Source organism: Streptomyces sp. NBC_01241 (genome assembly GCF_041435435.1).
In the GTDB taxonomy this organism is placed as follows: Bacteria; Actinomycetota; Actinomycetes; order Streptomycetales; family Streptomycetaceae; genus Streptomyces.
This window is the reverse complement of record NZ_CP108495.1, coordinates 54,500-107,895: the sequence shown is the minus strand read 5'-3', so window position 1 is coordinate 107,895 and position 53,396 is coordinate 54,500. Positions and strand designations below refer to the sequence as shown.

Here is a 53,396-nt window from a genome sequence, read left to right as displayed (position 1 = left end):
CCGGACCGGCGACCTGGACCGTCAGAACGAAACAGCCGCTGCCCAGCCACGCCTCCCCGCCGATGGTGTGCCCTTCCGCCTGGAGTGCCTCGCTCAGCAGGTCGCGGGCCGTGCGTTCTTGAGCGTCCGTCATGGGTGATCTCCTCGTTCTCGGGGTGGTGGGTTTCGAGCGGGGCCGGGGCGGCGGTGCCATCCGCCGCCCCGGCCGGGGCAGTTCAGAACTCGTTGTCGATCCAGACCAGCCCGTAAGGGGTGGTGCGCCAGGAGGACATGCAGCCGTGTTCCACGGCGGCCAGGGCCTCCGTGAGGTCCTGGTGGTCTCGGGCGTCGTAGCGTCCGGCCCGGACCGCGCGCCGGACCGTGTCGAGCCGGTCGACGCCGACCGCAATGGCGCGGCCGGCGCGGTAGTCGTCGTGGGCCGCGCGCAGCTCCGCGCGCCAGTCGGCGCGTTCCTCGGCCTCTGCCGGGGGCGGCCCGGCGTCTTGGCGGGCCAGGTGGGCCAGCGCTCGGGCGTCGTGGACGGGGGCCGTCACGCGGCGGCCAGGCTGCGGGCGGCGGCGCACTGGACGACCGCGACCACCAGAGCGGCGGTGTCCTGGGTGAAGCCGCTTGCTCCCTCGGACCGGTAGACCTCGGTCTCTCCCTCGTCGCTGAGGTCGGCGTGCGGCCGGTAGACCGCGACCCATCCGGGGTGGGCGTCCACGGGGCTGTCGGTGTGGCCGGTGCGGTCCGCGATCCAGATTTCGGGCCCGCCCGCGATGTCGACGGTGACCATGTCGGTGCCGGTGTGGACATCGGTGCCGGTGCGGGCCGTCAGCCCGTGGGCTTCGAGCGTGCGGATCAGCCGGTCCCCGGCCGTGTCGGTGTGGGGGTCGATACGAACGTCTGTCATGGTGCGCTCTCCTCGTGCGTGATGGGTTTCGAGGGCCGGGGCGGCGGTGCCAACCGCCGCCCCGGCCGGGGCAGGCCCGTCAAGGAACGGGCCTGCCCGGTGCCGCTGTTACTCCCGCTCGCCGTCCTCCTGGCCGTCCTCGGCGGGCGCGTGCCCGCGCCCCTCCGCCTCGTCCGGCCCCGCGTCCGTCTCGTCCTCGGCCTCGGGGTCCGCGTTCTCTACCGCCCCGGCCGGTTCCTCGTACTCCTCATCCGTGTCGTCGTACTGGTAGTCCTCTTCACCGTCGTCGCCGTCGTCGCCGGACTCCTCGTCCTCGTCGGGGGCGGGGTTCTCGGCCTGCCGCGCGGCCCTGGCCGCTTCCCGCTCCTCGCGCTGCCGCTCCTGCTCGGCCCTGCGCTCGGCCTCGGCCTCGGCCTCCTGCTCGGCGGTGGCCACCGTCTCCGCCTCGACCTCCGTCACGCCGTACCCGTGGTGCTTCAGGAAGCTGATCCACTCGGCGGTCGCGGGCCTGATCCGTCCGCGCACCGAGGGGCCGTGGTGGTAGTGGGGCTCCCCGCGCCATGCGTCGTCCTTCATGTGCTCGGCCTCGAAGTAGCCCGCCACGTGCGCGAACAGCGTCCACCAATACCGCTTGCTCGCGGTCTTCTTGAGCAGAGAGGTGATCACGTCCTTCGGCTGACGGGTGAGCCGCTCGTCCCCCAGGAACTTCGCCAGCATCGCCCCGTGCTCCTGGCTCCCGACGTAGTGCACGTAGTGCCCATCGCTCACGAGGAGCGTCCGCATGATCAGGTCCTTGACGTCGGCCGGGGCCTCGCCCTTGTCCTTGCACATGTCCGCGATGTGAGCCTCCCGGCCCTCCCGGGCAGTCCTCCACGCGAGGTTGTTCACCTTCACGCGGCGGCGCTCCTCGCGCACGGCCTCGGCCTTGGCGTCCGCCTCCTCGTCGGGCTCGCTGTCGCTGTCGTCGCCCTGGGCGGCCCCGGCAATCCGGTGGCCGTGCTTCTTCCAGTCGACGCACAGCCACACCACCTCGGCCGCGTCGGGGTCGATCGTGGCGGCGTGCCCCTCGCAGGTCTCGCTGTGCCCCTGCTCGCTCATCGGCATACCGATGCCGCTGACCAGCTCCTCCAGCGGCCGGGCGGGGCTGTAGGACCAGTTCCACACCCAGTGGACGGTGTTGACCTTCTTCTCGGCCAGTTCGGCCTTCAGGGTCTCGATCCGCTCGGTCCGGGCCTTCTTGGCGCGCAGCTCCTGCATGGCGGTCTTCCACGCGCCCCGCTTGGCGTTGCCCTCCTGCTCGTCCTTGGCCTTGGCCCGCATGAGCGTGACCTGAGCATTGGACACGTCCTTGACCTCGTCGTAGTCGCCCAGCTCGACCCAGTCGAATTCGATCTCCTCGTCCCGGAGGTCTTCCAGGGTCTCCGCGTCCATCTGCGCGACCTTGTGGGCCGCGTCCAGCTCCTCCTCGGTGCGGCCGATGGCGGCGGCCAGGCTGCGCTTCCGGGCCTTGGGTACCTTCTTGGCCTTGACCAGAAGGGCGAGCTGCTCGGCGGCGTCCACGTCGTCCTGCGCGCTCGCCTGGCGGCGGTGCAGGTTTTCCACCATCGAGACGGTCAGCGCCTCGTCATCGACGCCGCGCAGGTCGTCGCGGATGATCGCCGGGATCTTCCGGTACTCGCGGCCCTCCTGTGCGGCCGCGCTGGCGACGCGGAACGCGGCCAGGGTGCGGCGCTGGCCGATCACGATGCCGAGCTGTCCGTCCCGCTCGCCCTCCTGCGGGCGCAGAATGATCGCCTGCTGAACGCCGACCTCCTCGACGCTGGCGATCAGAGCCGCGTCGGGCTCGGTGGTGTCGCCCTCCTCGCGCTTCTTGCGGTGGTTGTACGGGTCGACGATGACCAGCTTCTCCGTACCGCCGTCGGGGTCGAAGTCGAGCGGGTCGATCGCCACCAGGCGGCCGAAGACTGCCGGTTCGGCCGCCTCGTTCTCGGGGGTCTGTTCCGTCTGCTCGGTCTGCGTCACGGTCACGTTCGTGCCTTTCGTTCGTACGGGATTCGAGTGGTGGTGTCGGTCGGGGTGCCATCCCCTTCCAACAAGCTCAATATTACCGGCATTGAACCGGATCACCTAGCAAAAGGGGGGCCTGACCAGGGTTTTTCCAGGAACCGAGGGCGGTCCGCGCGTCCCCTCCGGGCCGGTCCGCCCCTCTTCCTTGCCAGCCGTTTTTGGTGGCCCCTCGCCGGGGCCGGCGTCCCCGCGAGGGCTGCACCCACGGCGGCGGGGGCCCGCCGCGAACACGCGCCGATGCGCGCGCAGGAACGGCGCGGCCGTCGTTCTCGACAGCTCGCCCCTCGGCCGGCGCGGGGGCGGAGGGGGCGACGGGCTGCCGTCGCGTCCGGCGGTTACCCCGCCCGGTCCGGCCGGAGGTACCGGCCGGACCGGGCGGGGGCCTTCACCAGCGGACGGGCTCCCGCCCGGGGGCTGAGGTCTCGACCCATTCGATGCCGCCGCTCGGCGTCACCTGGATCTCGCCGCGCTCGCCGCCTTCGCCGTGGAACTTCAGCTCGCTGACGACTTCGTGACCGGCCGCCAGGCAGAGCCGGACGAACCTGGCGAGCGGCTGGTGGATCGCTCCGCTCTTGGAGATGTGAGACACCGCGAGCGCGCTGACGGTGACCGGCTGCGCCTGGTCGAGCGGCACGTCCTTCGGGATCAGGGCCCACACGCCCACGATGTCGGACCAGGGGCCAGCGGCGTCCGGGTCGTCAACGCCGGGGGCCAGGCAGAAGATCGGCAGATCGGGCCCCTGCGTCAGGGGGAGAAGTGCGGGGAAGGGGATCGGCGGGGTGACCTGGACGGTTCCCTCAACGCTGTATTCGTAGCCCATGTGGGGCGCTCCATTCCGTGCTCGGTTCGGGTTTCGAGGGGTGCCGGTCGGGGTGCCATCCCCTTCCGGCCGGGGGCATCCGGGGCGGCCTGGTGGCCGCCCCGGGTCGCCTTACTGCGGCAGGTGCTCGCTCGGGCGCATGATCGTGATGACGCGCTCGCCGTTGTCGCCGGGCGACGCCTCGGCCACCAGGGTCACGCGCTGCGGGTCGCGGCTGAGGCCGTCGACCGGGACGCGGTAGAGGGAGAACGCGAGCCGTGGCGGGCGGCCGGACCCTGCGGCGGCCTTGATCGCCCGGGACGCGGTGATGAGCAGGTCCCATTCCCGCTCGGCGTCGTCCAGCCGGATGCCGGTGTCCCACCGGTACGTGTCGGGGACGGCGATGCAGTCCGCGTAAACGGCCTCGGTCATGGCCACCGGGGCGGGGAACTCGACCTCGGCGGCAATGCCGGGGTCGGCCTCGATCAGTGCGCCGGTCTCGATGGCGCGGGCGCGGGTGGTGACGGTGCCGGTCATGGTGCTCACTGGGTGCCTCTCGTTGTGCGTACGGGTTTCGAGGGGGCCGGGGCGGCGGTGCCAACCGCCGCCCCGGCCGGGGCAGATCAGAAGTGGTCGGAGTGAACGGCGCTGTGCGCGCCGGAGAAGGTGGCGACGACCTTCAGCACGTTGCCCGCCTCCAGGAGCAGGGCGCGGCCCTCGCGGCCCTGGAACTCGTCCACGTGCATGGTGTGGGCCTTGGCGGCCTGAAGAAGGGCGTCCATCTCGGCGGCCAGCGGGGAGGATGCGCGGACGGTCACGATCTCGGGCGCGTAGTGCGCGTACGCCTTGGTGCTCCAGTCCAGGACCACGGTGTAGGACCGCAGACCCGCCCGGCGGGCCGCGCGGTGACGGGCGCGGATGGTCTTGAAGGTCTCGATGAGTGCGCGCATGGGGTGCTCCTCGGTGGGTTTCGAGTGGTGGTGTCGGTCGGGGTGCCACCCCCTTCCAACAAGCTCAATATTACCAGCATTGAGCCGGATCACCTAGCAGAAAAGGGCTTCTGACCAGGGTTTTTCTGGGTTTACCATCCCTGAATCGCGCGATGCATGATCCAGGCCAGGGCGGCGAGACGCTCATGCGCCCGGAGGTACGGGGACAGTTCGGCGGGCCGGACCTGTCCGTCGACCTCGACCGTCCAGGCGGTCTCAAGGTTGCGCGCGAAACGGTCGTGCCGCCACGCCACGGGGCGGCCGTCGACGTGGCACTCCACTCGCATCGCCCGGGAGCCCAGCGAATCCAGCATCTGGCCCCGGTCGCAACGGGGCTCCTCCTCGATGTAGCGGGGGCTCTCGATCCGGTGCCCGCGCAGACCCAGCCGCGCCACGAGCGTGGCGGCCAGCTCCTCCGCGCCGGTGATGCCCGGCCGGTAGGGGGCCAGGCCGAGCGGCATCGGGTGCTCCACGGGGCGGTAGGTGACGGTGTCGCGGGGGTCGATAGTCAGCAGGTCCATGGTGGCCAGCCCTTCCGTTCCGGTGGGTTTCGAGGGGTTCTCGTTGTCCGGGGTGCCATCCCCTTCCAACAAGCTCAATATTACCAGTGTTGGGCCGGATCACCTAGCCGAAAAGGGGGTCTGACCAGGGTTTTTCCCGGAAGTTCCATGATCTTTTAGAGGGCGTCCGGGCCCCGCCGACCCCCCTCCTTGCCAGCCGCTTTTCCCTCCCCCGGCCCCGGGCGGCCCGCACCCCTCGACGTCGCGCAGCTCCCTCTCGCCCCTCGTCGACCTCAGCCCCTCGCGGTCACCACGACGGTGCCGGCGGACGACGACGGCGCGAGGAATCGCCCCGGCCCACCACTCAGTTCAGCTCGTCCCCCGGTCCCCGGGGGGCGGGCGTCCGGAGGAGCCCCCCGGGGCTTCGCGCAAGGAGCGAAGCGACGCAGCCCGCGCGCAGCGCGGGCCGCAATAAGGAGGGCCCCCAGGCCCGACGACTGCGGCGCACGGCCGGATCGCACCGAAGGTGCGATGAAAACCCCCACCGACGGCCACGCCGCGGGAACCGGCCCGCACCCGACAACGGCGCCGTACGGCCGCGGGACAACCCCGCGATGCCCGGGGCCTGTTGCTTGTCCACCTGGGCGGTCCAGCGCGCCCTCGGCGCTGGCGAGGGGTCTGGGGGCGAGGAGCCCCCAGTACCCGGCCGAAGGACGGGTGCACCCCGGGCGGCGCTGCGCACCGCCCGTACCCCGACGCCGGGGCCGGCGCCCACGGCGCTGCGCCCCGACGGCGCTCCGCGCCCGGCCCGGCCACCCCCGGCCGGCCGCCGCCCACCGCGCACACGGCCGCGCTCCGGCGGCCCGTACGGCGGGGGCTCCGCCGTACGGGCGGCTCTGTCAGATGTCGAACAGGCCGATGGTGCCGGTGGTCGGGTGGTCGCCCGTGTCGAACATGGCGGACTGTGTGGCCTTCGGCCGGGTGGTGAACTCCACGGCGGACATGTCGCGCCAGTCCTTCGCGGGTGCGGCTTTGGCGGCCGTCGTGGCGGCGGGCTTTCGCTCGGTGAGGTCGGCAACGACGATTTCGGTGCGCGGGGCCGCGTCGCGCCACTCGTCGCGGTACCCGTCGGTGTTGCAGCTACACCCCGCCTCCAGGGTGATTCCCGTCTGGCGCTCGAACCGCTCGTACTGGACTCCCCGGGCCTCTTCGAAGTTGTCGTGTCCGCTGGCGCGGAAGGGGGCCGATTCCTGGGGGATGAGGAACACGCCGTGCCGGGCCACCTCGGCGGCGATGTCGATGACGTGGTACTCGAATCGGCTGCCGGTGTAGCGGGGGGCCGTGCGTCCGCCCCGTGCCACCGCTCCGTACGGCGGGTTCGCAAGGGCCACGTCGAACGGGCCCCCCAGGTCCATGGTCGGCACGGCAAAGACGTCGGCACAGATCCACGTCGCCTCGGGCAGGACCTTGCGGCCTACGCGGACGTACTCCGGGTTCTTCTCGATGCACACGATCTCGCGCGCTGCGCCGTGGGAACGGAGGTAGTGCATCGCGGTCCAGGCCAGACGGCCGATTCCGGCGCACAGGTCGATCACCCGGTCTTTGCCCAATGCCTCGATCACCATGTCTACGGCGAGACCGCCGGGGGTGAAGAACGCGCCGTCGAGCCGGGCGGTCCCCTCCTCCATCAGGTTGTCGAGCACGAATTCCCGCTCTTCGGGGGTGAGTTCGCGGTCCAGCTCGATCAGGTCCTGCGCCTTGCGGTGCTGGGTCGCCTGCTCGGTGGTCATCTTCGCCATGGGGTCCGCCGTTCCGTTCGGGTTTCGAGTGGTGATGTTGGTCGGGGTGCCACCCCCTTCCAACAAGCTCAATATTACCAGCATTGAGCCGGATTCGGAAGCCGTAAAGGGCTCCTGACCAGGTAATTCCTGGGTGCTACCGGGATACCGGGCCGGGCCATGCTGGCCCGGCCCGGTACGGGCCTAACGGCGCTCGGGGGTGTGGGTCCGGACGACTTCCAGCACCCGGAAAATGTCCTGCCCGTCTCGGCGGACCTTGGCCAGCGTGTAGGGCTTGGGCTCGCCGTCGCGCAGCATCGTCACGCCGGGCCTGGCGGCGTCCTCCGGGGACTCCGGGAGCGGGATGCGCTCCCAGTGCGAGCCGAGGATGGAAAGCCATTCGCTGTCCAGGAATCCCCACGCGTACCCCTCGGCGCGGGAGCGGTCCGGGTGGAATACGTCCTGCGGGTAGATGTCTGATGCCATGGCATTTCTCCTTGATCGGGTTTCGAGTGGGGCCGGGGCGGTGGTGCCATCCGCCGCCCCGGCGGGCAGGACCTGTCAGCCGTTGAAAATCTCGCTCAGCTTCTTGGTCGCGTGGATGATTCGCCCCTGCCTGTCGATTCGGTAGACGTCGAATTCGGCACGGACGTAGAGGGCGACGTCGTGGGCGCAGTACCACTTGCGCTCGCCGGAGACCTGCACGAAATACTTCCCGGAAAGGTGGCATCCCGTCGTGGTGCTGAATTCGCAGCGCGGGCGGCGAACCAGCGAAACGCGCTCACGCCTCAAGAGCACGAGGGCGTCAGTCCAGACGTTGCGCTTGCACGACGGGCAGATGCGCATTCCCCATTCCACGCCAGCGGCGCGCGCGTCCTCGTACGAGGCGTAATACTCGTCGGCTACGACGTATTCGCACACCTTGTTGGCACAGTCCCAGTTGGCGCATCCCCCGGTCCAGTAGCCGGGCGTCTGCGCGGCCTTCTCGCGGAGCTGCGTTCCGATCTGGGCGGTGGTGAGCGTCGCGGTCATGTCGTCTGCCTCCGTGGGGCGGGTTTCGAGTGGTTCCCGTTGTCCGGGGTGCCATCCCCTTCCAACAAGCTCAATATTACCAGTGTTGGGCCGGATCACCTAGCCGAAAAGGGGGTCTGACCAGGGTTTTTCCCGGAAGTTCCATGATCTTTTAGAGGGCGTCCGGGCCCCGCCGCCCCCCTCCTTGCCAGCCGCTTTTCCCTCCCCCGGCCCCGGGCCGGCCCGCACCTTCTCCACCGGCTCCAGCTCCTCCTGGCCCTCCTCGACCTCAGCCCCTCGCGGTCACCACGACGGTGCCGGCGGACGACGACGACGCGGAGGAATCGCCCCGGCCACAACGGACTTCAGCCCGTCCCCCGGTCCCCGGGGGGCGGGCGTCCGGAGGAGCCCCCCGGGGCTTCGCGCAAGGGAGCTTGCGACCGCAGCCCGCAGGGAGCGCAGCGACCGGAGGGCCGCAATAAGGAGGGCGGCCACGCCCGACGACTGCGGCGCACGGCCGGATCGCACCGAAGGTGCGATGCCCACCCGGCAACCCGCGGCCGCACCACCGGGCGCCCGCCCCCGGCGCCTGGGGTGCGCGAGGGGGCGGCGCGAGAGCGCCCCTCGCAACCCGGCCGGAGGTCGGGTGCCCCAGCCTCCCGCTGCGCGCCTGGCGCCGGCCTGACGGTGCGTGGTCGTCGCTCGCGCGGAGGACTCGCCGCTGCGTGCGCGGTTCGCCGCGTCTCGTCGGGCTGTCGGCGCCCTGCCCTGTCCGGGCAGCACGGAGGGGCGGAAGCTGGTCGCTTCCGCCCCTCCGTGTGACTCAATGCCAGACGGCTCTGCCCCAGCGGACGAACCAGTACCGGGTGCGCCCTTTCCGGAGGTTGACGGCAAGGCCCCCGCGGCGGCGGCGCGCTCCCCGGTAGTGGCCGTGTACCTCGTCGGCGGGGACCGCAAGGGCGGCCGCGGCGGTGAAGTGGACCCGGGACAGATGGTCGGCGGCGGTCATCCGTGCGCTGTTCCACCGGTCGCCGGGGGTGAGCGCGAGGTGGGCCCGGTCCAGGATGGTCCGCGCGGCGACCAGCGCGACGGTGCTGACGGCGGCCAGGGCGACGGCCCGGTCCAGGGCGGCGCGGGCAAGCTGGTTGGAAGCGAGGCACGCGGCGGAGTCGCATCCCCGGCATTCGAGGTCGGCCCGTACGGCGGACTCGTCGGGTGCGGGCGGCAACGTCGCGAGGATGCCGCGGGAGTGGTCGAGCAGGGCAGCGACGCCTTCCGGGCCGCCCGCAGCGTGGTTGACCGGCTCGATGGAGCTCTCGTGCAGCGCGTCAAGGAGCGCGTTGCGGGCGGCTGCCGTGGCCCTGTCCAGGCCGGCGGCCGCGACGGCGCGGAGCTCGGCGCGCGTGCAGACCTCGGCCGGGGTGCAGGAGCAGCGCGCGGGGTCAGCGGGCTCGGGCTCGGGTTCCGGGGCCGGGAAGATGACAACGGACTCCACGGCCGCCCGGCCCGGGTTCTGGACGGTGGGGGTTCGCGCAGCCTGGTGTCCGGCGTCGCCGATCAGGCTCGCGCACTCCAGGAGCATCCTGCGCCTGCGGTGGATGTGCCCGCCCGTCAGGTGTTCGTGGGCGTCGCGGGGTTCGCACCAGTAGGTGAGGACCAGGGCCGCGTTGTCGGCGGTCGGCCGGAGGGTGAATCCGTCGCGGCCGCTGGCGACGGGGTGGTGTCCGGCGGCGGCCAGCAGGGCGGTGATGCTCGCGACGGAGGGGGTTGGCACGCGCGTGTTCATGGTCCTCTTTCGGGTCGGTGTCGGGTTTCGAGGGGCCGGGGCGGCGCGGCCATGCGCCGCCCCGGCCGGAGCGGTTGTGCTACGAGACGGGGGCGAGTCCGGCCGGCTGCCAGCGGACGGGCCAGCGGTCACCGAAGTCGACGGCGATCCGGCGGGACCGTTCCGCGATGAAGGTCTCGATCTCGGTCACGCGGCCGGTCTCGGGCTCGGCGTCCTCGTCGGGGAGCTCGCCCTTGCGCCGCACGGTGTCGCCCACCGACCACCACACGGCGCCGTCGTCGTCGACGGCGGCGGGCAGGTCTGTCGGGGAGACACCGAGGTCTGCCGCTGTGCAGGTGGCGCAACCGAGCCGGGTTCCGGCCTGGTACAGCGGTCCGTCCTGCTCGCACCCCATGCACTCACCCGGGGCGACGTAGCGCGGCTCCTGCTCGCGCACCAGGGCGCCGAGCGCTACGTGTGCGGGGTTCATCAGCAGGACGTACGGGGGCCGGTCGCCGGGCTCGGTGCCGGACACCACGACACAGCCGTTGTGCAGGGTCGTGACCCGGGTCAGGGTGACGGGCTGGGCGGCGAAGGTGTCGGGGTATCGCTCCCCCTCGCCCCCGTAGAGGTACGGGGCGCGGTGCACGGGGCGGACCTGGCGGTATCCCTCGCGCTCGATCTCGGTCCAGCTGGCGAACCGCCATCCGGCCGGGGCCTGCGTGCAGCGGGCGCGGCGGCGCTCGATCTCGGCGGCCGTCGAGGCGCGGGCGTCGATCATGCGCACCAGCCGTTCAGCGGCCTCGTACTTGCGGGTGTGACTGGTTCCGGCCGTGCCGTCCCCGGTGCCCTCCGCCCACCAGGGGGAAGAACCCCGGCCCACCTTCCGTACGTGTCCGGCCGGGTCGGCTGCACCGTCGACGTAGACGGGGGTGCGCCCCTTGCCGTCCGGCTTGCCGTAGCGGTATCGCGTCTTGATGTCGGTCATGTCCTGCGTCCTCCGGTGTGGGTTTCGAGTGGTTCTCGTTGTCCGGGGTGCCACCCCCTTCCAACAAGCTCAATATTACCAGCATTAGGCCGGATCGCCTAGAAAAAGGGTGCCCTGACCAGGGTTTTTCCAGGAACCGAGGGCGGCCTGCACGTCCCCTCCGGGCCGGGTCGCCCCTCTTCCTTGCCAGCCGCTTTTCGACGTCGGCCACCACGGGCCGCACCCGGCGGCCGCCGGACCGTAGACGCTCCGGGGCTGCCGTACGACGCGGCTACCCGGCGGCCGCGCACTCGTTCACGCAGCCATCGCGCACGGGGCGGGGTGCAGGTACCGGCCGGGCTTGCCGGGAATGGCGACGGGGGGCCAGCCGGGGGTGGCCCGCAGCTCACGCGGCGGGCGGTGGGCGCGGGCGGCGTCCAGTTCGGCGAGGGTGCGCATCCGGGCGAGGCGGCCGGCCAGGCGTCGGGCTTCGTCGTTCGCCCCGGCGGTCACCTCCGCGTACCAGGCGGCAGGGTCGTCGTCGGCCAGCTGGTCCAGGCGCTCCTCCTCGGCAACCTGGCGCCGCCACTGCTCGGCGGCCTCGATGACGGCGGCGTACCGGCGCGGATCGTTGGGCGGGAGCTGGCTCCACGCGAGCGATCCGTACGGGGGGACGGTCCACTCCCGCGCGCCTTCGGCGAGCGTGGTGACCTGGTGCTCGGCCCACAGCTGCGAGGCGTCGGCGGTCATGGTGTTCACGGGCTTCTCCTCCGGCGTCGGGTTTCGAGTGGGAGGCCGGGGCGGCGGTGCCATCCGCCGCCCCGGCCGGGCGGTCACGCGATCTCGTGCTTGTAGACCTCCTCCGCGCCGTCGAACAGGTGGTCCTCGCTCAGCCCGTACGCGTCGGCGAGGCGTCGGAGGTTGCCGACGTAGCAGGCGAGCGCCGCGGCGCGGTCCGTGGTCGTGGCGGGGAAGGGGCGCCCCGAGAGGCGGACGATGTGGAGCTGCTCCAGGTCCTGGGGGCTGAGCGCGTAGGTGCGCCCGAGGTGGAACGCGTCGGCGAGCGCGTCGCGGACGGCGATGGCCACCAGCTCCCGAGCGGTGGTTGCGCCTTCGCGGGCACGGGCCTCGCGGGAGAGGGCGCCCAGGGGACGCAGGGCCGCGCGGGCGGCCTTCACGGACGGGACGGGCCCGCGGGTTGCTTCCGGGTGGTCGAGCATGGCGGCGATGGCGGTACGGGCACGGCGAGCATGGGTCAAGGGGTCCTCCAGCGTGGGTTTCGAGTGGTGGTGCCGGTCGGGGTGCCATCCCCTTCCAACAAGAAGAACATTACCACTATTGAGCCTGATTCGGAAGCATGGAAAGGGTATCTGACCAGGTGTTTTCATGGCGCCGGCAGTAGGCGGAGCTCCGGTGCCGGCGCCCCCCGAGGGCCGGACGTGGAAACGGCCCGCACCTCCCCGGGGGAAGGTGCGGGCCGCATCCGAAACGGTCAGCCGACGCTGGTCGTGAGGCTCATGCCGTCCGTCCGCTCCCGGCCGGTGCAGGTACGGGAGCGTGCTCGTCGAGCCAGCGGGCGGCCGCGGCCAGGGTCGGGAAGAACTGGCCGTCGAGTCTGCCGTGCTTTCTGAAGATCGGGGTCCCCTGCTCCCCCGGGGCCGGCGGGGACAGCTCGGTGAGGTCGTAGCTGACCGTGTAGGTCGCTCCACCTCGGGGGCCGATGGCGGGTTCGACGGCGCCGACGATGTCCTCGGGGGCCAGGCGCAACGCGTTGCGGCGTGCGACGAGGTACCACTGGGGATCGCCGGGCGGGTCGCACAAGATGCCGAGCCGGGGCGGGGGGCCCTGGTAGATCCAGACCTGGCCGACGCGGCGGGGTTTGACCCCCATGCCGAGCCGGGTGGTGTCGTAGACCATGGGCCGTCCGGGGAGTTCGGCATCCAGCTTGGTCGCGGCGCCGCACTTCGGGCAGTAGATCCGGACCGTGAGCGCCTGGTACTCGTCGCCGTGTCCGCACGCGGTCTTGTCCTCGGTGCCGATCGGGCAGGAGTGGCCGCTGTAGGAGCTCTCGCGGACGGTGGTGTCCATCCGGTAGTCGACCTCCCACCCGGTCACCGTGCAGCCGTCGCGGTGCTCGGGGGCGGTGTAGCTCAGGTGCGCGGCGAGCGCGGACAGGCCGGTCACTCCTGCCCCGCAGGAATGCCGAGGTCGGCGTGGAGCGCCTTCAGCTCTACGAGCTTGGGGCCGTCCTCCAGGTTGTAGAAGCCCTCCAGCCCCATGCCAATCATGTGGGCCTCCAGGACGCGTTTCGCCGTCGCGGTGCCGAAGGTGTTGAGGTACGCGTCCAGGTGGACGGGACGGCCCTTGGCGTAACTGAGGGCCAGGTGCAGCAGCTTGTCGGTGGACCCGCTCAGGATCATCGACTCGTCTTCGCGCAGGGCAGTCCAGTCGACTTCCGCGATCAGGACGCGGCCGGCCTCGGGGTCCTCCTCCCACACGAGGGCGGTGTGGCGGGCGAAGTCGGCCCGGCCGGGCAGGCCGGTGAAGGTGAGCAGGTGGGTGGCGGCCCGCCGCAGCTCGCTTCGGCTGAGCTTGGCGGCGGCTTCGAGGGCCGCGGTCATCTCTTCCTCGGAGAGCGATGCCGGGCTGGGGGTGACGTCGTGTCGCATGTGGTCCTTCTCAGCTGTTGGCGTAGCGGTGCAGGGCGTAGTCGTGCGGACTGTTTCCGGCGACGGCCGCCGAGACCCGCCTCATGAAGCTCTGGTAGGCGTCCTCCTGCGGCGGGGTGAGGACGATCCGCTCGGGCGTCTCGCCGCCGGGGCCGGCCTCGGCGACGGCTTCGAGCAGCACGTCGACATCGGGCTGGTGCGGCAGTTGCCAGACGGACAGGCCGCGGAGGAAGTCCTCGACCATCTGCCGGTCGTTGCCCTCGCGGCCGGGGTCGGCCCAGTCGTCGGCCATCTGCTGGAGGAAGTCCCCGAGCTGCGTGCGGTCCGTGCCGTCGAGTGCCGTACGGAAGTGGGCGAGGACGGCGGCCACGGCGGCGACGTCGCGCGGGTCGACGTCGGCCGGGTAGAGCGGGGTGTGCTCCCATCGGCCGTCGGGGGCGTAGAGGGCGTAACGCCCGGCGGGCCGGTCCCGGTTCGGTTCGGATCGCCCGATGTTCGTGCCGGTGTGCCGCAGGGGCTCCGGCAGCGCGTGGAACAGGCGGCCCCACGCCTCGTGGGCGCCGATTCCGTCCAGGTCCGGCGGCAGCTCCCACACCTCCTCGTCGCCCTCCTGGACGGCGCGGGCGTTCAGGGCGAGCTGCATGAGCAGCGGCTCCTCCATGCCCATGAACAGGGACAGCCAGTCCTCGTCATCGGGCAGTAGGACGCGAGTCGTTTCGGGTGCGTCGGTCATGCGCTGGCCTCCTTCGCGGCCGGGGCGGTGAAGGGGTTGGGAGCCTCGCCGGAGAGGATCTTGTGGACGAGTTCGGCGACCTCGCGGGCGCCGTCCTCGGTGGCGGGGGCGACGATTGGGCGGGGGGCGTCGGGGCTGGCGGCCTCATCGACTCGGATGTCCCAGCCATCGCTGGTGAGCGCGAGGGAGACGGGGGCCTGGCCCCGGTAGCCGAAGCGCGGCCCGTCGGGCAGCGGCTCGACGATGACCCGCTGTCCGGGCTGGACCGTCAGCCCCCTGGCGCCGAGTTCGCTGACCAGGGTGTCCCGCGCGGCGTGCCGCTCGGTGCCAGTCAGCTCGACGCGCGAGCAGTAGCGGGCGGCCAGGGCCTCCAGGACGCCCAAGGGCAGGCTCGTGACGGCGGCCCAGTCCTCGCGGTCGATGTGGTGCTCCTGGCCTGCCGTGTAGAGCTTGCCGAGCAACTCGGCGGCTTCGGCGAGGACGCTGGGGGTGTAGATGACCCCGGGGCCGTACGGGGCGCGGGCGCTCCGTTCCTCGCGGGTCCATCGGCGGATGTCGATCTTCGCGGTATCCAGAGCGGTGGTGTCGCTCATCGGCGGCTTTCTCTCCTAGGTTGTACGGACGGGGGTCCGGGGCCGATTACCGCGGCCCCGGACCCCTACTGTGTCGTGCTGCTCAGACATTCCGGGCCGGATCAGACGAGGACGGCCCGCAGGGGTCACGCCCCGGTGCGGCGGACCTGGATCTCGCGGTGGACGACTTCGGTCTCGACGTCGTTCTGGCGCAGCACCCGGGCGATCTCCTCCGCGACGCCCACCGACCAGTGGACTCCCCCGGCGTCGCCCACGGCGATCTTCACCAGGCGGGCGCGGGCGTCGGCAACGTCCTCCAGGAGACCGATGGCGAGCAGCGCGGTGTTGTCGACGAGCCGGGCGACGCCCGCGGCCGACAGGACCGTGTTCGCGATGACGGGGTCCAGGCCGGTGCGCTGCTCCGCGTCCGGGATCTGGTGGGTTGCCAGGACGTGCCGGCGGATGTCCAGCGTGATGTCGCTCGGTTCCTCCGGGGTGCCGTGGTCGTAGCCGAAGGTGCTGATGGTGACGCGGACCATGTGGTGATGCTCCTCAGTGGTGGGGCCTGCCGGGAGCTCCCGGCAGGCCGGGCGGATCAGCGGGGCCGGGCGGCCTGTTGCGGCCGGTCGAGGTGGTCGAGGGCGCGCTGGAGAAGCGGCCGGTGGGCGCCGTAGAGGACACGTCCGGCCGCGCTGATCGCGGCGTCGAGCTCGGCGAGGGAGCCGAAGGGCCACCATCCGGCGTCCACCGCGTCGTCGGCGGCGACGGCGCGCACCGTGGCGGGCAGTACGAACAGGGCACTGGTGGAGGCGACCCACGCGTGGTCCGAGTTCCGCCAGTCGTCGACCAGGTCGCGGCCGAGGATGACGGGCTGGCGGTCGCTCAGGTCGACGCCGGTCTCCTCACGCAACTCGCGGGCCAGCGTGGCCGGGGCGGTCTCGCCCGGGTCGCACATCCCACCCGGGATCGCTTCGACGCCGATGTCGTCACGGGTGATCAGCAGCACCCGGCGGTCGTCACCGTGGCCCGCGACCACGATCGGGTCGGCGGCCGCGTTCTCGCCCCACTTGCCCAAATTCCGGCCGGTGCGGCCGGTGCGGCCTTGCGGGTGAAGGGGCCAGCCCCTCGCGTCCAGCTGGAACGGCACGAGCGCGTCGGCATGGCGCAGAGGCCAGTCGTGCACGTCGGCCGGGGTCGCGGCGCCCTCGGCCCAGTCAGGCACGTGGTGAGCCAGAGCCGCAGGCAGCAGCTCGGGCGGCGTGATGTCCGCCGGAGTGTACTGCGGCCAGCTCACCGACCAGCAGCGTCGTTCGGCGGGGATGGTCTCGGTCATGAAGTTCCTCTCTGGGTGGGGCCGCCTCGATGGCGGCGGCCCCCGGGATCAGGGGGTGGTCAGTTGCCGAGGTAGGCGGCAGCGACGTTCACGAAGTGGTCGTGGCTGGCCAGTGCCTCCTGGCGGGCGCGGGTGAGGACATCGGTGTCGGTGTCTGCCCCGCGCAGGGCGTGGGTGGCGGTGACCATGGCGTCGGCGGCCTGGCGGACGGCCGGGTCGGTGATGAGGACCCGCAGGGCGACCAGCGGCCGGGTGATGGCGGACCGGGTTTGGTGGGAGCGCGAACGCAGGTCGGCCAAGCGGTCGGGGGCGTCGCCCTTGAGCTTGGCGTCGCCCCGTACCCACATCGCGGTGCGGTGGTCGGAGATGGCGGCGGCCAGATCGGTGACGGCCGCCAGGCGGTCGCGGCGCAGCGCTTCACCGCGGGCGACGCGCTCGGCGTGCTCGGCGGATTGGCGCTGGTACCGGCCGGAGACGATGGCGCCGGCCAGGGTGCCGAGTACGGCGATGACGGTCGCGAGGAGCGTGCCGAGCATGGTGGTCCCCTTCTGCGGAGCGGGTTTCGAGTCGTGACGCCGGTCGGGGTGCCATCCCCTTCCAACAAGAAGAACAATACCAGCTTTCACGGTTATTGGGTAGAGGGGGCGCGCACATCCGGTCAGGAGTCGCAGCGGACGCACTGGCTGTCGTCGAGCGGGTTGTTCTGGTGGGCGGCGGAGAGTTCGGCAACCGACCGCACCGGCGTCCAGGCCGGGCCGGCGCACCAGTCGGTGGGGCAGGAGACGAGTGCCTCGAACCGGAGGTCGTAGGGGTCGCCGTCGTCCATCCAGCGCACGCGCAGGGACTCGCCTCCGGCGCCGAAGGTGCCGGTGCGGTACTGCATGTCGCGGCTGGGGGTGTCCCAGTCGAAGAGTTCCGCGGCCGCGTCCCCGAAGGTGCGGCGGACGTCCGCGATCGGTTCGGCGGTGCGCTCCTCGCGGGTCAGCCGTTCCAGGGCGGTGCCCAGGACGGGCAGCTGCTCGGCGAAGAGGATGTGGTCGAACCCCTCCTTGGCCAGGCGCGGATGGGCCGCGACGATCTGCGCGTGCTGGGTGGCGACGGTGTCCGCCGGGACGCTGCGGTTCGCGGGCCGTACGGCGTTGCGGGCCTGCGCGACTGAGGGCGCGGTGCCCATCAGCAGGGCGACGACGGGCGCCCCGTGGCTGCGGCCGGCGCGGATGAGCGTCTGCCGGTCGCCCGCGTTGGCGTTCGTGGCGTCCACGGCGGTTCGCAGGCCCAGGCGCAGGCGGGCGTCGAGCATCGTGTGCAGGGCCTGCCACACCGGGCCGTTGACCTGCTGGCTGCCGGGGTCGTCCGCGCACATGGCCCGCAGGTCGTCGGCGCGCAGGACCATGTGCGGCTCGAACATCTTGCTGGTGCGGGTCTTGCCTGAGCCGCTTGCCCCGAGCAGCAGGATCAGGGCGTTGGGGAGGTTGAGCGCTTCCTCGGGAAGGAGGTGGGGCTGGGTCATCAGGCTGCCTTTCGGAAGGGGAGGACACGGGCGAGGAGAGCGGGGGTGCGCAGCGGCACGATCCCCGCGAGGCGGCGGCCGCGGCGGCCCCGGCCCTTGACCTGGTACATCGCGGCGTCGGCCTGCTTGAGCGCGGCGGACACGGTGGCGTCGGCGAGGCCGGCGGTTCGGGCGGTGCCGATGGAGGCGCCGACGGTCAGGGTCAGGTCGCGGTAGGCGATGGGGGCGGTAAGCAGGGTGTGCAGCCGGGTGATGCGGGCGGACAGGCCGGGGCCGTCGGGGAGGGCCACGGCGAACTCGTCGCCGCCGAGCCGTCCGGCCACGGCCCCCTCGGCAGCGGCCCACTGCGCCAGTCGGGCACCGACGGCGGCGAGGACGGCGTCGCCCGCCGCGTGGCCGAAGCGGTCATTGACCGGCTTGAACGCGTCGAGGTCTGCGAGGAGGACGGCCGCGGGGCCCGCCGCCAGGACGTCCTGGGCCTGCGTGGTCCATGCGGACCGGGTGGGCAGGCCGGTGACCGGGCACGTGCGGGCCTGGGCGAGCTGGCCCTGGAGGTCGGCCACCTGGGCCAGTAGCTCCTCGGCGGCGGGCACGACCTCGGCGAGGGCGGTCCGCAACTGCTGGGGGCTGGCGTCGGGGCGGCCGAGGTCGGCGCGGACACGGTCGAGCAGGGCGCCGGTGCGTATGGCGGGCTGCATGGTGGAGGGGGTTCCCTTCGGTCGGTTCGGGTTTCGAGGGGGCCCGGGGCGGCGGTGCCATCCGCCGCCCCGGTGGGCGAAGTCAGCGCAGAGCGGCGCGGATCGCGTCGGCCTGCCGGGCGCTGCGGGCGTACGGGAGAGCGGCCGTGCCGACCAGTTCGGTGGCGGGGCGGCCCCGGAAGCGGTCGCCCTCGCTGTCGCGGTCGGCCAGCAGCTGCTCGCGCAGGCCCTCGGGGATCACGGCGTACGGGGTCACGAGCTCCAGCACGGTGGCGGGGTCGCTGATGTCGTACGGTGCGGCGCCCGCGAAGACCAGGTGGTCGATCTCGGCGTCCTCGTCGGCGGGCTCGTCCCAGGCGCTGGCGAAGTAGCTGGCGAGCGGGGCGTCCCATCCGACGCGGACGGTGCGGCCGGCGGGAGCTCCGCCGAGCGGGGTCAGGGTGTGGCTGGACAAGGTGTCTCCGATCTGCGGTCTCGCGGTCCGGGCGGTCCGGCTCCGCCCGCGCTGTCCGGACCGGTCAGGGCCGGGCCGGGCAGCACGGGCGCAGTCAGCTGTGCCGGGTGCGGCGGGCGCTGCGGTCACACCTGGAGGCGCGGGGGCCGGGGCCGTTGAGGCGGACGTTCAGCAGGTCCTCGCGGATCTCGACCGGAGTCCAGATACGGCCCCGGCGGCACTCGGTGACCGGGCAGTTGCTCGCGGCCTCGAACCCGTGCTCGCCGTGCCGGATCGCGAGTACGGACCCGCGAAAGGCGATCTCCCCGTACAGGTGTGTCTGGTCGATCTCGGTGGTCACCTGGACCAGGTGGTGGGCGATGTCGGGGCCGAAGCGCCGGGCCGCCTCCTGCCACACCCGGAACCAGGGGCTCGGGGTGTAGTTGTCGCCGAGCAGCTCCAGGATCGGGTCCGTCGGCGGGAGCCACTGGTCGAGGTGGGTGTCGATGGTGCCGCAGCGGTGGCAGGTGCGGCGGCGCGGCTGGCCGGTGCAGCCGCTCACGAACCGCTCGCCGCAGCACGGGCAGTGGTGGTTCCGGCGTAGGGCCTCGCTGCCTGTGGCGGCGGCGCAGCCCTTACACACGAAGCCGTCGGACGTGGTGCTGTGCGGCATCGCGGGCGGCGGCGGGGTGCTGGTCTGGTGGGTCGGACAGGTCGTCATTTCTACAGCTCCGTACGGGGGTCGGCCCCGGGGCGTCCGCCGGTCTCGGCGGTCCGCCCCGGGGCAGGGCCAGGGCAGATTCAGGGGCGCGAACCGCGCGGCGTAGCGGCGGCCGCGTTGCCGTTGGTCTGCGCCTGGCCGCGTGCGAGGCGGAAGGCTGCCGCCGTCTCCGGCGTGTTGTGCTTCTTGTAGTCGGCGGCGGCCTGGGCCTGGAGCTTCTTGACGGTCTCGGACTGGGACACGGATGCCTCCGGTATCGGGTTTCGAGTGGTGGTGCCGGTCGGGGTGCCATCCCCTTCCAACAAGAAGAACATTACCAGCTTTGAACCTGATTCACAAGAGGTGGCGTGCACCTCGCGGTTCGGGAGGGGTCAGGGAGCCGGGGCGAGCGCCTCGGTCAGCGCGGGCCACAGCACGGTGTCCCGGCCCCACACCGGATCGACGAGGGTGACCTGGTGGGCGTCGACGGCGGCCCGTACGGCCTCGCGGTGGCATCCGCGGTACTCCAGCCGGATGTACCCCTTGGGTACCCGGCCGCCGAATGAGGTGTGTTCGTGGCCGCCCCAGGTGGTGGCGAGGATGTCGCGCACCGGCCCGCGGCTACAGGTGCGGTGCACGGCGAGCAGCAGACCCGCGTCGCGAGCGGTGCGGGTGAGCCGCTGAAGGCCCTCGGCGTCGGTGAGGCACATGACGGCGGCGCGCTGGCGCCACCGGCGGCCGTCGAAGGCGGGGCCGTCGCATCCGGGCTGGGACTGGAAGGTGACGTGCCCGGCCCGGTTCATGGCGGCGAGCACGGGCACCAGGGGGCCGGTCTCCTCGTCCGGGCCACCCCGGTAGGCGCCGCCGGCCAGCGTCGCCAGGTCGCCCTCCAGCCACTGGGCGGTCAGGTCGCCGAGGTCGGACAGCGTGCGGGCGGTGGACCAGATTCGTGCGGTCGAGCGGGACATGGCAGTCCTTCCGGGCCGGTGCCAGTAGGCAGGAAGCTCTCGCGGATTGACGACTGGGAGGTGCCCCCGCCCGCCGTGCCGTCCCGACTCACGGGAGCGGGGACGGCACGGCGGGGGCGGCCGTGGTGCTGCTACCTGCGCTTGCCGGTCGGGCGCAGCTCGCCCGTGTGGCACAGGACGTCGGCGATCATGAGGGCGTCCACCTTGACCGTCCATCGGCCCTGCGTGAGCTTGCCGGGCTGTGCCTCGTCGCGGACGTAACCGGTCTTGCCGACCGCGCGGGGGTCGTCCTCACACGCCACGATCTCTACCTCGTCCTTGGCCTGGAGCATGTTGTGCCCTTCCTCGGGTGAAGCGGGTTGCGTGCCTGGTCAGTGAGCGGACGGGGGCAGCAGCGGCTTGCCGATGTCGCGGTGCTCGACGGCCGTCTCGCGGTGGGTGAGCTGGATGAGCTCCTGGGTGCGGCGGGCAAGTCCGACCGAGCGGTGCCGGCCTCCGACGCAGCCGTAGGCGATGGTGATGTCCCCGCCGCGGGCGGTGTCGTGGAGGCCGACCGCGAGGAAGGTGACGACCTGGGCGAGGGATTCGACGCCGGGCGTCGCCAGGACGTGCTCGTACACGGCCGCGTCCAGACCGGTGAGGTTCTTCAACTCGGGGTCGTGGAACGGGTTCCTGAACAGGCGCCGGAGGTCGTAGGTGGCCTCCGCGACGGGGGGCGCGGCATGGCCGTAGCCGAAGGAGACGATGCGGATCACGGGGTGCCTCTCGTGGTGCGGTCGGGGATTCGAGCGGGGCCGGGGCGGCAGTGCCATCCGCCGCCCCGGGATGGGGCGTTCAGTCCAGGGGGCGGACGGTGACGTCCAGGTCGCGCGGGTCGGCGGCGGCGGCCGCCTTGAAGTCGCTCAGCTCCTTGTCGCTGTAGATGGCCTTCTGGTCGCTCGGTCCGCCGGTGACGGTGTTGACCTGCCGGCCGGTGCGGGAGGTGGCGGTGACGACGTACTTCGCCATGGGGCGGGGCTCCTTGGTGAGGGGCGTGGAAGCGGGCGGGACTGCCCGGCTCCCCTTGGCCCCGGCGCGGCAGGTGCGCGCCGGGACCGCGGGCAGCCGTCAGTACCAGGCGCGTTCCATGTCCGCGTCCATCTCGCGTGCGGCCGCCTTCAGGGCCTGTTCCAGCCGCTCCTGGGCGTCGGCTTCCTGGACGTCGTCGGCCTCCGCGCACGCCTCCTTCTCGTACATGGCGTGGGCCGCGAGGGCGCGCAGGATGCCGGTGACCGGGGCGACCCCTCCGTGGCGGGTGAGCTCGCCCACGGCGAGGACCCGGCTCGGGCTGTTCGCCAGCTTCTTCTCGACCTCGCGCAGGTCCTCGGCGGCTTCCTTCCAGGTGGGGCCGGGGGCGACCCATTCGGCGAGGTCCTCCAGGAGGAGCGCGACGAACTGCGCAGCCCCGTAGGCGGCCAGAGCGGGCATCAGGTCGTACAGGTCCAGCGCGGTGCCCCGCCAGACGAAGGCGATGAGCGCGAGGATCAGGAGCGCCCAGCGGCCGACGGCCTCGACCAGGCTGGCCACCCGGCGCACGGTGGCGGCGGTACGGGCCTGGTGGCGGGAGACACCACCCATCGGGGTCAGGCAGACCATGCAGGTCAGGCGGAACGGGTTGTTGAAGGTGTCGCACTGCTTGCACTGACGGTTCTTCAGGATGCGTCGGATACGCACGGGTGCCTCCGGGGCGGGTTTCGAGTGGTGGTGCCGGTCGGGGTGCCATCCCCTTCCAACAACTAGAACAATACTAGCTCTAGTCCGGATTAGCAAGGGGTGGCGCCCCGTTGGGGGAATTTCGGGGGGCCGTCCGTGGGGCCCTGACGGGCCCCACGCAACTACTCGGCGTCGTCGCCGCTGTCCGACTTGCGGTTCTCGCGGGCGAAGCTGCGGGCTCCGGCGTTGTCGGCGGCCTTGATGGCTGCCTGCCCGGTCTTCAGGCCCTCGCGCCCCATGTCGAAGCCCTTGCCTGCGGCGTTGGCGGTCGCACCCACCGCGTTGGCGGTGGCTCCGACCGCGTTGACGGCCGCCGTGGCGGTGCCGGCCACCGCCGTGACGGTGTTGAGTGCGGCGGCCAGGCCCCCGCCGCCGCGGCGGGCCACGGGCTGCTTGCCGCCCCGGGCTGCGGCCTTCTTCGCGGCGAACGCGGAGGAGGCGGTGCCGCTGCCTGCGGGCGCGGCCTTGACCGCCGGTCCGCGCCTGCCGTCCAGGATCTTGCCGCCGGGCAGGTTCACCCGGAAGCGCCTGTTGGGCTCGAAGTTCTCGACGATGGACTTCACCATGGCCGGGGTCATCATCTCGACGGCGAAGAAGCATTTCGCCTTTCCGCCGCCGCCGTCCTTTCCCCGGTGCTTTTCCCCGCAGGACGCCATGACGGTCGTACCGGATACCAGCAGATTCAGGCGGCGCGGGGCCGGGGCGTTCTCCCGGCCGGGGCAGCGGATGGGGGCTCCGTTGAGGCTGAGCGGCCCGCGGATGGTCAGTGAGGGTGCGGTCATGCGGATGGACTCCTTACTTGCTCTGGGCGATGGCGGTTGCGGTGGCGGTGACCTTGCCTCCGAGGACCGTGCGGCCGGTCGCGGTCGCGGTGGCCTCGGCGGTGGTGCTTCCGCCGCCCCCGCGACGGCGGAGGCCGGAGAAGAGGCCGCGGACGACGAAAGCGACGACGGTGACCGCCACGGCGAAGGCCATGAGCGCGTAGGCCAGGGCCTCCAGCCAGGGGCCGGCCAGCGACAGGCCGTACGCGGCGAGCGCGGCGCTTCCGGCGGCGGACCACATCAGTAGGGCTGCGGTCTTGGCCCAGGCCGGGATCGGCTGGGAGCCGCCCCGGACGGGGACCGGCGCCGTCTCGTGGTGGACGTAAGCCCACTGCTGGACGCCACCGGGGAGCGTGACCAGCTCGACCCCCGGAAGCGGGGCCTCCACCGGGACGGGGCGAGCCGGAACGTACGGCGCGACGGGTGCGGGGCCCTGCGGGGCCTGGGTGATCGTGTAGACGGTCTCCGGGTCGGTGCGGGCGGGGTGGTTCATGATCGGGGAAGCTCCTTGGGAAAGATCGTTTTATGAGGGTTTGGGGGGTGGCCACGACCTGGGACGCGGGGCGTCCTCGCAGGTCAGGGGGGTGGCCACCCCCGGGACACCGGCCGGCGGTCCTGGGACGCGTCCCAGGACCGGGGCCCGGTGTCCTACGGCCGGGCCAGGCTCTGACCTGCACGGATGTCCGGCGGCCTAGGGCCTGGCCTAGGGGTCAATTGCGGATCTTCCGGGCAGCCTCCACGGCTGCCTCGACGTCCGCCAGGAGGTAGCCGCGGACCCGTCCCTCGCCCGCGCGCCACCGCTTGGGCTCCAGCTCCACGCCGGTGCCCTCCAGCTGCTCGTCGATCAGCGCGCCGAGCGCCTTGCCGAACCGGCCCTCGTACGTGGCGTCGTCCTCGTCCGACGCCTGGGCCCACTCGCGGGGGTTCCAGGCGGCGAACACGGCCCGCACGTCCACGAGCGGCAGACGGTCGGCGTCGTCCTTGAACGCGTCGACCAGGACGTCGAGCACGGTCGCGTTGGCGGCGGCCTGTCCGGGGCGTCCGGGCTTGCCCCGTCCGCCGGGGCCGCCGGCTACGGAGGACAGTCCGGTCATCTGGACCAGGTACGCCTCGATCGGGTCGTCCCACTGTCCCGGCAGTCGTCCGGCGGCCCGCCGCAGCTCGACGCCGCGGGCGATGATCTCCGACGCTTCCCCCGCGTTCTCCTCGTCGATGAGGAAGGAGCGGGCGAGCTCCTCGGCGATGCCGTCCATGTCCAGCCAGCCCAGGCCCCGCTTGTCGCGGGGGATGTCGTGGGCCCGCATCCCCCGGCCGGTGGCGCCCTTTCCGAGGATCGCGTTCGTGCCGTCGGCGTCGGCGGTCCGCTGGGCCCACCGGCCGGTCATGTTGCCGCGCAGGCCCGCGGTGATGACCTCGACCTCGGGGTGCTGGGTCGCCAGTACCAGGAGAACGCCCAGGCCCGCGCCGACGCTGGAAAGGAATTCCAGCCGTGCCATACGTGCTGCCGAGCCCGGCACGTTCTTGCGGGTGTACGTCGCCAATTCGTCGATGATGAGGATTTCGATGCTCAGCTGCTTGAGCAGCTTCGCCGTCATCTTCGATTCGCCGAGCGAGGCCAGCAGGTCCTCGCGCCTTTCGATTTCCGCCTCGTAGGCGTCCAGGAGGAAATCGAGCCGGTTGCGCTCGCGGCCGAACATCGTCGCGGCGATCGGCGCGTAGACGAGGTGCTCGCCGGTGGGCTTCCCGTCGACGATGCGCACGTTGATCCGGGGGTCCAGGGCCAGCGCGCAGATCAGGTTCCTCAAGGCCATGCCCTTACCGGTCCGGGTCGCCCCGCCGATCAGCAGCATGATGTCGCGGATCGTCAGGCGCCGGGTCTCCCCGCGCTTGTTGTAGGCGATCGGCGCGCCGTCGTTCCACAGGTCCAGCGGGGTGGTCTGGCCCAGCAGTGGGGAGCGGCGCACCTTGTCGAACGGGTCGGAGGTCGCAATCCAGAAGGAGCACCGGGTCGGGTGTCCGTCCTGCTTGATGTCGAGCCAGTTCTCATCGACCTGGAGCGCTCCGGCGATCTCCTCGCGCTTCTCGATGAGCTTGGAGACGGTCACGTGGGCGGGCAGCTTGAACACGCACTGCGCGGCGTTGATGTCGGCCCGCTGGATGAGGCCGACCAGCTGGATCTCGTCGTCCTCCTTGAACGCCGGGACCGCGATCCTCAGCGCCCGGTTGATCTGCGCATCGGTCAGCGGGGCGTCCTCGTCGAGCGCGGCCGGCTCGAAGACCACGTAGTCGTCGCCACGGCGGCGGAGCTCGCGTGCGCCGCACGCGTACATGACGCCGATGACCGGGATCAGGGCGGGGAAGGCCATGGCCAGGCCCCACACCTGGGCGATGCCGACGACGGCGGCGGTGTAGGAGGTGAAGCCGGTCGCGGACAGGATGGTCAGGTTCTCGCGGCGGCGGGCCTTGCCGACCTGCTTGCGCTCGGCGCGGAGCTGGGCGACGTCGCCGTTGTCGGCGAAGCCCTTCCTCTTCGCCTCGCGCTTGGCCTCATCGATGTCGGCGCCGTACTCGGTGGCCAGCAGGTAGCCCCACGCCGCCCCCAGCTCGGCGTACAGGCCGATGGACGAGAGCTTGACGATCCGCCACACGTACACCGGGCTGTGCGCGGCGTGGTACCCGGTTGCGTGCGCGAGGACCTCGCCGCGGTGGCGCCACACGTCGGGGTTGGTGAGCGAGGCGGGGATCAGCACCTTCAGGCCCCGGCGGCGCTCGTCGTCCAGCTGCTCGACGACGAAGGGCTCGCCGTCGACCTCGGAGGACAGCTTGACGGTGCCGGTGCTGGCGTCGGCCAGGCCGGCGGCGCTCGTACGGGCCTCGTTGCGGGCGGCCTGCTCCAGGTGGTCGCGGGCCTCGGGCGGCAGTCGCTTCGTGAGGTCAAGGACCTGTCCGCTCGGCGCGGAGTGGTCGGTGGTCTGGGTCATGATGGGCGGTGTTCCTCTCTGTGGGGGACGGGGGCCCGGCCGGGTCGCGTCAACTTCTCCGGCCGGGCCCCGCGGCGTGCTCGGGGGTGAATGGGGCGGGGCTACTTCTCGGTGTCCTTCTTCTTGCTGACCTTCTTCTTCGCCTTGCTCGCCGCCTTCTTGGCGCCGCTGGCGAACCAGCCCGGCAGCTTGGACAGCAGCAGGACCACGACGAAGACGACCGCGGCTGCGATGCCGGACTCCTGCCAGGTCCGCCCGTAGTTCACGGGCAGGACCCACAGCGTCGTGATCCCGGCGGGGGCGGCGAGGATCAGCAGCGGCGGCAGGTTGCGCGGGGTCGTTCCGCTCATGCGGTGGGCTCCAGTTCCTTCTCGTTCCGGTCGGTGTCCTGCTGGGCCGCGCGGGCCTTCTCGATCTCCTCGGCCATCGCCTCGGCGAACCCGGGCCGCGCCTCCAGCAGAGCCAGCAGCGCGGGCCCGTCCTGGCGGCGGACACCGATCCGGCTGGCGAGGGTGTACGGGGAGAAGAAGCCGTTCCCGGTCCGCTTGCGCCGGTCGGCCGCAGCCTCGTACGCCAGTTCCCGGGCGACCGGGAACGCCTTGTCCAGGTGCTCGCTCAGGTCGCGTTCCGTTCCGGCCTTCGAGTCGTTCCCGCCGGCCGACTTCGGCGCGTTCCGGGTTCCTGCGGGGGCGTTCCGCTCACCCTGTTCCGCACCGTTCCGTGCGGGGGTCCGAGGGGCCGACTCCCCAGACGGGAACTGGATTTTCGGGTCCTCGGAACGCTCTGCGTCGCCCTCGGAACGGGTCTGTGGGGAGAGCACGGGAACCCACTGGCCCCCGATCCACGGCAGCCCCCGGTACTTCTGGGAACTGAGCCGCGCCTGGGCCTTCTCCTCCTCCTTGATGGCCCTGCTCCGGAACTCCTCGGCACGGGCCCGCATCTCGTCCGCACGGGCCTGGGCGAGCTCGGCGGAACTCTCCGCGATGGCGGCCTCGGTGGCGGTCGCCTCCAGGGAACGCTTCAGCTCGCGCACCCGTCGGCGGCCCGCCTTGGAACGCGCCCGCTCCATGCGGGCCTCGGCCCGGCGCTGGCGGCGTACCCGTGCGGCCGTCGTGCCCGGCTGGCCGCCGTGGTGCGACTCCCACGCTTGATCCCATGCCTTCTGGACCGTGATCGTCTTGCGGTACGGGGCCCGGATACGCCAGGCGGTCAGCGACACCAGCGGGTGCGCGATCCACCGGGCGAGCTGCTCGCGCACCTCGGCGGCCGTCCGGCCGCTCTGGGTGTGCTGGAGCAGACCGACCACCAGCTCGAAGGCGAGCACACCGGCGAGCGAGGCGAGCGCGTTGACCTGTCCGGCCGAAGCGCTGGGCGAGTGGAAGAGGTTGAGGCTGGCCGCGATCAGCGCGCTGATGACGGTCATCGCCCGGTAGCGGCCCGCCGGTGCCTTGCGGCGGACGGCCAGGATGGTCAGGGACGCGGAGGTCCAGGTCAGTCCCTCGACCACGCCGGGGACGACCCAGGACCGTGCGCCCAGGTCCTCGCGCATCGCCTCGGCCTGTGCCGGCCATGCGATCCAGACGGACGCCACGATCAGCGCGGCGACGGCGGAGACCGCGACGATCACGGGGAGGGCGTGCACCAGGGCCTTGCCGCGGCCCTTCCACTTCTGCACGGCCTCCTTGCGGACCCGGGCCTTCTCCTCGCGGGCGAGCTGGCGGCGGCGGCGCTCGACCTTCTGCCGCTTCTCCTCGATGTCCAGGCTCTTGTCCTCGACGTCGAGCCCGGCGAGCTTCTCGTCCTTCTCGGCCGCGACCTCGGCCTGCTTGGCGCGGGCTCCGGCCTCCTTGGCGGCGGCCTTCCCGACCGTGCGGCGGTCGGTGCGGGTCATCAGGGGGTTGGTGTCGGTCTCGGTGCGGGGTTCGGTGATGGTCATCGGGCGGTGATCTCCTGAGCGCGGGGGGCGGCGGCTCGTACGGGGGGCTTCGGCGGGTTCTGGGTGGCGTAGACCTGGGTGCAGCGGCCCAGCTCGTGCGCCTCGTCGCGGTCGGCCAGGCGGTGGGCGTCCAGGGCCGCGCGGGTCAGCGGGAGGGTGCAGCGGTTCCTCATGTCGTCACCGCCCGAGCGGCCGCGCTGCGTGCGGCGGCGGCGTTGATCCCGCGGCGGGCCATGAGGATCACGCCGAGTGCACCGGCGACCAGGAAGACGGCGGCCGCGATGACGACGACGGCGAGCGCGGCCGCGCCGACGACGATGACGAACAGGGGGATGACCAGGAAGAACAGGCCGGTGTGGAGCTGGTCCACGCGCCCGAGGAACAGGCGGATGCAGGCGTTGATCGCCTCGATGGTGCGGGCGTCGAGCTTCACGCGGCCCACCCCCGGGCGATCTCGTCATCCAGGCCGAGGCCGGCGGTGACGTTCTCGGCGTGCTCCAGCTCGTCGACGACGGCGAGCAGCGCCGGGCGGGGGGCGGTGGTGCGGCGGCGGGCGGTGAGGGCGTCGTGGTCGTCCAGGTCCAGCAGCAGCATGGCGACGAACTCGATGCGGGCGCCCCGGGTGCGGGCGGAGTCGGCCGGGCGGCCGAGGAAGAAGCGTTCCGGCTGTCCGGTCAGGGTGGACAGCGCGTGCAGCGCGGCCCCGAACGGGGGCCGGGCGGCGGTTTCGGTGGTGGTCACGGTTCGTGCCCTTCGTTGTCGGGTTTCGAGAGGTCGTGCCGGGCGGGGAGCCATCCCCGCGGGGTCCTGCTGCGGAAGGTCCGCCCCGGCACAGCGGGCCTTCCGTTTGTCCAGCTCAGGGGCTCATTGCATACCCCTTGTTGGCGACGAACATTGTGTAGACAATGCGTTGCCGAGATGAATCCTGCCCCTTTGATCGCCAGGAGTCAAGAGCAAAGTAGACGCGCCGCACATTGAGTAGACAATGAGCGAAACCGCAGGTAGAACTAATGCCATGTCACCTAGTCAGAAGCCGCCCGCGCTTTATGTGCGGATCGCGAATGACCTGCGCCAACGCATCAGCGCAGGTGAGTTCGCCTCCGGCCCCCTCCCCACAGAGACCTCGCTCGCGGAGAAGCACGCGACCACGCGAGTCACCGTCCGCAAGGGCCTGGACCTGCTGATCCAGGAGGGCCTCATCTACGCGGACCGCCCGCGGGGGCACTTCGTACGGGTCAGGCGCCCGATGATCTACAGGCCGCAGCAGGAGTTCAGGAAGCGCCCCCTCAGCCCCGAGATGGACAGCTTCCTCACCGAGATGACGGAGCTGGGGCGCGAGGCGTCCCAGACGATCGAGGTCTCGGTGGTGCCGGCGCCGCCCATCGTGCGTGAACGGCTCCGCCTGGAGGAGGGCGAGCTGACCGCCGTCCGCCGCCGCGTCCGGTTCCTGGACGGCGAGCCCTACCTCTCGAACGACAGCTACTTTCCCCGCGCGCTCGTCAAGGACAGCGACGAGATCATGAACCCGGCCGACATCGCGCGGGGTGCGAACGTCGTCCTGGCCGAACTCGGCTACCAGCAGGTGCGCACGGTGCGCGAGTACGAGTGGACGATGCCGGACCCGGCCCAGACCGCCCGCCTGGGCATCCCGCCCGGCACACCGATCGCCGAAGAAGTCGTCACCGGCTACACCGCCGCCGGGCAGCCGGTCAGGTGCGTCATCAACTGCCTGCCCGGGGACCGCATCAAGATGGTGCTGGAGGACGAACGGCCGCGCCTGGGCAGCGAACTGACCATCGCCCCGGCCGCTCCGGAGGACCTGGAGACCGTCACGGCCCTGTGGAAGCAGGCCGGGGACTGGCTGCGGGAGCGGGGCATCGATCAGTGGCAGTACGAGCCGCGCACCGACCGCATCCGCGAGAACATCGCCGCCGGAGAGTGCTTCCTGGTCCACGACCAGGGCATAGCGGTCGCCACGATCACTCTCGACACCCACGCCGATCCAGATTTCTGGAACGAGGACGAGGCCGCCGAGGATGCGCTGTACGTGCACCGGATGGTCGTCCGGCGGGACGCCAGCGGCGAGGAACTGGGCAGTGCCCTGCTCGACTGGGCGAGCACCCGGGCCGAGGCCGGCGGGAAGAAGTGGCTGCGCCTCGACGCCTGGCGAACGAACCAGGGGCTCCTCGACTACTACCGCGCACGCGACTTCGACCTGATCCGTACGGTCCCGGCGGACGGCCGCCAGTCCGGCGCCCTCTTCCAGCGGAAGGCGGGCCGCGTCCGCGGGGTGGGCCCCGCCCTGACCGAACCGGCCGATTCCGCAACTACGCCCGAGGACAAATGACTTCGTCCCCCCGGCGACCCACCCGTTACGGTGCGTGTGGTCGGATAGACGATCAGGGAGGGGAAATCCTCCCAAACGCAACAGGCCCCCTCGGGGGCCTGTCGGTCCGCCGCCGGGGGTCGAGACCCGGAGAGCGGCCGCACCTTAGTCACGGGGGAGGTGCGCTTTCGATGAGCGTACGGGTTCAGGCGATATCGCCGCAGCAGCCTTCGGGCAGTGCCGCGCCGAACGGCCAGAAACGATCAGTCGGCGCACGCCGCTCGTGTTCCCCAGCTCCACCACGCTGAAAGTCTGATGGCCGCCCCGCCGAAGCGGAACGGCCATCAAGTTTCGACTCGCCCAGAGTCAATGCCCCCGAGGGGGCGCCAACCCACACCCATAGGTGGGGCCTCGCTGCCGTGTGCCAACACGAACAGCAGCGCCAGGATAAGGGCGGCACCGCGTCATCAGCACATTGATCACACGGCTTGCCCTCGATCTGGCCAATGAGGCTCCCCGAATCGTTCTTAAAGGGAAGCACTCGTGCCATTCCAGCACCACCTGTCCATCTACCCGCCCCACAGCAGTTCCATCTCCACAGTCCTCGGTGAGGGCCGATGAGCCTCACCCCGATGCTCTGGGCGATGAAGGCCGCCCCCGTCGCCGACACGACCGAGAAGCTGATCCTGATCTCCCTCGCCGAGCGGGCCGACGAGGACGGATGCGACGCGTTCCCGTCCAAGGCCACCCTGGCGAAGGATGCGCTCTGCGACGAGAAGACCGTCCAGCGAAAGCTGGGCAAGCTGGCCGACCGCAAGCTGATCGGCATGGGCGACCAGCGGGCCGCGCAGTACATCGAGAAGCGCTACCGGCCGAAGGTCTACGACCTGCTCATCCCGTACAGCTGGTTCCCGGACGTCGACGACATCAACGAGACCCGCCGGCGGCGCGGCCGGGGACTCCTCACCCCGGAAAACCGTCCCGACATCGTGCCCGCGCCCACCCGCGTACAGCGCTCTGACAAGGGGAAACCCCGCGCCAAGCAGGGCTCTGCCGCCTCCAGGGGGGACAAGGAGTCCCCCCTGGAGAACCAGGGTGCCGCTCCCGCATCAGGGGGGACTGAGAGTCCCGCCAGGGGGGACTCTCAGTCCCAGCAGGGGGGATTGACAGACCCCCAAACCTCCCCTGTTGAACCTCCCCACTCAAACCTCCCCATGGCGCCTTCGGCGCGAAACGCTGGTAACGGCCGTCAGGCCCCTACAGGTAGTAGCGCGCGCGGGACGTCGAGCGGCTCCGCCGCGGCTGACGGCGCAGGAGCGCCGAACCGGACGTCGGCTCGATCTGGCAGGGAAGTGCTGGTGACGGCCGAGGTGCAGCGCGTCCTCGAAGGCTTCCCGGACGCTCTCCGGGAGGCCCTGGTCCGCAAGGTCCGCTCCGACCGGCCGAAGACCGTGGTCCAGGCCATCGAGAAGCAGCTGGCCGGGGGCGGCCTCGCCCAGGCGAAGCTGCTCGGGGACCGAGTCGCCCGCCGCTGGGTAACGCACGGCTACACCAAGCATCACGCCGAGGGAACCCTGACCAGCCCGGTGGGCGCGGCCGTGGCCATGCTCCAGCCGGGCCCGTGCCCCGAACCGCGCTGCGAGGACGGCGAGCTCGACGACGGCAACCCCTGCCGTAGCTGCCTGGAGCGGGAGAAGGACCGCCGCGCCGACAAGGAGCGGGCTCGCAAGGCTCGGACTGCGGAGAAGGAAGCCGAGTTCCGCCGCCGGGCCTGCCCGTACTGCAAGGAGGACCGGGGCACCGCCGGCCAGCCGTGCGGAGACTGCGCCGGAGCAATCGCCTCCTCGAAGCGGGACGCGGCCGCCTTCGTCGACCAGGCCGTGGCCGAACACCTGGCGCGGACCGGCGGTGACCACCAGGCGGCCGCCGCGTTCCGTGCGCACGTGACCGAGGAGATCGAGCGGGCCCGGATGTCGGTGGCGGCACGGGGCGCCGACCTGCTCGGGCAGGCGCTCACGATCCGGCTCACGGCGGACAACCTCGCCCGCGAGCAGAGCAGGCTTCGTGAGCAGGCCGCCGCCGAGGAGAACGTGGCTCTGGCTGCGGAGACCGACCGCCCCGACCCCGGCCCGGTCGCCAGCATCCCCGCTCAGCCCTGGGGCGGCGACCACTGCCCCGGTCACGAGAACACCGGCTGCCCGTGGGACAAGCCCGCGGTCGGCACCGACGGCCTGTGCGCCCGGTGCCGCATTGAGGCGGTGAAGAGGCAGCCCGCGCACGTCGGCTGACAGCACGCATGGATCGGCCCCCGGGGGGAGTCCCTACCGGGGGCCGATCCATGTCCGCACGCACCACAGCGCCTACGGCGCGTTTCCCCGGCCGGGCCCGTCGGACGCCCGCCCCTCCGTACGGGCCTGGGCCGGCAGGCGGCTCCGCCGCGATCAACGGCGCAAGCAGCCTCAAGAAGTCCCTCGTCGAATCAGCACCGGAAGCACCCCACCTAGATCCGTAAGCCGAAGTCCGACCGTTGCCACCCCCTTCCGTAGCCAGCCGCTTTTCCTCCACCGACATCCGCAGCAGCAGAACGGCTTGTCACGACCAGCGGCCTCGGCCCGGCCTGTGGTGCACCCGTCCTTCGGCCGGGTACCTGGTGGCTCCTCGCCCCCAGACCCCTCGCCAGCGCCTAGGGCGCGCTGGACCGCCCACCCCTGGGGGGCGCCTCCCCCCAGACCCCCCACCAGCGCCTTTCGGCTGCGCTGGACCAGCCACTGCCGCCTGCCCTGCGCGACACTCCGCTGCGCTCCGCGTCACGCACCACTCGGGCCCCAGGGGGCCCTCCCTGGGCAGTTGCCCCTGGAATCAGTGGCGGGACTGAGTGGTGGGCCGGGGCGATTCCTCCGCGTCGTCGTTGTCCGCCGGCACCGTCGTGGCCGGGGCGAGGGGCTGAGGTCGAGGAGGGCCAGGAGGAGCTGGAGCCGGTGGAGAAGGTGCGGGCCGGCCCGGGGCCGGGGGAGGGAAAAGCGGCTGGCAAGGAGAGACCGGGGATGCTGTTGTTGCGCCGCGGAGCCGCCTCCCCCACCTCGACCCCTGACCACGGGAAGATGGCCGTCGACCGGTGCGCGGCGAACGCGCCGCAGGCGCCTTCCCCGCCGCAGGTCGCCACCGGCCTCTACTACGTAGTTAGAGGCGAAGATCGTTTCCCCTGGTCACAGGCTTGGCGAGTAGCTCCGAACTGCCACTCAAATTACAGTTTTGGCGCTTGCAGTTGCCTATAGGCAACACGGCCCCGCTCGACCCTGTCGACGGCCCCGCCACGCCGACACGACTCGCCCGTTCCAATGTGCTTGCCTATAGGCAACCTGAGTGGGTACGGTGTGCCTCTTCGGTTGCGTATAGGCAATCGTCCGAGGTGAGGAGGGGTATGGCAGGGACCAGTCCGGTTCGGCGCGGCAAGGCCGTGAACACCGAGACCGGCGAGCTCGTGCAGATGCAGTTCTTCGAGGACGAGACGATCCAGCGCGCGAGAGTCCGCTACGACTGGACTCCGCACCCCGGGCGACACGTCAATGTCCCGAAGGTGTTTCTGGCGAAGCTCTACGCCAAGGACAGCGGGTATACGGCGAAGCACAGGGATCTGTTCTTCTTCTACCTCGCCCATTCGCCGGATGGTGCTCAGCCGCTGAGGCTGACTTACAAGGAGATCGGTGAGATTCTGGGAGGACGTCCGGCTACGATCTCGACGCTCCTGGGTACGTTGCACGCGGGTGGGCTTCTCCTCGAAGCGGAGAAGATCGGCCGCATGACGTTCTACCGGGTCAATCCGCGGGCTGGCTTCGATGGGTCGGCGGTGAACCAGGTGGAGGCCGTCAAGGATGCGCGCCTCCCGGTGGTACCTGCTCCGGCCACTTCGGCCCAGAAGAAGAAGGAGGCATCGTGACCTCTCCCGCGATGCGGCCGCGTGAGCTGCCGTTCTCGGCCGACCTGATGCGCAAGCTCCTGGAGGAGACGGCCGAGCTCCCCGGCGCGGACTACCGCGTGCTGAGCTACTACGTGACGGCCGTCCCGCTCGGTGAGACCGTCCGAGAGACCGCCAAGACGGTGGCCGGGACCGTGAAGATCAGCCAGGGGAGCGTCTCGAAGAGCATCGGTCGACTGGTGGCTAACGGCTGGTTGGCCATGGCCTTCCGTGTCGGCGCGGTCCCCTTCTACCGCGCCGGCGACAGGGTGCTGGAGTTGGCGGCGGCCGGTGACGACCAGGTCGAGCAGCCGCTGGCCACCGTCAGTCACCTGCCGATGCGAGGTTCCGGCGACGAGTGACTTGCTGCTCGCAGCACTGAAGGCCCGCGCTTCCGATCCTGGGGGCGCGGGCCCCTCTGTATGCCGCCCGAGCACGGACCCTCTTCCATCCCTCCGATAAAGCTGGTAATGTTCTCGATGTTGGGAGGGGTTGGCGCCTCGACCGGCATTCACTCGAAGCCCACCGCAGGAGAGATGCGATGCAGATGAACGTGAACACCCAGATGCCTGCCGCCCCTTGCCCTCGAACTGAGCCGATCGCCGCAGACTCCCTGACGCGCAACGACCGAGTCGTGATCAGCGCCGACGAGCTGCCCTACCTCGTGGACGCGGTCACGGACATGCCGGGCGGCGGAGTCCGCGTCACCTACTCCTCTGGCGACACCGTCGATTACGCGGCCGGCGAGCAGGTTGCAGTCGTCGCCTGAGCTCGACCCGTCGGGGCCCGTTGGTTGCAGCCAACGGGCCCCGAGCCGTCGGCCCGGAGGTGTTGGCTCAAGCCAACGGCCCCGGGCTGGCCGCGCCCCTACCCTGTAGAAGCCCGACCGAAGGGAACCCCGTGGAACACCCGTCCTCTCCGGCAGAGCCGGAGCCGTTCGTCGTCCGTGACGAGGCGTGGGAGCTGCTTCAGCGTGACCGCGCGGACCAGGCCGTGGTGGCCGTGAAGACCGAGGCATCACGCCGGGGCCTGACCACCGACGAGTTCCTGACGGAACTGGTCCGCCAGGGCCGGCGGCCCGTACCCGCTCCGGTTCGCATCCCGTTCGTGCCCCACCGGCTCAGCGACTTCGACTAGCTCGCCCCGCGGCCGCGCTCTCGCTGCGGCCCGCTCCCCGAAGGCCCGTCTCCCACCCCTCCGGGAGGCGGGCCTTCGGCGTACGTCCTCGGGGAAGCTCCCGGAACCCCGTATAACCGGACTGGGGATAATTGACCTCCGCGCCCGATCCTCCTCCCTCGGGTCAGTGGGCCCTGCTGGGCCCACTCCCCCTCGGGACACCCGGGCTGACGTGCCGCGACGAGCCCCCGCGACGTAGTAGCGGCGTCTGCGGCCTGAGTGGAGGGCAGGGCACCGATGGGCACGGGCTCAGCCCATGCCCACGGCGCCGCACCTGTGAGCGGAGCGGGCCACCGCTCAGCCTGTAAAGGCGCCGGAGGTTAATTATCCCCCTGTCTTGAGAGTGCGCGCCCAAGGGCGCGCGAAAGAGGGGCGGAGGGCCGGGGCGGGGCCGTGGCCGGGGTCCAGCCCTTCCCTGCGGCCCGTCCCGGGCTGAGCAGGCCCCGCCCCACCCCTCCGCGCTGCTTCTCGTCCGTGCTCCCCTGACCCGCCGTTGCAGTCTGCGGACCGTGGGGGGATGAACAGATGAAAGGACGCGCTTCGCGCGGCGACAGAAGAAGCAAGGCGCCGTATCGGTGCAGGTGGTGACGCATCATCGGGCCTCAAACCCCCCAGGAACGGCCCTGGTTCACCCTCTCCCGCGCGCACAGCGCCTCCGGGCCCGATTCCGCGCCGCACGGCCCGCTGGACGCTCTGAGGGGCTCGTGTGGCCTCGCGGGGCGGATGGGGCCTCCTCGTGCCGGCCGTCGGTCCCACGGGCCTCCGGCGACCAAGATTGCCAAACCGTGCGTTAGCACTCTCCGTAACCGGGCCCACCTCGGCTTCTCCGGCCTGTGACCACGGTGAGTTACCGGAATCCGGCCCGCTGCGGAGATCGGAGACAGGCCGGTGAGCTGCGGCGATGCTTCCTAACACACGTTTTTGCGATCTTGGGCGTCGGATGGTTCCGGCGGGCTGCGGTCCCGTGTCAACTTTCCGGTGACATGCGGCCGACGCCGTGGCGGTCACCCGTCCTGGTGGCTCTGCCCGCGTCGGACGCGGTGGCGGCCGACGCCTGCGCCACGGTGATCACATGCCTCGCCTCGCCGCCCTGCTCGTCCCCCTCGTCCTGCTCACCGCTTCGGCCTGCGTGAGCGTCCCGGCCGCCGACCGCCCGGCCGCCCCCCCGGCGGCCCCGGCCCCCGCCGCCGCGGCGTACACCCCCTCTTCCGCCCCGTCCCCGAGCCAGGCACCCGCCCGCGAGGAGCTGGTGCGCACGGACGACGGCAAGCGGCGCGCGTCCACCCCGCCGCGCGAGCGCGCGAGGCAGGCGCCGGCGGCCCAGGTGCACCGCCCGGTCCGCCGGACCGCCCGCCCTGAAACGGTGGTGCCGCAGCGGCCCCGGGTGGCACGGCCCGCTCCGGCCGCGCCCCGCCGTCCTGCTGCTGCTCCGCCCCGCAAGGCGCCGCAGCGCGCCCGCCCGGACACCGCCCCGGCCTACGACATGCGGACGCTGTGCCGGTCCGCGGCGCGCAACGGGGTCGGGCAGAACATCGTCGATCTGTGCCGTTCGACGTACGGCCACTGACGCTTGAGCGAGTGTCAACTTTTTGGTGACAACCGCCTTCCGTGTGGAAGGGTGGTCCCATGGCGATCGACCACGCGAAGCAGCAACGGATGCAGGAAGCGGCCGAGGAGCTGCTGCGCGAGCGCTACGGCCAGAACCGCAACTACCTCGACCCGCTCAAGCTCATGCAGGAGGTCCGGGCCCAGGCGCTCGGCCACTACGCGGGCGGCGGCGAGGAGACGCCAGAGGTCCCGGCGGAGGACGTCCTGGCCGCCCTGACCCAGATGGAAGAGGCGCGGGCCAACCTGGACGCCCTGGAGCGCGACCTGATCCGTGCGGCCCGCAGCCGTTCGGCGTCGTGGCAGAAGATCGCGGACGCGCTCGGCATGGCGAACCGGCAGGCCGCCGAGGCCAAGGCGACCCGCCTGGAGCGGGCGGCCGAGTCCCACCGCAGCGACCGCGATGTCCGCGCCCAGCGGCGCGACCGCGCACGGCGGCGGACGGTGGAGGCGTGGTGCCGCAAGTACGAGGCCCGCATCGAGACCGTCGGTGGCGGCCTGGTCGATGTCGCCGGCGCATGGCCGGAGCTGGCGGAGGACGCCGCGGCCTCCGTCTACCTGGACCAGCTGTCCAAGGCCACCGGCGGTGTGCAGAGGGTCGAGTGCCTGGAGATGCTGCATTGGCGGATCGCGCCGTCCGGTCGGCAGGGCCTGGAACCGTCCGGCCCTCGGGCCGACGAGGCGGCCCTGGCGCGTGACGCCGTGCGCGATCTGCTCGACGAGTTGTCCGCGGTCCGCCTCGCGGCGGACGACGCCCGGCTGTCAACGAAACGGTGACAGGTGGCCGTCAGGCCGGGACCGAGCCGCGGTGGACCCCGAGGAGCGTCCCGTCGTCCCGCAGCAGACCGACCGCCTTCAGCTTCTCCAGCGCCTCCTCGACCTGACTGGGCTCAAGGTCGAGCTGGGCGGCGATCTCGCCCGGTGGCTGCTGCCGGTCGTCCGGCTGGAACATGAGCCACAGCGCGACCTCGCGCTCGGCACTTCCGCACCCGGCACTCAGTAGCTTGCCGCGCAGCTCGGGGGCCACCGCCACGTGCTTGGAGAGGGGCCAAGCCGCTTGGTCGGGCAGGGTGAGGATGGGGCACACCCGGGCCTCCAGCTCGTCCAGGAAGCCCTTCCACGGCTCCAGTTCGGGGGCGCCGTCAGCCAGGTCTCGGGTCATGAGTTCCGCGCACATGGCCGTGACGGCGTCGCGCAGGCCGGCGAAGAGCTGCCGCATCGACTGCGGGCACCGGCACCTCGCGAGAGCGGGGTACTTCTGCGTCGGCACATACGCCTTGTCCAGGTTGCCGATGGCGACGCCAAGGATGGTCGCCGCCTCACAGAGCTTCTCGTCGGGGTCTCCGACGGGGAGGAGAGGCGAGTAGTCGTTACCGCTGCGGTCCTGGCTGTGCTGGCCGTGGAGCCCCAAGGCGCGCATTCCGTGGACCGTGGCCAGGTGGTCCAGGACGAACACCATTTGATTGTTGGCGTCCTGAAGGTTCTCCCTCATGCGCCGCAGGGTGCCCTGGCGTTCCCGGGCGGTGGTCTCCTTCTCCTCCTTGGCCAGGGCCTGGTGCTCTGGCGCGAGATGCTGCCACGCCGTCATGAGGGCTGCGCTGATGGCGAGAACGCCGTCGGCTGAGGGGGTCTGCTCGGTCATCGGGGCCTTCCGGTTCGACCATGCGGCCACCTGACGCGGCGCCGCACGCGGTGGCGCGACAGGTGACCGCGCCGCCGCGTACAACGGCGGTCGACACGGGATGGGCACGGCTCGCCTGGCCTGGATTCACCCGTCCGGGACTGCCAGTTCACCCCTTCCGGCTGCGCCGGACGAGTATCCTGGGTGCGGGCATCGCGTAGGCCCAAGCCCGCCGTCCGGCCCATGACCAGACGGCATCACGGGCAAAGGTGCCAGGGCCCTCCGGGCCTGGTCAGCTTGCCGAACATGGCAGCGCGCCAGCGCACGAGTTCCTCATCGTCGTCTTCGACGACCTCCTCCGTCGTGCGCTGATCTCGTGCGCGCCGGGTCATGGGACCGTGCCGCGCCGAGAAGAGTCAGCTGTGTCGAAGAGCGAGAAGAAGAACCGCCGCCGCAAGAGCCACGCGGAGCGGGAGCGGGTCAAGGCCAAGAAGGCCGCCAGCGGCGCCTCGTACACCTCCGCCCAGTCGGGCACCGCCCACCGCCACCAGGGCCCCGAGATCGGTCTGGTCGACGGCTCCGGCTTCGGTACCGACCGGCAGGCCGACATGCAGACGGCTTCCGCGCTGATCGGGGCCTGCGTGGAGAAGTGCCGACCGTGCCAGGCCAGCCTCGCGGACAAGGTCCTCGCCGGTGACCGGCTCGTCGTTGCCAGCCTCGCCGGCACCGTCTACTCGTTGCTCCCCTCCCCCGGCGCCACGTGCTCCCCGGCCACCCGTCGGTTCCACGCCGTGGCCCATGACACCGGGCGCCCCGGCTACGGCCCGGCGGTCCTCGCCGCGGTCGAGGAGCTGAGCCAGGAGGACCTGGAGGCGCTCCTGGAGGACACGCTCGACCTGTGGGCGGCGGCCGCCGGGACCGCTCCGGCCGCCGAGGCCGGCGCCCCGGACCAGGAGGCGGGCGAGGAGGAGAGGGACACACGCCGCTACTCCGCAGTGAGCGGGACCGCCTACCTGATGAGCGCGGGCATCGACCAGCTGCTGAGCGTGGAGGAGATGCAGGGTCTGGTCGAGCACGCGGAGAAGTCCGCCGTCTCGGGCGACCCGGTGGTGTGCTTCCTGTGTGACGAGCCGATCGACGTGACGGCGGAGCCGGAGGTCCACGTTGGAGTGAGCACCCGGACCCTGGCCGTCGACGGCCGCCAGCTCGACACGGTGCAACCGGTGTGGACGCATCCCGGCTGCGGCCGTACCCGCATCTGGCCGTGGCCGGAGCTGATGGCGGAGCGCCAGCGCCGCGGCCTGTACGTGGCCCCCGAGGACCGCCAGCCCGAGAAGTCGACCGTGCCGGGCCCGCGGAACGCCGACTACACCCACTTCAGCGTCGCCCGGCAGCCGGGCGGCGGGATGGTGCCCCTGGTCCTCGTCGAGCCGGGCGAGCCCGACGAGTACGGGATCGAGGGCTACCTGGCGGCCCGCCTGTCCGAGGGGTTCAAGCCCGTCGACCTGGGCGGGGGCAAGCCCTTCCCGGAGCTGGACGGATGGCACCTGCGGTGCGAGCGCGGCCGGATGGTCTCGGTGATGCGCGCGGGCGGCGGAGCCTGGTACCGGCAGGAAGGCGGATACGCGACCCCGGGCAACTGGCGGCAGGCGGCCCGCCAGCGAAAGGCGCTGTTCCTGGTCGTGCCCGCTGGCACCGTGGGCGACCGGCAGGGCGACGACTGGCTGGCAGCGGTGAGCCGGGCCGCCGAGGCTGGCCACGTACTGGGCGGTCTGGTCGCGGTCCGCGGGACGCTGTCATGAGCGGCCGCAAGACCCTGCCCGGGGTCGCCCGCGTACGGATCACCGGCGACGACGCAGCGACGCAGGCCCTGCTCGACGCCCTCGCGGAGCACTTCACCGTGACGGACCCCGACCCTTACAGCGGCGGCCGCAACTACCTGGAGGTCGACACCCGCCCCGGCTCCACCCCGCGCGGCACCGGCCCCGAGGGCGACGGGCCCGACATGCCCAGGGCCTCGAAGCACCGGCCCGCCGAAGTGCCGTCCACGGTCGCGGTGATGATGGCGCGCCAGATCAACGCGGCGCACCTGCACCTGTCCCAGTTCCGGAACCTGGTGCAGACGTACGGGGACGGCCTGGTCCCCGAGTGGCCGAAGCCCGGCCAGGCCCCGGACAACCCGGTGGACCAGACGCTCAGCACGGCGTCGCGGCTGCTGTACGAGTTGCGGGAGTGGAGCAGCCACACCGCCCACGCCTCCGGCGCGGTCTCGGTCCTGCCGGAGATCATCGCGGCGTCCGAGGAACAGCGTCGGGCCGAAGCGGTGCTCTACCCGCCGGGCGGGTGGTGCGCGCTGCCGGGCGGCACGATGCCGCCGCCCGGCGAGGAGCGGGAGGCGGAGAGTGCGGCGGACCCGATCGCGGCGCAGCTGCTCGGGCCGGTGCCGGAGAAGCGCTACAGTGCGCGGGCCTCGGGCAGGTCGGTACAGCGGGCGCTCCCCGCGGTCGCGGACACCCCGGCGGCCGCCGTGTGGACGGCGGAGCGGGCGCTGTACGGCTACGTCTGCCAGCACTGGGAGACGCCCGGCGACACTCCGGCCGATCTCGCGGCCGCCGTCGACGGCCTGGACGAGCTCGCCGACACCTTCACCAGCGCCTGCACCTACGTCCTGGGCGAGATCAGGCGCCGCGTGGACGAGGGGCTGCTGGTCGACGTCGACGAAGACGCCTTCAACGAGTCGGCGGCCGCCGTGCGCGCGCAGCTGGGCATCGAGCCGGAGCGGGTGCCCAAGCTCGCGTATGCCCTGTCACGCGTGCGTCAGGCGATGACCGGGGCACGGGCGGCGTTGCCTGCGGCGACGGGCGGCACTCGTGCCTTCGACGCCCTGGCGCAGGCGAGGGCCCTCGGTGCTCTCGACGGCAAGTCGCTCCCGGAGGTGCGCCGTGAGCTGGGCAGTGAACGGCACTGGCAGCGGCACCGCTCGAAGACCCGGATGCCGGACTACACCGCGGCGGACTGGCTGCGGCGGGCCATGCACTGGATGCACGCCGCCGGCGTGAACGCGTACGACCACGGGGCGCACCTGGCCGCCGAACGGCACCCGGAGCGTTCGGGCCTGCCGATCGGCACCCCGGCCGTCATCGAGGACGGGGGCGAGCGATGAGCCGGAGCACGGTCCGCGCGGCCGTGGGCCCGCAGGTGGCCGCCCTGACGATGGTGCGGTCCCTGATGGGCGGAGCGCTGGAGAGGAAGGGCCTGGAGCAGACCGTGGACCAGGCCCGGGGCGGGGTCCGCGAGGGCCTGCTCTACATGTCGAAGTGGGCGCGCGGCGCGGACCTGCGGACCGAGATCGTGCCCATCGTGTGCGCGCTGGGCCGTACGGCGGTCGCCGGCCTGTCCATCACGCAGGACAGCGATCCGGCGGCGGTGACCGACTGGCTCGACATCCAGGCCCGTACGGTGCGCGAGCAGCCGGTCAGCCTGACGGTCGAGCATCCGGCGGACTCGCTCGTCGTCGACGTCGCCGCGGTGTTCGCCGAGGAGCTGCACCACAGCGGTGAAGCCGACCCGGCGGCGCCGGATGCCAGGGACCAGCGGGCCGCCGCGCTCGTGGTCGCGTGGGCGCGGCCGGGCGCAGCGATGCGGGACCATGTCGAACTGCTGCTGTGCGGCGGCTGGTTCGCTTCGGTGACGCTGGCCCACGCCTTCCGCTTCGACGGGGCTCGGATGCAGGAGTACGTGGAGAGCCACGCCCGCGCCCTGATCCTGGCGGGTCGCCGCTGACCGAGCTGCCCGGCCGCGGGCGGGCTGCGGTCAGGCGGCGGCCGGGACGAGTTCCAGTGCCCGGATCAGGGCGCCGATCCGGTCGCGCGGGCACCCGGCGACCGGGGCGCTCAGGACGAGCAGCCACCGGACCACGTTGGCCGGGACCGGGTTCCACTCGCCGAACGCGACCTGCGTCAGCCCGGCCTCGGCCGCCCAGATGCGCCGGGCCTCCGTCTCTCCCCCGCGCATCTGCCCCTCGATGAGCAGGTGCGCCACCCGCAGGGCGGGGATGTGGTTGCCGTGCTGGAGCTCGCGGTACGCCGCGGCGGCGGCCTCGCCGTCCTCGTCGCCCTGCTGGCCATGGGCGAAGAACTGGGCCAGCAGGACGGCGGCGAGCTGGAGTTCGTCACGGGCCACCAGCTCGGCGGTCACCGCCGCCAGGAGTTCACCGGCCTCGTCCGGCGACTGCGCCGCCGTGGTCAACGTCCATTGCAGGAGCTGCCGCACCGGCAGGGACTCGATCAGCTCGGCGGGCCCCATCTGGAACGAGCCGACGAAGGTGAGGGCGAGGTTGAACGGATTCTCGGGCTTGGCCATGCGGACATCCTGGCGGACCTCGTCCCGCAGGGTGGGGCCGGTTCACCCTTGAGCACACCGAAGGGCCGCCACCCAAGTTGACGGGTGGCGGCCCTGGAGTCCTCGCTGCGGAGAGGCCGGACTACACGACGCAGGCGAGCGGCACGTAGCCCTTGATGCCCCGGTAGGTGATGTACGACCAACGGTTGTCGTTCTTCCAGCCGCAGAGCGAGTAGTTGTCTGCGAGCTTCACGCCGCAGGTCACATACGTTGCCTTCGCGCCCTTCGGGAGAAGGCCGAGGGCTGTGGCGTTGACCTTGGTGGTCTTGCGGATCTTGACGCTCTCGTGGGCCACCGCCGGGTTGAGGACGCATCCGGCCTTCGCCTGCACCGTCGTGGCGCTGGTCTGCGCCGTGGTGGCGGATGCGGTACCGCTCGCGAGGATCAGCAGCCCTGCCGCGGCGGCGCCGGTGAGCGCCGGGGTCAGCCTCTTCATCTTCATCAACAACTCCCCGTGCTTGATCACGAACCTTGATCGATTCGGACCCTACGCGAGACGTATCGCCAGGATCGACCGCTTTTACGACCGCTCCAGGGCGTTCAGCAGCGGTTCCTTGTACCCCGCGGCGGCGAGGTCGTCGTTGGCGAGCTTGGCCTGGTGGAGGAGTTTGAGGGTGGCGGTGTGGTCGGTCCGCGCCCAGGCCGCCCGCGTCGTTTCCCGCAGGGTGCGCCGGGCCCGCAGCACCTTGGGGTCGGTCTCGTCGCCGGCAGACGCGCGAGCGGCGTGGAAAGCGTCGACGGCCTGGACCACCTTCGCCATCGCGGCGGCCGTCTTCTTCTTCTCGACGTCCTCCGGCAGCAGGGGGTTGAGCACCACGGCCGGGCCCCAGTGCGGGGTCTTCGCTCCGGCCGCCTGCTCGGCGGTGTAGGCGGTGCGCTGTTCCTGTACCCCGAGCCGTAGCTGCTCCAGGCCCTCCGGGAGCTCCCAGCCCTTCCCGCCTCTGCCGGTCACCGCGCCCTTCAGTTCCCCGACCTGAGCGACGTAGCTCTCGATGAGCCCCTTCCTGCCCAGCGGGGTGCCGCGCCGGTAGGCGCCGTGACCGTGCGAGACGAGCAGGGCGTTCTTGCTGCCTTGCAGGCCCGCGATCAGCTGGGCCCTGATCGGCAGCCAGTTCTCCAGCGCCGCCTGGGTGATGGGCGAGACCGGCCAGACCTCGGTGAGGTGCAGGTCCGAGGCGACCGCCTGCGGGTTGCGGATGATCTTCACCCAGGACAGATCGGGAGCGAGATCGACGATGCCGCAGGTGCAGAGTTCGCCGGTGCGGGGGGCGGCGTCCAGGACCAGGCCGACGACGACGAGCATCCGGGCGAGGCCGGGATCGGAGGGCTGCTTTTCGACCTGCGCCTTCAGCCCGTTGTGCAGCTGGCTGCGGGCCCAGGTGGGCATCGTCGGCTTCCGGGGCGGCTTGGGGTAGGACTTGGCGCCGCTGGGGACACCGGCCTCGCGGGCCAGCCGGCGCAGGATGCTCGACCTGCGCCGCTGCGAGGTGGTCACGCCCTTGGGGTTGTTCTTGTATCCCCGCAGGCGCAGCTCGCCGTCGTCGGTCAGCTCGCACAAGGCGGTGGCCCCGGGACCGAGGAGCTCCCGCAGTGACGTGCCGTACCGCTCCTTGTAGTCCTCCCGCTCCAGCGCCTTCCGGATGGTGCGGTGGACCCAGCGGACGTGATCCGCGACGGAGTCGGTGGTGTCCGGATCGTCCAGCACCTTCTGGACCAGCGCGGGCAGTTCTTCGACCGCCGGATAGCGGTCCTCGTCAGTGCTCATGGACACTCTGGCCTCCTCCGGGATTACGATTCCAGGTTAATTATCCCTCTGCCGGCTGGCCATTCTGCACTATCGGGCGTCAGCTCGTCTGCCCGTTCTTCACTCACGGGTGGTCCCCGCCGCCCGTACACCAGATCAGGCCGCTTCCAGTCAATCCCCCGGCCCGGCGGAGGTGCTGCGTCCTACCCTCGTCGGAGACGACCGATGAGGGGATCGCACGTGACGATGCAGTTGCCGGACATCTTCGAGACCCGGCAGGTGAAGGCGTTTCGCGATGCCCTCATGGCCGGTGATCTGGAGCAGGCCAAGAAGATCGAGGACCACCTACTGGCCGAGGCGGCGACGAGCCCCGAGGACCGGGAAGTCCTAGCCGACCAGCTGCGCGCGTCGATGCTGTTCCGTGCGTATGTCGATGCCTCCGGCGCCGGTGACGAAGCAACAGCCCTGATGTTTCAGGGGCTCCTGACGACGATGTGTTCACCGGAGACGGTCCGGGCGACCCTGATGAGCGGGCTGCTCTACTCCGGTCTTCAGCTGGGCTCGCTGCCGGCGGAAGACCACGACCGCCTGACGGCCTGGATGAAGGAGGCCGACGTCGGCGAGGAGATGAAGGCCCGCCTGGCGGGCATCAAGCGGGCGGCGTAGAGCGACCGGCTAGCAGTGTCAACTTTTCGGTGACACGGGTGCTGGAGTGTCGGCGCCCCGTGCGATGCTGCCGGACGAACACCCGCCGCAGGAGGTAGACCGTGACACACCCGGCCGTGAGGGCGCGCTTCGGCGCTCCGGCACCGGACAGCAGCCTGCCCTTCGTCGCGTCCCTCTGCGCCGTCGGCTGCACGGCGGCGGCCGTCACCGTCACCGCCCACTCCCGGCTCCTGTTCGATCACCTGTGGCTGTCCGGCGCACTGTGGGGCGCCGCGGCCGCCTTCGGCTACGCCGCCGGGTGGGGCCTGTTCCGCCTCCTCAAGTTCCAGCAGCGCGCACTGACCCCGAAGCTCGCCATGATCTCGCTGGTCCTGGCGTTCGCCGCGGTGTGGGGCGTGAACAGCATCGCGTCGCACATCATCATGAGCGCCTGGAGCCGGTACCTCGCGGAACTCGGCGGCCCGGGTCAGTGCTTGGCCGGTACGCCGTACGGCAACGACCGGGCCAGCGTCATCACCTGGGCGGCCAAGGGCGACGACCGCATGGAGGTCTGGCCGGGCGGGCCGGCCCCGAAGGACACCCCGAAGGGGTACAAGTACCCGGCGCTCAAGCTGAAGCACGCCGTCAACGGAGGCACGCGCCCCCTGGCCCCGGCCGACGACGCATCCCGGGACCTGCTTCGCTCCTACGGCTGCCGCTGAGCGTTCGGCGGCCCCGTTCTCTCGGCACCTTCACGCGAGGGTGACCTGAGCGGCGTGCAGGCTTCCACTCGAACGAGGGACAACCGCCCCCTGCGGCGCTGCGGCCAGCCGGGCGTAGTCGAGGACCGTGGCCCACAGCCACCGGGCGCTGCGGTCGTCCCCGGAGCTCATCGCGCAGGCCGCGTTCCCGGCCGCATGGCCCCACAGATCCCGCTGGCGGCCGCCGTGTTCGGCCTCGGCCGCCCGCAGCGCGGCGACGAGAGCGGCGGCCGGCGGCGGCTCTCCGGCGTCCTTGTCCAGCCACGGGCGTACCGCCTCGGCGACGGCTTCCGCCGTCTCCCGGGAGAAGGAAGTCTCACTCATGGCAACACCATGCCCGTCTGCTCCCGGCGGGCGGGCACCCCCGGGAGCAGACGGGCGGCCCCCGTACGGAGGCATCCCGCCGCCCGGCCGCCGGACGACGAAGGTCCGGCGCGGCTCGATCAGGCGGCCGGACGGAGCAGGACGATCACCGTGCAGTCGTCGCGGTACCCCTCGCAGTCCTCTTCCGCGGCGGCGACCAGAGCGTCCGCGAGGGCCTGCGGGGCATCCTGGTGGGCGCGGCACAGGGCCGTCCAGGTCTCCGCGTCCACCTGGTCCGAGACCCCGTCCGACACCAGCAGGACCAGGCGCACCTCCTCGGGGATTTGCACCTGTCGGCACGTCGCCGCGGACGCCTGCGCCAACCCGAGCCGGGACCAGTTGTCATGCAGTTCGGCGTCCAGCTCTACCGCCGAACCGCCGTTGATCCGCAGCCACTGGCCCATCGTCTGGTCGGTCGACCACTGGGTGAGCGCGGCCCCGTCCCAGCCGTACGCCCGGCAGTCCCCGATCCAGTGGACGCTGACCGCCTCGCCCGGCTCCATGCAGGCGTAGACCGCGGACGCGTGCGGCGGCCGGTCGTAGGCCGTGGCCATCTGTCCGGCGGTCATCAACGCGGCCAGGCCGCCCGCCGCCGCCCCGATGTGCGTGATCACAGCCGGGGCGAGCGCTGCGTACCTGACCACGTCCGGGTGGTGGCCCGCACCGTCCACCACCGCGGCGCACACCTTCGTGCCGCGCCGCTGCACGTCCGCCCCGTCCGCGCAGGGCGGTTCTGTCCCGGGCCGCTGGGCCCGCCCCACCACGACCGCCCCGGCGTCCACGGCGTTCTCGTTCTTCTCCACCATCGTCTTCTCCCCTGCCTCGCGGGAGAGGGCCGGACGGCCCGCTCCCCCATAAGGCCGGCGGCGAAAGAAGACGGCGCTACATGGCGCTACTTACCAAAACTGAGGCTGGTGTGGCGCATGAGGCGACCCCAGAGCATCAGGCCGCGAGGGTGAGCCAGCGCCCCAGCTGCTTGCTGATCTTGTCGACACCGGCGGTCGCGTGCCGGGCCCGGCGCTCCTGGTCGCCACGGCGGCGGATGTAGGAAAGCGTCGTCGCTGGATCGTCGTGTCCAGCGAACTCCTGGATCTCCTCCAGCGGCGTGGCATCGTCATGCATGTGGGTCAGGCGGCTGACCCGCAGCACGTGCGGGGTCAGGTCGCGGCCGGTGAGGACTCCCGCCCGCTTCCCGAGCCGGGTGAGGATGCGGTCGACGTCGTGGCGGTCCAGGCGGCGGCCTTCGGAGTCGACGAGCAGCGGCCCCTTGGTCCGGCCGTCGATGAGGAGGACCAAGAGCTCGGCGAGCATGTGGGGGACGTCCCACCGCCTGCCCTTGTTGCCCTTGCGGGTCAGGTCGATCACGGGCTTGCGGCCGTCGCGGAAGTCGGCGACGTCGGCCTCGCACCATTCGCTGACGCGGCCGGCGAAGGTGTAGACGAGCGACGTCACGACGACGTCGCGCAGGCACTCCGCCCAATCGAAGAGAGATGCGAACTCGTCGACCTCCAGCATCGGGGTGGCGGTGGTCTCGTCGTGCCGGTCGATCTTCGGCCGGTTGTGGCGGGTGACCGGGTTGGGGATGTAGGTCTGCGACTCCTCGGCGGCGAACGCCGTCAGCGAGGACAGTGCGGACAGGCGGCGGGCGATGCTGCGGTTCGCTCGCTCTCGCTTCTCCTCGCTGAGCCGCCAGGTCGTCACGTCCCCGCGGGTGATGCACCCGATGTAGAACCGATCGTGCCCGAGCTCTTGGGCGAATCCATGCCAGAACCGCAGGTCGTCGGCATAGTTCCGCTTGGTGTTGATGCTGGGAATCGTGGAGGACGCGAGCCAGCTCATGACGGTGGTGAACGCCTCGGCCGTGCAGATGTCGCGCAGGATGTCCATGCGGTAGCGGCGCGGTCCCAGTTTGCGGTCCTTCGGGTCGCGCGGGGCCACCTGCCCGAGATCCTCGCGGATCTTGGCAAAGGCGTCCTCCGCCCGGGTCGGCGCCCGCATGACGTCGCCGGCAGGACGCTGGGCGACTTCCGGGCGGGGCATCACGGCCGGAAGTCCTGCCGGAAGTCCGGGTGCCCGGAGAACGCGGCGAAGGCGATACAGCGAAGTGACCAGCCGAGAGCCTGCATCTGCCCGGCGAAGAAGCTGTGCCGGTCGTCGTCGCGGTGCGGGTGCTCGAACTTCTCCTCGAACTCCAGCAGGCTCCGGTGGACCCCAGCCAGAAGACGCTCCTCTTCCTCGCCCGCTGCCTTCGCCCGCTCGGCGATCCGGGCCTTGAGGAAGACGACCAGAGCGCGGTCGCGGTCCAGGGCTGCCTCGTCCTGGACGATCATCTGGAACTTCAGGGCGGTTTCCCCGTCGGTCATGTGCCCCTCCTTGCTCTCGATCCCCAAAGCTACCTGCGGAGGTTCGCACCTCCGGCGTGGACGTACAGGTAGGCAGGGGGCGGCAGGGCCTCGGCTCCGGCTTCCACTCAGCCGGTAGCGCGGAGCCGTTCGAGCAGCTCGGCGACAGGGGGGCTCTGGGCGTACCGCGAGAGCTCCGGCTCCAGGTCCCGGATCATCGTCACGCACCGGGGAGCATCGATGCGGCTGGCGAGGTCGAGGGAGCGTGTGGCTGTCTCGGCGGCGATGTCGGGTTCGCCGTCCCGCAGGTAGGTCTCGGCCTGGTAGGTCAGGAACACGGACCTGGTCTTGGAGCGGGTGACGGGCAGCAGGGCAATGCCCTCGTCCATGAGTTGGTGGGCTTGGCGGTGCTGACCAAGGTCCGCGAGGCAGCGGCCGCTGTCTGCGGCCAGGTCCGCGTGTGACATCCAGGAACACCAGGCAGGGGCCGGGTCGTACGAAGGAGTGTCGAGGGCCTTCTCTGCGGCGGTGAGGGCCCGGCGGCACAGACCGTTCTCGTCCAGGACGGCGAGGGCGCGGGCCTGGCGCAGGTGAAGGAGGGACCGTGCCGCAGGGTGTTGGGTGCGGGGGATGGCGTGTTCGAGGATGGCCGCCGCGGTGCGGGCGTCCTTGAGCCACAGCAGTTGGTACGCGAGGTCGGAGAGGATGCCCGCGCCGAGGTCGCGCTGATGGGCGGTGTGGGCGTTGTGGAGAGCGGCGTGCCAGAAGCGGCCGGCGGAAGCGTGGCGGCGTTCGTCGAAGTGCTGCCAGGCGATGGCCTGCGAGAGAGAAGCGGCCAGGGTGTGCAGCCGCTGCCCGGCGGCCGAGGTGTAGCGGGACTCGCTGATGAACTCGGTGACGGTGTTCAGGTGCGCGTCGAGCAGATGGCGGGTTCGGCGCCTGCGTTCGGTGGCGAGGCGGATCAGCTCCGCCCCGGTCCCCTCCAGCCAGTCGAGCATCTCGGCATCGACTTCACTGGGGGCGGCGAAACGTGCAAACCGGCTTGGCTCGGTGACGGCCCATTGGTGGGCGAGAGCGGCCAGCGATCCGCTGGTGTAGGCGATGAACGACCGGCGGTCCAGGGAGGTCATCAGGGCCTCTCGGAGTGAGGGAACGGCGTTGTGCGGCCCCAAGGGCAGCGGCATGTCCTGGCCCGGGAGCCAGTTGGGCCAGCCGAGATGAGCGACGGCCGCGTAGTCGATGCCGAATACCTCGGCGATGAGCGGCTGGGACTCGTCTTCGTCGGGTTCGGCGCGGCCGGTCTCCCATTTGGAGACCCGCGATCCTCTGGTTCCTGAGCGCAGGCCGCGACGCGCGGCGGCCTGCCGGATACGGCGGGCCAGCTCCTCCTGCGACCATCCGCGCTCGTTCCTGGCGTGCGCGAGGGGGTGGCGGATTTCGTCGTCCACCCACCCATTGCACCACCCTCTCCGCGCCCGGGAGAGCCGTTCCAGAAGACCGGGGATAGGGCGGGGATAGGGGTTTCCTCTGTGCCCCGGGGCTGGCGCCCGCTGTACTCGTCGTGTTCCGCCCGGCACCCCGCGTGAGCGGGCGGAGCGCGGCGACGAATCCGTTCCCTACGGCCTTGTCCCGCTCGCCGGGCTGCGTCTCCCCCGCCTGGCGAGCGAGGGCCCGACCGGAGCCTTCATCACCGCCGGACGCCACCACCACCGACGCACAGGGAGGGGTCGCCATGTCGTACGACCACTGATTCCGAGGAACCCCCGGGGCGGGCCTGCTGCGGCGGGCCCGCCTCTCCCGCTCTGGAGAGGACCCGCGATGCCGTCCGTGACTGACCGCTATGACCCCTTGGCCGCGGAGATCCTGCGCGACCCGTACCTGGTGCTGGCCGAACTGCGCGACCGTCAGCCGGTGTTCTGGCACACAGGCATGGGCTCGTGGGCGCTGACCCGGTACGCGGACAGCGTGCGCGTACTGCGCGACCACGCGTCTTTCGCCCGCGACCCGCGGCGCACCGGGGGCACGGTGCCGGAGCCGTCCTTGAGCGTGCAGACGCTCGATCCCCCGCAGCAGAGCCACGTCCGCTCGCTGTTCATGACCGCGCTGCGTGCCCAGGACCTGACCGGTGTCGAGAGCCGCGCCCGCCGGCTGCTGCGCGAACGGCTCGACCAGCTGGCCGGGGTCGGCACGTTCGATGTGATGGCCGAGATTGCGGTGCCGCTGTCCGTGGCAGTCGTGGCCGACCTGCTCGGCGTCGAGCCCCCGCCGTACGAGGAGTTCGCCGCGGTGTCGGACGCGATCATGCGGAGCATGGACGGCGGCCTCAACCCGGCGCTGGTCGAGCCGGGCCGCATCGCCCGGCAGCAGTTGAGCGACCTGGTCGACTCCTGGTTCACGGCCTCGGCCCGGCCCGGCCTGCTGGCCCAGGTGCGGAAGGCGGCGGCTCCCGACTCCGATGCGCCGAGTCGGCTGTACGTGAAGAACACGGCACGGGTGATGTTCCAGGGCGGCTACAGCACGATGGCGGCTGCCGTCGGCAACGCCGTGCACACCCTCCTCGCCCACCCCGGAGCCCTTGAACAGATGCGGGACCCGGCGCTGCTGGCCACGGGCGTGGACGAGCTGGTGCGCTTCGACGGGCCGGTGCAGGGCACCACCCGCACGGCCGTGTACCCCTGCCGGATCGGCGGCGTCGACATCAAGGCGGGGCAGAAGGTCGTCCCCTTGTTCGCGGCGGCCAACCGCGATCCGGATGCCTTCGTGCGGGCCAACGAGCTGGTGCTGGACCGTTCCCCGAACCCTCATCTCGGCTACGGATGGGGGCCGCACGCCTGCATCGGAACGACCGTTGCCCAGGCAGGGCTGCGCGCCCTGGTCGCGGCGCTGAACGACCATCCCGCCCGGCTGGCCGCGGCTGGCGACGGGGTGCGGCGCCGCACGGCGACCATGCGGGTCTTCGACACGCTGCCCGCTCTCCTCCTCCCCTGACTTCCGCTCACCTCCTGGAGTCCGCTGTGCGCATCCTCATCGGCAACCACATTGATCCGTCCATCCGCGAGCGCCACGACATGCGGGCCTGGACCCAGCGACTGCTCTGGTTCGCTCGCCCGGGTGACCTGCTCATCCTGTGCTGCGAGCCGGATGCGGAGTTCGTCGACTACGCCCTGACCCACACCGGCGTGAAGCGCGAGGACGTGACCGTGCTGACCGCGCCGCCCGGCGCCTGGGGGGACCGGCTACTTGATCCCTCCTCCCTGACCGTGCCCGCGTTCGTGGAGCAGGTGCGGGCCGCGCTCGGTCCGGCCGGGCCGGGGGCGGCGAGCGAGGTGTTCGCGCTGTGGCCTTCGGCCGCCGTGGCGCGGCTCGCCGACGCCCTGGGCTTGTCCGACCGCTTCCCGGGCGCGGCGTTCTTCGGGCAGGGCGGTGGGGAGATCGGGAACAACAAGGCGAATTTCCGGGCCGTGGCGGCGGCGGCCGGGGTGCCGATCCTGCCGGGCCGCATCTGCCGCAGCCTCGCCGAAGCGACCGAAGCGACCGGCGCGTTGCTGAAGGACTCCGCGTCTGGGGCCGTCGTGGTCAAGCAGGCCCACAACGGGGCCGGCGTCGGCAACCAGCTCCTCGTACGCGACCCGGGGATGGCCGTGGATCACGTCGGTGCCCGGCACCTGCACCACCTCGCCCCGGGCGCGGACGGCATAGCCGCGTACTGGGCCGAGCGGTGGCCGTGGGCGAGCGGGGAAGACCGCTGGCCGGTCGTCATCGAGGAGTTCGCGCCCGGCGCCGACGCGGTGTACTCCGAGCACTACGCCTCTGACGGCGGCACCCGGGCCACTGAGACGGGGCGCCTGCTGTACGTCGGGCGGCGCCTGAGCCACCAGGTCGTGCCGCTCGACGGCGTCACGGAGCCGACGCGAGCGGCGTTGCTGGAAGGCGGGGCCCTGCTGGCCGACGCGTACCGGGCGTTCGGCTACCGCGGGCACCTGAGCGCGGACGCCCTGGTCCTGCCCGACGGGAGCGTGGTGTTCACGGAGGTCAACGCCCAGGTCTCCGGGTCCTTGCACATCTACCAGTCGATCGCCCACGGCATCGTCGACGTCACTGCCGCCCCGGCCCGGCAGGTGGTCGAGTACCACGTCCCGCCCACCTGGTCGGTGCCCTCCTTCACCGCCTTCCTGGCCGCGCTCGACGAGCTGGGCCTGGCCTACGATCCGGCCACCCGGACCGGGGTGATCGTCTCGATGCCCGCCATCCCCCTGGGCCCCGGGGAGCCGGTGCAGTTCGTGTTCTGCCTCGCCTACGACCCCGCCGAGGGCTACACGGGCACCTTCGACCGGCTCGACGCGCGGTTCGCGAGTGTGCCCGCCGGCACCTACGACGCCAGCCAGCACATCGGCACCGGCGCCGTGTCCTTCTCCTCCTGACCAGGAGTCCACCCATGACCACCTCGCTCACGGCGGCCGCCGAGGCCGCCCAGCTCCTTCCCGTCTTCGACTCCGAACGGCTGGCCGCCGAACTCGCGGCCGTCACCGCCCACACCTGGAACGTGCAACGCACCCATACCTTCGGCGGACAGGTCGGCCAGC

The 53,396-nt window shown here is 71.7% G+C and carries 65 protein-coding genes (2 of these 65 running past the window's edge); 16 read left to right on the top strand and 49 right to left on the bottom strand.

Going from position 1 to position 53,396, the window contains the following annotated elements; translation table 11 throughout:
* From OG306_RS40790 to OG306_RS40595, 40 genes are all read right to left on the bottom strand, one after another.
* Positions 1–133: the 5' end (the start) of a hypothetical protein gene (locus tag OG306_RS40790; protein ID WP_331720921.1), read on the bottom strand. Its footprint begins 206 nt before the window's first position; only the first 133 of its 339 coding nucleotides appear in the window; it begins with the start codon at positions 131–133; its stop codon lies beyond the left edge, outside the window.
* 82 nt (positions 134–215) lie between these two features.
* Positions 216–533 (bottom strand): hypothetical protein, encoded by a 318-nt coding sequence (locus tag OG306_RS40785; RefSeq protein ID WP_331720920.1) that lies wholly within the window; start codon positions 531–533, stop codon positions 216–218.
* A complete protein-coding gene (locus tag OG306_RS40780) occupies positions 530–892 on the bottom strand; it encodes a hypothetical protein (RefSeq protein ID WP_331720919.1) in 363 nt (120 codons plus the stop codon). The genes OG306_RS40785 and OG306_RS40780 overlap by 4 nt, the downstream gene beginning before the upstream one ends.
* A gap of 108 nt (positions 893–1,000) precedes the next feature.
* Positions 1,001–2,920 carry a ParB/RepB/Spo0J family partition protein gene (locus OG306_RS40775; RefSeq protein WP_331720918.1) on the bottom strand — a complete coding sequence of 640 codons (1,920 nt, stop codon included), beginning with the start codon at positions 2,918–2,920 and terminating at the stop codon, positions 1,001–1,003.
* A 424-nt stretch (positions 2,921–3,344) separates the two neighbouring features.
* Complete coding sequence (locus OG306_RS40770) at positions 3,345–3,779, bottom strand: hypothetical protein (RefSeq protein WP_331720917.1); 435 nt, start codon at positions 3,777–3,779, stop codon at positions 3,345–3,347.
* A 111-nt stretch (positions 3,780–3,890) separates the two neighbouring features.
* A complete protein-coding gene (locus OG306_RS40765) occupies positions 3,891–4,295 on the bottom strand; it encodes a DUF6573 family protein (protein WP_331720916.1) in 405 nt (134 codons plus the stop codon).
* An 86-nt stretch (positions 4,296–4,381) separates the two neighbouring features.
* Positions 4,382–4,708, bottom strand: a complete 327-nt coding sequence (locus OG306_RS40760; protein ID WP_331720915.1) for a hypothetical protein — start codon at positions 4,706–4,708, stop codon at positions 4,382–4,384.
* 131 nt (positions 4,709–4,839) lie between these two features.
* Positions 4,840–5,346, bottom strand: coding sequence for a hypothetical protein (locus OG306_RS40755; RefSeq protein ID WP_331720914.1), 507 nt, complete (start codon positions 5,344–5,346; stop codon positions 4,840–4,842).
* Positions 5,347–6,146: 800 nt separating this feature from the next.
* On the bottom strand, positions 6,147–7,046 hold the full coding sequence (locus OG306_RS40750; protein ID WP_371666340.1) for a methyltransferase: 900 nt from the start codon (positions 7,044–7,046) through the stop codon (positions 6,147–6,149).
* Positions 7,047–7,229: 183 nt separating this feature from the next.
* Positions 7,230–7,511: a hypothetical protein gene (locus OG306_RS40745; protein ID WP_331720912.1), complete on the bottom strand. Its 282-nt coding sequence runs from the start codon at positions 7,509–7,511 to the stop codon at positions 7,230–7,232.
* 75 nt (positions 7,512–7,586) lie between these two features.
* On the bottom strand, positions 7,587–8,057 hold the full coding sequence (locus tag OG306_RS40740) for a hypothetical protein (protein WP_331720911.1): 471 nt from the start codon (positions 8,055–8,057) through the stop codon (positions 7,587–7,589).
* An 802-nt stretch (positions 8,058–8,859) separates the two neighbouring features.
* Positions 8,860–9,810 (bottom strand): hypothetical protein, encoded by a 951-nt coding sequence (locus OG306_RS40735; protein WP_371666339.1) that lies wholly within the window; start codon positions 9,808–9,810, stop codon positions 8,860–8,862.
* Positions 9,811–9,901: 91 nt separating this feature from the next.
* Positions 9,902–10,789 carry a hypothetical protein gene (locus OG306_RS40730; RefSeq protein ID WP_331720909.1) on the bottom strand — a complete coding sequence of 296 codons (888 nt, stop codon included), beginning with the start codon at positions 10,787–10,789 and terminating at the stop codon, positions 9,902–9,904.
* A 294-nt stretch (positions 10,790–11,083) separates the two neighbouring features.
* Positions 11,084–11,518, bottom strand: a complete 435-nt coding sequence (locus OG306_RS40725) for a DUF2742 domain-containing protein (protein ID WP_331720908.1) — start codon at positions 11,516–11,518, stop codon at positions 11,084–11,086.
* 83 nt (positions 11,519–11,601) lie between these two features.
* Positions 11,602–12,027, bottom strand: a complete 426-nt coding sequence (locus tag OG306_RS40720; RefSeq protein ID WP_371666338.1) for a hypothetical protein — start codon at positions 12,025–12,027, stop codon at positions 11,602–11,604.
* 256 nt (positions 12,028–12,283) lie between these two features.
* The gene (locus tag OG306_RS40715) at positions 12,284–12,952 is read right to left on the bottom strand and encodes a hypothetical protein (RefSeq protein ID WP_331720906.1); all 669 of its coding nucleotides are present in this window, start codon (positions 12,950–12,952) and stop codon (positions 12,284–12,286) included.
* Complete coding sequence (locus OG306_RS40710; RefSeq protein WP_331720905.1) at positions 12,949–13,437, bottom strand: hypothetical protein; 489 nt, start codon at positions 13,435–13,437, stop codon at positions 12,949–12,951. Before OG306_RS40710 ends, OG306_RS40715 begins: the two co-directional genes overlap by 4 nt.
* 10 nt (positions 13,438–13,447) lie before the next feature.
* Complete coding sequence (locus tag OG306_RS40705; protein ID WP_331720904.1) at positions 13,448–14,170, bottom strand: hypothetical protein; 723 nt, start codon at positions 14,168–14,170, stop codon at positions 13,448–13,450.
* Positions 14,167–14,763, bottom strand: coding sequence for a hypothetical protein (locus OG306_RS40700; protein WP_331720903.1), 597 nt, complete (start codon positions 14,761–14,763; stop codon positions 14,167–14,169). The genes OG306_RS40705 and OG306_RS40700 overlap by 4 nt, the downstream gene beginning before the upstream one ends.
* 125 nt (positions 14,764–14,888) lie before the next feature.
* On the bottom strand, positions 14,889–15,281 hold the full coding sequence (locus OG306_RS40695; protein ID WP_331720902.1) for a RapZ C-terminal domain-containing protein: 393 nt from the start codon (positions 15,279–15,281) through the stop codon (positions 14,889–14,891).
* Positions 15,282–15,337: 56 nt separating this feature from the next.
* Positions 15,338–16,075 (bottom strand): NUDIX domain-containing protein, encoded by a 738-nt coding sequence (locus OG306_RS40690; protein ID WP_331720901.1) that lies wholly within the window; start codon positions 16,073–16,075, stop codon positions 15,338–15,340.
* A gap of 59 nt (positions 16,076–16,134) precedes the next feature.
* Positions 16,135–16,611 (bottom strand): hypothetical protein, encoded by a 477-nt coding sequence (locus OG306_RS40685; protein WP_331720900.1) that lies wholly within the window; start codon positions 16,609–16,611, stop codon positions 16,135–16,137.
* 122 nt (positions 16,612–16,733) lie between these two features.
* Positions 16,734–17,585, bottom strand: a complete 852-nt coding sequence (locus OG306_RS40680; RefSeq protein WP_331720899.1) for an AAA family ATPase — start codon at positions 17,583–17,585, stop codon at positions 16,734–16,736.
* Positions 17,585–18,283, bottom strand: a complete 699-nt coding sequence (locus tag OG306_RS40675; RefSeq protein ID WP_331720898.1) for a GGDEF domain-containing protein — start codon at positions 18,281–18,283, stop codon at positions 17,585–17,587. The genes OG306_RS40680 and OG306_RS40675 overlap by 1 nt, the downstream gene beginning before the upstream one ends.
* An 82-nt stretch (positions 18,284–18,365) precedes the next feature.
* Positions 18,366–18,737: a hypothetical protein gene (locus OG306_RS40670; protein ID WP_331720897.1), complete on the bottom strand. Its 372-nt coding sequence runs from the start codon at positions 18,735–18,737 to the stop codon at positions 18,366–18,368.
* A 94-nt stretch (positions 18,738–18,831) separates the two neighbouring features.
* Positions 18,832–19,437, bottom strand: coding sequence for a hypothetical protein (locus OG306_RS40665; RefSeq protein WP_331720896.1), 606 nt, complete (start codon positions 19,435–19,437; stop codon positions 18,832–18,834).
* A gap of 80 nt (positions 19,438–19,517) precedes the next feature.
* Positions 19,518–19,679, bottom strand: coding sequence for a hypothetical protein (locus OG306_RS40660; protein ID WP_371666337.1), 162 nt, complete (start codon positions 19,677–19,679; stop codon positions 19,518–19,520).
* A gap of 129 nt (positions 19,680–19,808) precedes the next feature.
* Complete coding sequence (locus OG306_RS40655) at positions 19,809–20,384, bottom strand: DUF6919 domain-containing protein (RefSeq protein WP_331720894.1); 576 nt, start codon at positions 20,382–20,384, stop codon at positions 19,809–19,811.
* 131 nt (positions 20,385–20,515) lie between these two features.
* Positions 20,516–20,716, bottom strand: coding sequence for a hypothetical protein (locus OG306_RS40650; RefSeq protein WP_331720893.1), 201 nt, complete (start codon positions 20,714–20,716; stop codon positions 20,516–20,518).
* A 39-nt stretch (positions 20,717–20,755) separates the two neighbouring features.
* Complete coding sequence (locus OG306_RS40645) at positions 20,756–21,139, bottom strand: RapZ C-terminal domain-containing protein (protein WP_371666336.1); 384 nt, start codon at positions 21,137–21,139, stop codon at positions 20,756–20,758.
* Positions 21,140–21,218: 79 nt separating this feature from the next.
* Positions 21,219–21,392, bottom strand: a complete 174-nt coding sequence (locus OG306_RS40640; RefSeq protein ID WP_331720891.1) for a hypothetical protein — start codon at positions 21,390–21,392, stop codon at positions 21,219–21,221.
* Positions 21,393–21,491: 99 nt separating this feature from the next.
* Positions 21,492–22,097: a hypothetical protein gene (locus OG306_RS40635; RefSeq protein WP_331720890.1), complete on the bottom strand. Its 606-nt coding sequence runs from the start codon at positions 22,095–22,097 to the stop codon at positions 21,492–21,494.
* A 161-nt stretch (positions 22,098–22,258) separates the two neighbouring features.
* Entirely contained in the window at positions 22,259–22,918 is a 660-nt protein-coding gene (locus OG306_RS40630; RefSeq protein ID WP_331720889.1) for a hypothetical protein, read from the bottom strand.
* 13 nt (positions 22,919–22,931) lie between these two features.
* Positions 22,932–23,450 (bottom strand): hypothetical protein, encoded by a 519-nt coding sequence (locus OG306_RS40625; protein ID WP_331720888.1) that lies wholly within the window; start codon positions 23,448–23,450, stop codon positions 22,932–22,934.
* Positions 23,451–23,667: 217 nt separating this feature from the next.
* On the bottom strand, positions 23,668–25,938 hold the full coding sequence (locus tag OG306_RS40620) for a hypothetical protein (protein WP_331720887.1): 2,271 nt from the start codon (positions 25,936–25,938) through the stop codon (positions 23,668–23,670).
* A 101-nt stretch (positions 25,939–26,039) separates the two neighbouring features.
* Positions 26,040–26,288 carry a hypothetical protein gene (locus OG306_RS40615; RefSeq protein ID WP_331720886.1) on the bottom strand — a complete coding sequence of 83 codons (249 nt, stop codon included), beginning with the start codon at positions 26,286–26,288 and terminating at the stop codon, positions 26,040–26,042.
* Positions 26,285–27,874, bottom strand: coding sequence for a DUF2637 domain-containing protein (locus OG306_RS40610; protein ID WP_331720885.1), 1,590 nt, complete (start codon positions 27,872–27,874; stop codon positions 26,285–26,287). Before OG306_RS40610 ends, OG306_RS40615 begins: the two co-directional genes overlap by 4 nt.
* Complete coding sequence (locus OG306_RS40605; RefSeq protein ID WP_329021061.1) at positions 27,871–28,047, bottom strand: hypothetical protein; 177 nt, start codon at positions 28,045–28,047, stop codon at positions 27,871–27,873. The genes OG306_RS40610 and OG306_RS40605 overlap by 4 nt, the downstream gene beginning before the upstream one ends.
* Positions 28,044–28,307 carry a hypothetical protein gene (locus OG306_RS40600; RefSeq protein ID WP_371666335.1) on the bottom strand — a complete coding sequence of 88 codons (264 nt, stop codon included), beginning with the start codon at positions 28,305–28,307 and terminating at the stop codon, positions 28,044–28,046. The genes OG306_RS40605 and OG306_RS40600 overlap by 4 nt, the downstream gene beginning before the upstream one ends.
* Complete coding sequence (locus OG306_RS40595; protein WP_331720883.1) at positions 28,304–28,615, bottom strand: hypothetical protein; 312 nt, start codon at positions 28,613–28,615, stop codon at positions 28,304–28,306. The genes OG306_RS40600 and OG306_RS40595 overlap by 4 nt, the downstream gene beginning before the upstream one ends.
* 274 nt (positions 28,616–28,889) lie before the next feature.
* On the opposite strand from OG306_RS40595, the gene OG306_RS40590 reads away from it, so the two are divergent.
* The 8 genes from OG306_RS40590 (at position 28,890) to OG306_RS40555 (ending at position 37,713) form a co-directional block, all read left to right on the top strand.
* Positions 28,890–30,221: a GNAT family N-acetyltransferase gene (locus OG306_RS40590; RefSeq protein WP_331720882.1), complete on the top strand. Its 1,332-nt coding sequence runs from the start codon at positions 28,890–28,892 to the stop codon at positions 30,219–30,221.
* Positions 30,222–30,817: 596 nt separating this feature from the next.
* Positions 30,818–32,488 carry a helix-turn-helix domain-containing protein gene (locus tag OG306_RS40585; protein ID WP_331720881.1) on the top strand — a complete coding sequence of 557 codons (1,671 nt, stop codon included), beginning with the start codon at positions 30,818–30,820 and terminating at the stop codon, positions 32,486–32,488.
* Between the two features lie 1,169 nt (positions 32,489–33,657).
* On the top strand, positions 33,658–34,137 hold the full coding sequence (locus tag OG306_RS40580) for a helix-turn-helix domain-containing protein (RefSeq protein WP_432762256.1): 480 nt from the start codon (positions 33,658–33,660) through the stop codon (positions 34,135–34,137).
* Positions 34,134–34,517: a hypothetical protein gene (locus tag OG306_RS40575; RefSeq protein ID WP_360113431.1), complete on the top strand. Its 384-nt coding sequence runs from the start codon at positions 34,134–34,136 to the stop codon at positions 34,515–34,517. The genes OG306_RS40580 and OG306_RS40575 overlap by 4 nt, the downstream gene beginning before the upstream one ends.
* Before the next feature lie 179 nt (positions 34,518–34,696).
* Positions 34,697–34,924, top strand: a complete 228-nt coding sequence (locus OG306_RS40570) for a hypothetical protein (protein WP_331720878.1) — start codon at positions 34,697–34,699, stop codon at positions 34,922–34,924.
* Positions 34,925–35,055: 131 nt separating this feature from the next.
* The gene (locus tag OG306_RS40565) at positions 35,056–35,292 is read left to right on the top strand and encodes a hypothetical protein (RefSeq protein ID WP_331720877.1); all 237 of its coding nucleotides are present in this window, start codon (positions 35,056–35,058) and stop codon (positions 35,290–35,292) included.
* Between the two features lie 1,111 nt (positions 35,293–36,403).
* Positions 36,404–36,898 (top strand): hypothetical protein, encoded by a 495-nt coding sequence (locus OG306_RS40560; protein WP_331720876.1) that lies wholly within the window; start codon positions 36,404–36,406, stop codon positions 36,896–36,898.
* A gap of 59 nt (positions 36,899–36,957) precedes the next feature.
* Positions 36,958–37,713 (top strand): hypothetical protein, encoded by a 756-nt coding sequence (locus tag OG306_RS40555; RefSeq protein ID WP_331720875.1) that lies wholly within the window; start codon positions 36,958–36,960, stop codon positions 37,711–37,713.
* 10 nt (positions 37,714–37,723) lie between these two features.
* Here OG306_RS40555 and OG306_RS40550 read toward each other — a convergent pair whose 3' ends face one another.
* On the bottom strand, positions 37,724–38,578 hold the full coding sequence (locus tag OG306_RS40550; RefSeq protein ID WP_331720874.1) for a hypothetical protein: 855 nt from the start codon (positions 38,576–38,578) through the stop codon (positions 37,724–37,726).
* Between the two features lie 401 nt (positions 38,579–38,979).
* Here OG306_RS40550 and OG306_RS40545 point away from each other — a divergent pair, with 401 nt between their 5' ends.
* Genes OG306_RS40545 through OG306_RS40535 form a run of 3 tightly spaced genes read left to right on the top strand, consistent with a single transcriptional unit; the run spans position 38,980 to position 42,340 of the window.
* Positions 38,980–40,359: a hypothetical protein gene (locus OG306_RS40545; protein WP_331720873.1), complete on the top strand. Its 1,380-nt coding sequence runs from the start codon at positions 38,980–38,982 to the stop codon at positions 40,357–40,359.
* Positions 40,356–41,720: a hypothetical protein gene (locus tag OG306_RS40540; protein ID WP_331720872.1), complete on the top strand. Its 1,365-nt coding sequence runs from the start codon at positions 40,356–40,358 to the stop codon at positions 41,718–41,720. Before OG306_RS40545 ends, OG306_RS40540 begins: the two co-directional genes overlap by 4 nt.
* A complete protein-coding gene (locus OG306_RS40535; RefSeq protein WP_331720871.1) occupies positions 41,717–42,340 on the top strand; it encodes a hypothetical protein in 624 nt (207 codons plus the stop codon). The genes OG306_RS40540 and OG306_RS40535 overlap by 4 nt, the downstream gene beginning before the upstream one ends.
* Positions 42,341–42,370: 30 nt before the next feature.
* Here the strand turns inward: OG306_RS40535 and OG306_RS40530 are convergent, their stop codons facing one another.
* The 3 genes from OG306_RS40530 to OG306_RS40520 all read right to left on the bottom strand — a co-directional run bounded on the left by OG306_RS40530 (position 42,371) and on the right by OG306_RS40520 (position 44,723).
* On the bottom strand, positions 42,371–42,919 hold the full coding sequence (locus OG306_RS40530) for a hypothetical protein (protein ID WP_331720870.1): 549 nt from the start codon (positions 42,917–42,919) through the stop codon (positions 42,371–42,373).
* Positions 42,920–43,040: 121 nt separating this feature from the next.
* Positions 43,041–43,400: a hypothetical protein gene (locus OG306_RS40525; RefSeq protein ID WP_371666334.1), complete on the bottom strand. Its 360-nt coding sequence runs from the start codon at positions 43,398–43,400 to the stop codon at positions 43,041–43,043.
* Between the two features lie 78 nt (positions 43,401–43,478).
* Positions 43,479–44,723: a hypothetical protein gene (locus tag OG306_RS40520; protein WP_331720868.1), complete on the bottom strand. Its 1,245-nt coding sequence runs from the start codon at positions 44,721–44,723 to the stop codon at positions 43,479–43,481.
* Positions 44,724–44,942: 219 nt separating this feature from the next.
* On the opposite strand from OG306_RS40520, the gene OG306_RS40515 reads away from it, so the two are divergent.
* Both OG306_RS40515 and OG306_RS40510 read left to right on the top strand, forming a co-directional pair.
* Entirely contained in the window at positions 44,943–45,368 is a 426-nt protein-coding gene (locus tag OG306_RS40515; protein ID WP_371666333.1) for a hypothetical protein, read from the top strand.
* A gap of 101 nt (positions 45,369–45,469) precedes the next feature.
* Positions 45,470–46,069, top strand: a complete 600-nt coding sequence (locus tag OG306_RS40510) for a hypothetical protein (RefSeq protein ID WP_371666332.1) — start codon at positions 45,470–45,472, stop codon at positions 46,067–46,069.
* A gap of 30 nt (positions 46,070–46,099) precedes the next feature.
* On the opposite strand, the gene OG306_RS40505 is transcribed toward OG306_RS40510, so the two are convergent.
* The 5 genes from OG306_RS40505 to OG306_RS40485 form a co-directional block, all read right to left on the bottom strand.
* Positions 46,100–46,432 carry a hypothetical protein gene (locus OG306_RS40505; protein ID WP_331720865.1) on the bottom strand — a complete coding sequence of 111 codons (333 nt, stop codon included), beginning with the start codon at positions 46,430–46,432 and terminating at the stop codon, positions 46,100–46,102.
* Positions 46,433–46,551: 119 nt separating this feature from the next.
* A complete protein-coding gene (locus OG306_RS40500; protein WP_331720864.1) occupies positions 46,552–47,277 on the bottom strand; it encodes a SpoIIE family protein phosphatase in 726 nt (241 codons plus the stop codon).
* Between the two features lie 136 nt (positions 47,278–47,413).
* A complete protein-coding gene (locus tag OG306_RS40495; RefSeq protein WP_331720863.1) occupies positions 47,414–48,511 on the bottom strand; it encodes a tyrosine-type recombinase/integrase in 1,098 nt (365 codons plus the stop codon).
* Positions 48,511–48,834, bottom strand: a complete 324-nt coding sequence (locus tag OG306_RS40490) for a hypothetical protein (RefSeq protein WP_371666331.1) — start codon at positions 48,832–48,834, stop codon at positions 48,511–48,513. Before OG306_RS40490 ends, OG306_RS40495 begins: the two co-directional genes overlap by 1 nt.
* 107 nt (positions 48,835–48,941) lie before the next feature.
* On the bottom strand, positions 48,942–50,261 hold the full coding sequence (locus OG306_RS40485; protein WP_331720861.1) for a helix-turn-helix transcriptional regulator: 1,320 nt from the start codon (positions 50,259–50,261) through the stop codon (positions 48,942–48,944).
* A gap of 370 nt (positions 50,262–50,631) precedes the next feature.
* On the opposite strand from OG306_RS40485, the gene OG306_RS40480 reads away from it, so the two are divergent.
* The 3 genes in view from OG306_RS40480 to OG306_RS40470 are tightly spaced (at most 26 nt apart) and all read left to right on the top strand, a layout consistent with a single transcriptional unit that may run on beyond the window.
* Complete coding sequence (locus tag OG306_RS40480; RefSeq protein WP_331720860.1) at positions 50,632–51,801, top strand: cytochrome P450; 1,170 nt, start codon at positions 50,632–50,634, stop codon at positions 51,799–51,801.
* A 26-nt stretch (positions 51,802–51,827) separates the two neighbouring features.
* A complete protein-coding gene (locus tag OG306_RS40475; protein WP_331720859.1) occupies positions 51,828–53,234 on the top strand; it encodes a peptide ligase PGM1-related protein in 1,407 nt (468 codons plus the stop codon).
* A gap of 14 nt (positions 53,235–53,248) precedes the next feature.
* On the top strand, positions 53,249–53,396 hold the 5' end (the start) of the coding sequence (locus OG306_RS40470) for an aspartyl/asparaginyl beta-hydroxylase domain-containing protein (protein ID WP_331720858.1). 824 nt of this gene lie beyond the right edge of the window; the window shows 148 of its 972 coding nt (coding positions 1–148); its start codon is at positions 53,249–53,251; its stop codon lies off the right edge, out of view.

What these genes read in the sequence shown, in the direction of transcription:
- OG306_RS40520 (WP_331720868.1), bottom strand. Translation starts at nt 44,723, where the DNA reads ATGAGCACTGACGAGGACCGCTATCCGGCGGTCGAAGAACTGCCCGCG.
- OG306_RS40655 (WP_331720894.1), bottom strand. Translation starts at nt 20,384, where the DNA reads ATGTCCCGCTCGACCGCACGAATCTGGTCCACCGCCCGCACGCTGTCC.
- OG306_RS40505 (WP_331720865.1), bottom strand. Translation starts at nt 46,432, where the DNA reads ATGAGTGAGACTTCCTTCTCCCGGGAGACGGCGGAAGCCGTCGCCGAG.
- OG306_RS40490 (WP_371666331.1), bottom strand. Translation starts at nt 48,834, where the DNA reads ATGACCGACGGGGAAACCGCCCTGAAGTTCCAGATGATCGTCCAGGAC.
- OG306_RS40730 (WP_331720909.1), bottom strand. Translation starts at nt 10,789, where the DNA reads ATGACCGACATCAAGACGCGATACCGCTACGGCAAGCCGGACGGCAAG.
- OG306_RS40605 (WP_329021061.1), bottom strand. Translation starts at nt 28,047, where the DNA reads ATGAGGAACCGCTGCACCCTCCCGCTGACCCGCGCGGCCCTGGACGCC.
- OG306_RS40530 (WP_331720870.1), bottom strand. Translation starts at nt 42,919, where the DNA reads ATGGCCAAGCCCGAGAATCCGTTCAACCTCGCCCTCACCTTCGTCGGC.
- OG306_RS40610 (WP_331720885.1), bottom strand. Translation starts at nt 27,874, where the DNA reads ATGACCATCACCGAACCCCGCACCGAGACCGACACCAACCCCCTGATG.
- OG306_RS40615 (WP_331720886.1), bottom strand. Translation starts at nt 26,288, where the DNA reads ATGAGCGGAACGACCCCGCGCAACCTGCCGCCGCTGCTGATCCTCGCC.
- OG306_RS40550 (WP_331720874.1), bottom strand. Translation starts at nt 38,578, where the DNA reads ATGACCGAGCAGACCCCCTCAGCCGACGGCGTTCTCGCCATCAGCGCA.
- OG306_RS40665 (WP_331720896.1), bottom strand. Translation starts at nt 19,437, where the DNA reads ATGACGACCTGTCCGACCCACCAGACCAGCACCCCGCCGCCGCCCGCG.
- OG306_RS40480 (WP_331720860.1), top strand. Translation starts at nt 50,632, where the DNA reads ATGCCGTCCGTGACTGACCGCTATGACCCCTTGGCCGCGGAGATCCTG.
- OG306_RS40680 (WP_331720899.1), bottom strand. Translation starts at nt 17,585, where the DNA reads ATGACCCAGCCCCACCTCCTTCCCGAGGAAGCGCTCAACCTCCCCAAC.
- OG306_RS40740 (WP_331720911.1), bottom strand. Translation starts at nt 8,057, where the DNA reads ATGACCGCGACGCTCACCACCGCCCAGATCGGAACGCAGCTCCGCGAG.
- OG306_RS40560 (WP_331720876.1), top strand. Translation starts at nt 36,404, where the DNA reads ATGCCTCGCCTCGCCGCCCTGCTCGTCCCCCTCGTCCTGCTCACCGCT.
- OG306_RS40695 (WP_331720902.1), bottom strand. Translation starts at nt 15,281, where the DNA reads ATGGTCCGCGTCACCATCAGCACCTTCGGCTACGACCACGGCACCCCG.
- OG306_RS40500 (WP_331720864.1), bottom strand. Translation starts at nt 47,277, where the DNA reads ATGGTGGAGAAGAACGAGAACGCCGTGGACGCCGGGGCGGTCGTGGTG.
- OG306_RS40620 (WP_331720887.1), bottom strand. Translation starts at nt 25,938, where the DNA reads ATGACCCAGACCACCGACCACTCCGCGCCGAGCGGACAGGTCCTTGAC.
- OG306_RS40685 (WP_331720900.1), bottom strand. Translation starts at nt 16,611, where the DNA reads ATGCTCGGCACGCTCCTCGCGACCGTCATCGCCGTACTCGGCACCCTG.
- OG306_RS40765 (WP_331720916.1), bottom strand. Translation starts at nt 4,295, where the DNA reads ATGACCGGCACCGTCACCACCCGCGCCCGCGCCATCGAGACCGGCGCA.
- OG306_RS40495 (WP_331720863.1), bottom strand. Translation starts at nt 48,511, where the DNA reads ATGCCCCGCCCGGAAGTCGCCCAGCGTCCTGCCGGCGACGTCATGCGG.
- OG306_RS40525 (WP_371666334.1), bottom strand. Translation starts at nt 43,400, where the DNA reads ATGAAGATGAAGAGGCTGACCCCGGCGCTCACCGGCGCCGCCGCGGCA.
- OG306_RS40590 (WP_331720882.1), top strand. Translation starts at nt 28,890, where the DNA reads ATGTCACCTAGTCAGAAGCCGCCCGCGCTTTATGTGCGGATCGCGAAT.
- OG306_RS40760 (WP_331720915.1), bottom strand. Translation starts at nt 4,708, where the DNA reads ATGCGCGCACTCATCGAGACCTTCAAGACCATCCGCGCCCGTCACCGC.
- OG306_RS40640 (WP_331720891.1), bottom strand. Translation starts at nt 21,392, where the DNA reads ATGGCGAAGTACGTCGTCACCGCCACCTCCCGCACCGGCCGGCAGGTC.
- OG306_RS40710 (WP_331720905.1), bottom strand. Translation starts at nt 13,437, where the DNA reads ATGCGACACGACGTCACCCCCAGCCCGGCATCGCTCTCCGAGGAAGAG.
- OG306_RS40675 (WP_331720898.1), bottom strand. Translation starts at nt 18,283, where the DNA reads ATGCAGCCCGCCATACGCACCGGCGCCCTGCTCGACCGTGTCCGCGCC.
- OG306_RS40630 (WP_331720889.1), bottom strand. Translation starts at nt 22,918, where the DNA reads ATGACCGCACCCTCACTGACCATCCGCGGGCCGCTCAGCCTCAACGGA.
- OG306_RS40745 (WP_331720912.1), bottom strand. Translation starts at nt 7,511, where the DNA reads ATGGCATCAGACATCTACCCGCAGGACGTATTCCACCCGGACCGCTCC.
- OG306_RS40625 (WP_331720888.1), bottom strand. Translation starts at nt 23,450, where the DNA reads ATGAACCACCCCGCCCGCACCGACCCGGAGACCGTCTACACGATCACC.
- OG306_RS40585 (WP_331720881.1), top strand. Translation starts at nt 30,818, where the DNA reads ATGAGCCTCACCCCGATGCTCTGGGCGATGAAGGCCGCCCCCGTCGCC.
- OG306_RS40750 (WP_371666340.1), bottom strand. Translation starts at nt 7,046, where the DNA reads ATGGCGAAGATGACCACCGAGCAGGCGACCCAGCACCGCAAGGCGCAG.
- OG306_RS40540 (WP_331720872.1), top strand. Translation starts at nt 40,356, where the DNA reads ATGAGCGGCCGCAAGACCCTGCCCGGGGTCGCCCGCGTACGGATCACC.
- OG306_RS40780 (WP_331720919.1), bottom strand. Translation starts at nt 892, where the DNA reads ATGACAGACGTTCGTATCGACCCCCACACCGACACGGCCGGGGACCGG.
- OG306_RS40650 (WP_331720893.1), bottom strand. Translation starts at nt 20,716, where the DNA reads ATGCTCCAGGCCAAGGACGAGGTAGAGATCGTGGCGTGTGAGGACGAC.
- OG306_RS40705 (WP_331720904.1), bottom strand. Translation starts at nt 14,170, where the DNA reads ATGACCGACGCACCCGAAACGACTCGCGTCCTACTGCCCGATGACGAG.
- OG306_RS40690 (WP_331720901.1), bottom strand. Translation starts at nt 16,075, where the DNA reads ATGACCGAGACCATCCCCGCCGAACGACGCTGCTGGTCGGTGAGCTGG.
- OG306_RS40570 (WP_331720878.1), top strand. Translation starts at nt 34,697, where the DNA reads ATGCAGATGAACGTGAACACCCAGATGCCTGCCGCCCCTTGCCCTCGA.
- OG306_RS40535 (WP_331720871.1), top strand. Translation starts at nt 41,717, where the DNA reads ATGAGCCGGAGCACGGTCCGCGCGGCCGTGGGCCCGCAGGTGGCCGCC.
- OG306_RS40725 (WP_331720908.1), bottom strand. Translation starts at nt 11,518, where the DNA reads ATGACCGCCGACGCCTCGCAGCTGTGGGCCGAGCACCAGGTCACCACG.
- OG306_RS40770 (WP_331720917.1), bottom strand. Translation starts at nt 3,779, where the DNA reads ATGGGCTACGAATACAGCGTTGAGGGAACCGTCCAGGTCACCCCGCCG.
- OG306_RS40700 (WP_331720903.1), bottom strand. Translation starts at nt 14,763, where the DNA reads ATGAGCGACACCACCGCTCTGGATACCGCGAAGATCGACATCCGCCGA.
- OG306_RS40555 (WP_331720875.1), top strand. Translation starts at nt 36,958, where the DNA reads ATGGCGATCGACCACGCGAAGCAGCAACGGATGCAGGAAGCGGCCGAG.